This is a genomic window from Thermus altitudinis, assembly GCF_022760835.1.
Classification (GTDB): domain Bacteria; phylum Deinococcota; class Deinococci; order Deinococcales; family Thermaceae; genus Thermus; species Thermus altitudinis.
The window spans coordinates 1-55,243 of record NZ_JAKTNQ010000005.1; the positions used below are offsets into that span (position 1 = coordinate 1).

Below are 55,243 nucleotides of genomic sequence, written 5' to 3' on the forward strand. Positions count from 1 at the left end.
AAGCCCTGGAAGGCTTTGTCCACACGGTCTATAACGTTCTGTAGGACCTGGGAGTGAATGCCCTTGTACTCCGGCAGCTCGGTCCGTATCTCGGGCAGATACCTCTTCTGCTCGTAGAACCCGATGGTCTTTTGGGCCTTCCTATAGGCCTCTCTACGTTCCTGAAGGGCTGCGTTGTAAAGTTGCCTACACAAGCGGAGAGTACGCTCCAGGTCTTTTCTCTGGGGCTTGGTCGGGTACAGGCGGTATTTGAAGGCTTTTGTGATCACTGTACCTCCCTCCTATGGTAGTACATCTATCGCTTTGGGGTCCTTGTCCCAAATGAACCGCCGGAGGACGTGGGGGTCCACCTATCCCCGGTTTGCAAACCGGGGGACTGTAGCCCCCCACGCCCCCTTTTCTCTAACCCTACCCTTAAACCTCTTGACCCTGGGGCTTTTCACCTTGGTGGTCAACGGGATGGTGCTCTACCTGGTGGCCCAGGCCACCGCCCTCGAGGTGCACGGATTCCCCGGGGCCCTGATTGGAGCCCTGATCCTATCCCTGGTGAGCCTTTTCCTTACCTGGTTGTTGCGCGATTAGTGGTTTTCCATCACGTAACGAGAAAGCTCCTCAATCAGGACCTCCTGCTCGGTGATGATGGCCTTGACCGCATCCCCAATGGAGACCACGCCCACCACCTTGCCTTCCTCCAGAACCGGAAGGTGCCGCATGCGGTGTTCGGTCATCAGGCGCATGGCCTCCTCCAGGGAGGTCTCGGGGGTCACGGTGACCACCTCAGGGGTCATGACCTCCTCCACCCGGGTGTCCTTGGAAAACCGGCCCAGGAGGACCAGTTTCCGGGCATAGTCCCGCTCGGAGAAGACGCCAAGAAGCCTCTCCCCCTCCATGACCAAAAGGGCCCCGATGTCGTGCTCGGCCAGCTTCCTGAGGGCCTCCAACACCGTGGCCTGGGGGTGGACGCTATAGACCCCTACCCCCTTGCGCAACAGGACCTGACGAACGGTCATAGAACCCCCTTTCCTTTAGGGGTTCATTATACCAGAGCGCAACGCAACTTAGCGCACGGTGAGTACCGGCCCCACCGCGTGTCGCACCACGTGTTCGGCGGTGCTCCCCAGGACCAGGCGGCGCACCGGCGCTCCCAAGGCCAAGAGATCCGTGGGCCCCTGCAAGGACAAAAGATGCTCGGCGGGATCCCCGGAGAAGGCCAAGGATTCCACCCGTATCCCCTGGTCTTCTAGGTAGGACTGGGCCTCGAGGGCCCAAGCCCCCGCCTGCACAGGATCGTCGTGGACGCTCACCACCCGCACGGGAAGTCCCAGGGGCTTGGCCAGACTGGCCAAGGTGTGCAAAGCCCGCACCGCACTCTCCGAGGCGTTATAACCCAAGATGGCGCCCGCAATCTCCACGTAGTCGCTGGGAGCCACTAAAACCGGGGTGGGCGAGGTTCTCAGAACCCTATCCACGGTACTTCCTAACCCCACGAAGCTACCCCCATGGGCCTCCCCACTCCGGCCCATCACCAGAAGATCCGCCGTCCGGGCGTGACGGAGGATCACCTCGTGAGGCAACCCGGTTTCCAGGAAGACCTCCACCTGAAGCCCTGCCTCCTCGGCGCTTTTGCGAATGCGCTCCAACACCGCCTCACCGTGAGCGGATAGGGCCTTCTCCAACTCCTCCCGGTGGGCAGGAACGGGCACGGTAAGAGCCCCGAAGTCCAAAAGCTCCAGCACCCGCATCAGGCGGATATCCCGCACGTAAAGGGCCACCAGCTTGGCAGGGAGTTTGTAGCACAGCCACTCCGCCAACACCTCCGCCCCCCGGGCCTGGGGCGAGCCGTCCGTGGCCAGAAGAATCCTCATGGGACCATCTTAACGCCCCCCGCCCTGAGCCAAGCCCGGCTCCCTTACCCCTTGGGCCAAGGCCCAGGCGGGCAGGATCAAGACCCCTAGGGCCAGGAGGACCGGCATCACGCCAAACACCTCTATCAGGTGCCCTATGGGGGCGTAGAAAAGCCCGGCAAAACCCCAGGTAAAGCCCATGAGAAGACCTGAAACCGTGGCCGTCTGGCCGGGTTCCAGCTCCTGGGCCAAGGCCACGGCCACCGGAATGCCTGCGTTCATCAAGGCCCCGGTCAGGGCCAAAAGCACCAGGTAGGACGCACCTCCGGGGGGCAGGAAAAGAAGGCCCAGATACAGGGGAAGCCCGAAGGTCAAGGTCCCCACCAACACCGCCTTCCGTCCCAGGCGGTCAGAAAGGGTGCCCCCCAGGAAGGCGCCCAAGGTGGCGGAGAAACTGTAGGTGGATAGGCTTAGGGCGATGTAGGCATCGGAAAGGCTCCTCTGGGTAAACCAGTAGGGCAAGGTGGTGGAAAAGCTCATGAACACCAGGCTCCGCAAGGTGGCCATCCCCCATAGCCGGGCCACGTCCCCGCGAAACACCCTTAGGAAGTCCTCGAGGCTTGCAGGCCTCCCTTGCCGCCGCACGGGGGGGAGGCGCAAAAGCAACAGGGCTGGAAGCAGGGCCAAAGGGGTAAGCCAAAAAAGCCCCTTAAGCCCCCAGACCCCCACGGCAGAAAGGGCCACCACCGGCCCCAGGGAGAGGCCCAGGTACCCCGCCGAACCAAAAAAGGAAAGCCAAAACCCCCTCCGCTCCTTGGGGGCGAACTCCCCCACCAGGCTTGCCCCCGAGGCGTGAAAAAGGGCCGAACCCAAGCCGGAGAGTCCCAGGACCAAAAGGAGCGCCTCAAACCGGGGCCAGAGGCCCAAAGAACCCATACCCAGGGCCACCAGCACCGGTCCCAGGGCCGCCAGAAGCCTCCGGTCCAACCGGTCGGCGATGAGGCCAGCCAAAGGCTGGAAAAGGCTACCCGTTAGGGAATACACCGACACCAAAAGCCCCACCGTGCCCAAGCCCACGCCGAAGTGGGCCATCAGCTTGGGCAAAAGGGGGGTGAGGAAGTTAGAGAAGAGGTCGTTGACGGTGTGGAGCCAGGCCAGGAGAAGAGGCAGCACCCTCCCATGCTAAACCCCTTTCTCATGGGGAGTGTGTTACAATCCCTTCGTGCTTGTGGGCTTTCCGGTTGGCGGGGGAAAAAAGAAAATGGCGCGCCCGAGAGGACTCGAACCTCTGACCTTCGGCTCCGGAGGCCGACGCTCTATCCAGCTGAGCTACGGGCGCACTCAGCGGGAAGTATCCTAGCACGCTAAGGAGGAGGCGGTCAAGTGTTCGGTATCAGCAAGAAAGCCATCACCATCCTTTTTGGGCTTCTGGCCTTGGCCTTCGCCGTGGGGGCCATCCTCCTTTTCACCCCCCAAGCGGGGCAGCAGGCGCGGGGCAAACCCGTGCTGTGGGTGAACGGGAAGGCGGTTTACGAGCTGGACCTGCTAAGGCTCCAGGGGAATGACCCCCTCTACGCCGCGAACCCCCAGGGGCTTCTTAAGACCCTGGTGGACACCCACTTCCTGGAGCAGGTCATCCTCACCGAGGCCCTCAAGCAGGACGCCGCCCGGATCCGGGTGGGCAGCGCCGAGGTGCGCAAAGAGGTGGACCGCATCCGGGAACAGTTTGGCCTGAAGGACAAGAAGGTCTACGAGCAGTTCCTGAACCAGGTGGGGTACACCGATGCCCAGCTTCGGGGAGAGATCAAGACCCAGCTCCAGATCCAAAAGCGGCTGGAGCAGGTTCGTTCGGCGGCCAAGGCCACACCGGAAGAGGTGCGGTTTTACTTTGAGGTGCACCAAGAGGACTATAAGGGCGAGCCCCGGGTCAAGGCCCGGCAGATCGTGGTGGACGATGCCAAGCTGGCAGCGGAGCTCCTGGCCAAGGCTAAGGCTGGGGAGGACTTCGCCGCCTTGGCCAAGCAGCACTCCAAGGTGGGCGCCGAGCAAGGCGGGGCCCTGGGAGCAGCACCGGGGGAAAGGGAGCCCAAACCCGTCACCAAGGTGGTCTTCCCCGAAAAGGTGGCGGAGGCGGTTTTCGGCCTGAAGGGGCCCGGGCTGGTGGGGCCCATAGAGGCCGGGGGTCGCTACTACCTGGTGCAGGTGGAGGAGTACCTCCCGGCAAAGGCCCCCACCCTCGAGGAGGTCAAGGACCGGGTAGAGAAGGATGCCCAGGAGGCCAAGGGGAACGGGGCCCTCGAGGCCTACCTGGAAGAGCTGCGCAAAAAAGCCCAGGTCCGTTTTGCCGAGGATAGCCCCTATAGCTACCAGAACCCCCCCGTAGCCAAGGTCAATGAGCAGGAAATCCTCCTGGCCCAGGTCCTCCAGCCCATCTTCTCCAATCAACAGACGGCGGCCCTCATCCAGCAAGGCCTGGGGGAGCTGGCGGTCCAGTTCTTCCTGCCCCAGACCCTGGAAAGCCTCATTGAACGAGAGCTTCTGGTGGAGGCGGCCAAGAAAAGCGGCAAGCCCTTCATCGGAAACAAGGACGGGATCGCCCAGGCCTATCTCCTCTACGAGACCCGGGGCCTTACCGCCACCGAGGAGGAGGCCCGTAGGTTCTACGCGGAAAACCCCGCCCTCTTCACCATCCCAGCCAGCGCGGAGGTCATAGGGGTGGTCTTCAAGGCGGAGGCCAAGGCCAAGGCCTTCCGGGAGGCGGCCTTGAAGGGTGGCGACCTCCAGGCCCTGGCCAAGGCCCAGGAGGGCAGCCTCACCGAGTACGGCACCGTGAACCCCAACCAGCTCCCCGCCGTCTTGGACCGCCTGGTCTTCAAGGTGAAGGAGACCTTCCCCAAGGGACCCTTAGGCGAAGTAAGCGAGGTGGTGAAGTTGGAAGATGGCACCTTCGCGGTGCTTCTCATCAAGAACCGCAAGCCCGAGGTGCTCAAGCCCTTCAACGAAGTGGTGGAGGAAGCCAAGCAAAGGGTCATCCTCAGCAAGCGCCAGCAAAAGGCTCAGGCCCTGGTTCAGGAGCTGCGAAAAGCGGCCAAGATAGAAAACCGCCTAAGCCAGGTGCTGGCGGAACTGACCCCCAAGACCCAAGAGCCTGAGACCCCCCCTGCCAAAGAAACCCCGGAGGAGGCTCCGGCCAAGCCCTAAGCAGGTGGGCCCTCGAGGAGGTCCCCATTATGCGGACCTCCTCGTTTTTTTAAGATGGGACCATGGATATACCCAAACTCCTCACCCTTTATTACGAGGAACGCCCCGACCCCACAGACCCGCTGCAACGGGTGGCCTTCGGCACCAGCGGCCACCGGGGCACCAGCCTCAAGGGCACCTTCACCGAGGCCCACGTGCTGGCCATGGCCCAGGCCATCGCCGACCTCCGGGCCTCCTTTGGGGCCACGGGGCCCCTCTTCCTGGCCAAGGACACCCACGCCCTTTCCGAGCCCGCCTGGGCCACGGTCCTCTCCGTACTGGTAGCCAACGGAGTGGAAGTGCGCCTCGAGGAGGGCTACACCCCCACCCCCCTGGTCTCCTTGGCCATCCTGGAGCACAACGCCCAGCACCCCGCCAAGGCGGACGGCATCCTCCTCACCCCCAGCCACAACCCCCCGGAGGACGGCGGCCTCAAGTACAACCCTCCCACGGGTGGCCCCGCCGACACCCGCATCACCAAGGCCATAGAGGAGAGGGCCAACGCCCTTCTCGCGGAAGGGCTAAAGGGGGTCAAGCGCCTTCCCTTCCGGGAAGCTTTGCGGCAAGCCAAGCCTTACGACTACACTGGTCTTTACGTGGAGAAGGTGCGGGAGGCCGTGGACCTAGGGGTCATCCAGGCGGCAGGCTTGCGCCTGGGGGTGGACCCTTTAGGGGGCGCAAGCCTTAGGGTGTGGGAACGGCTTGCCGAGGCCTACCATCTCAACCTGGAGGTGGTGAACCCCACCCTGGACCCCACCTTCCGCTTCATGCCCCCCGACCACGACGGCAAGATCCGCATGGACTGCTCCAGCCCCTACGCCATGGCCGGCCTCCTGGCCCTTAAAGACCGCTTTGACCTGGCCATCGGCAACGACCCCGACGCCGACCGCCACGGGATCGTCACCAAGATGGGCCTTATGAACCCCAACCACTACCTGGCGGCCGCTGTCCATCACCTCTACACCACCCGCACCTGGCCAGGGGCCAAGGTGGGCAAGACCGCGGTGACCAGCGCCCTTTTGGACCGGGTGGCCAAGGCCTTAGGACGGGAGGTCTACGAAACCCCCGTGGGCTTCAAATACTTTGTGGAAGGCCTCCTGCAAGGCTGGCTAGGCTTCGGCGGGGAGGAAAGCGCCGGAGCCAGCTTTTTGCGCTTTGACGGCAGGCCCTTTTCCACGGATAAGGACGGGATTCTCCTGGGGCTCTTGGCGGCGGAGATCCTGGCCAAGCGGGGGAAGACCCCCGATGAGCTCTACGAGGAGCTGGCCGAAGGCCTGGGCCGGCCCTACTACACCCGCAAGGACCTTCCCATCTCCCCCTTGGCCAAGGCCAAGCTGGCTCGCCTCTCCCCCGAGGACGTGAAGGAGAGGGAGCTTGCCGGGGAGCCCATCCTGGCCATCCTCACCCGGGCCGCCGGGAACGGGGAGCCCCTAGGCGGCCTCAAGGTGGTGACGGAGAACGCCTGGTTCGCCGCCCGCCCCAGCGGCACCGAGGATGTGGCCAAGGTGTATGCGGAAAGCTTTAAGGGGGAGGAACACCTGAACGTGGTGCTGGAAGCCGCCATGGCCCTGGTGCACAAGACCCTGGGGTAAGCCCTCAGCCCTTGACGGCGCCCGCGGTTAATCCGGCCACGATACGTTGCTGGAAGATCAGCACCAGCACCACCAGGGGCACGGTCACCACCACGCTGGCCGCCATGATGGAACCCCAGGGGATCTCAAAGGGCGTGGCCCCCCCAAAGCTGGCGATGGCTGGGGGGACCGTTTTCACCTTATCCCCTACGGTGAAGGTTAGGGCGAAAAGGTATTCGTTCCAGGCAGCGATGAAGGCCAGAAGTCCCGTGGTCACCAAACCCGGACCCGTAAGGGGCAGCATGATGCGCACCAAGGTCTGCAAAGGGGTGGCCCCGTCCACGTAGGCCGCCTCCTCCAGCTCCCGGGGTAAACCTTTGAAGTAACCTACCAGGACCCAGACGGTAAAAGGGAGGGTGAAAAGAAGGTAGCTGAGGATAAGGCCCATATGGGTGTTGAACAAGCCCGCTTGGCGGAGCAGCATGAAAAGCCCTCCCAAGACCGAGATCTGGGGGAACATGGTCATAGCCAGAACCAGGTAGAGCACAGCATTCCTGGGAGGGAAAGGCAACCTACCCAAAGCGTAAGCAGCCAGCACCCCAAGGACCAGAGAAAGGAGGGTGGCCCCGCCGGCGACCACCACGGAGTTCAGCAGGTTGCGGCCAAAGTTGGCCTGGAGAAACACGTTCTTGTAATGGTCCAGGGTGAAGGGCAGCGGCAAAAAGTTGGGATCGCTGGCAAAAAGGGCGTCGGAGGGCTTGAAGCTGGAGATCACCGCCCAGTAAAAGGGAAAGACGCTATACACCACCACGAATACCACCAGTAGGTAAAAGAGCAGGCGATTTCCAAGGCGAAGCCAGGTCCTCATCGCAGAGCCTCCCTACCTAGGGTCCGCATATAGGCCACCACAAAAAGGAAAATCAGGACCAAAATCGCCACGCTTATGGCCGAGCCATACCCCAAGTCCTGGAAATCTATCAAGGTCTGGCGGTTGTAGACGGCCAGGGTACGGGTGGCCGGGTTCACGCCGCTCATAACGAAGATCACGTCAAACACCCGTAAGGCATCCAGGGTACGGAAGATGAGGGCTACCACCAAGGCGGGAGTAAGAAGGGGGAGGGTAATGGTCCAGAACTGCTGCCAACGGGTGGCCCCGTCGATGCTAGCTGCCTCGTAAAGCTCCTCGGGAATTAGCTGAAGGCCGGCCAGGAGGAGAAGGGCCATGAAGGGCGTGGTCTTCCACACATCCACGGCGATGATGGCGGGCAGAACCAGCTCGGGCCGGGCCAGAAAGGCCACCTTTTGCGACAGAATGCCCAGCTTCACCCCCAGGATGTTGATCACCCCGTAGACATCGTGTAGCATCCACTGCCACATCTTGGCGGAAACCACCGTGGGGATAGCCCAGGGAATAAGGATGGCGGTACGCACCAAGCCCCGACCCTTGAAGTTGGAATGGATGACCAAAGCAATAGCTAATCCCAAAAGAGTTTCCAGGCTAACAGAAAACACAGTGAACTTCACCGTGTTCCATAGGGCTTGGCGGAAATCAGGGTCCTGGAGAAGGTAAAGGTAGTTCTTGAACCCCAAAAACTCCGGGGGCTCTACAAAGGCGATATCGGCCCGGAACAAGGACCAGTAAAAGACCTGGGCCAAAGGGTACCCCGCCACCAACACCACCACCAAAAGGGTGGGGAGAACCAATAACCAGGCCAAGCGTACCTGCCGTTGCGTCAGCATGATTTGAGGATAAGCCCCGGGGGGAGCACCCCCCGGGGATGGGAGGAAGGCTAGCGCAGAATGCGGCGCAAGCGGCCCTCGAGGTCCCGCACCGCCGCCTCCCCGGTCTTCTTCCCGGTAAGGACGCCGTGCACCTCGGTCCAGATAGCCTCGGACACTTGATTGTACTTGGCCCCCGCCACATCAGAAGGCCGGGAAACCGCATTCTGGAAGACGGGAAGGAGGTCGCGGAACCAAGGGTTCTTGGCCAGGACGTCCCGGTCGGTGTAAAGGGCCATCCGAGTGGGCAGGCGGGAAAGCCGCACGGCGTTATCCTTCTGCACCTCGTAGGAGGCCAAGTACCTCACCAGATCGGCCGACTCCTTGGGATAGCGGCTGTAGGCGGAAACCATGAGCTGCCAGCCACCCAGGGTGGCGGCGTTGGGCGCATCGGCTCCGCCCTTGGGAAGCACCGTGACCCCAAACTTGCCGCGGATGGGGCTTCCCTCCGCCTGGCCCAGGGCGTAGGCGTAGGGCCAGTTGCGCATGAAGAGGCTATTGCCCTGCTGCCAGACGTTCCTCGCCTCCTCCTCGGCATAGCTGGTGACCCCTGAGGGGGCGATGGTCCCCACAAAGCGGCGCACGGTGTTCAGGGCTAGGGCTGCACGGCCGTTGTTGACGCTGATGGTACCATCGGGTTCCACAATGCGCCCACCCTTGTGGGAGTAAATCCATTCTAAGGCGTCGCAGGTGAGGCCCTCATAAGCCTTGCCCTGGAAAACAAAGCCCCAAAAGTCCCGGCGACCCGCACGGCGCTCCCCCTCCATCACCTTTTGAGACATTTGCTCCAGCTCCACCCAGGTGCGGGGCGGGTTCTTGAAGCCGTACTTTTCCAGAAGGTCTTTGCGGTAGTAAAGGATGCCCGCATCAGTAAAGAAGGGAATGGAGGTGAGTTTGCCGCGGATGGTGTTGTTCTGGACGATGCGGGGAAAGAACTCCTTGAGCTCGTTATCCGAGAAGTACTGCTTCAGGTCGGCCGCATGGGGAGCAACGATGCCCGGCCAGATGACGTCGATCATGTAAACGTCCACATCCGGGCTCTTGGCCGCCCAGTACTGCTGGTAGAGGGCCAAGCGGTCGTTGGTGTCCGCAGGGGAGTCAATATACTCTACGCGGGTACCCGTTTTTTTACCCCAGGCCTCCACCATCTCCTTCATCCAGCGGCCACCCTCGCCTACCGCGGTGGAGTCCCCAGCCACCCGGATGACCGGACCTGTCTGGGCCCGCACCAAAACCGACCCCCAAAGAGCGCTAGCAGCCAGCCCAACCCCAGCCTTTTTGAGAAACTCCCTACGCCTCATACAAACCTCCATGGAAGCTTTTCCAGGCGGATTTTAAACCTGGTTTACCCCACCTGTCAAGCCCAAGCAAGGAGCAATCCCGCAAAGGAAAACCCCGGGGGCTTCCCCCCGGGGCGGTAATCCAGGGAAAGGAAATCAGAGGGCCGGGAAGGCAAAGCTGGCATAGCCCAGCTCCGCCACCCCAAACCAGCGGTACTGCTCCTCGCGGAACTTCTTCCAAGCGGTGTAGACCTTGCGGTAGGTGGCGTCCTTGGCCGCCTCCTCCTCGTACCAGTCAAAAGCCGCTTTCTGGGCTGCCTTCATCACATCGGCAGGCCACTTGCGCAGGCGCACCCCCGCCTTAATGAGGCGTTGCAGGGCCGGGGGGTTCACCTGGTCGTACTTGGCCAGCATGGCGAGGTTGGCCTCGGCCGCGGCCACCTCGAGGGCCTGCTGGTACTCCTTGGGCAGCTTCTGCCACTCCTTCAGGTTCACGTAGAAGGAAAGCATGGGCCCCGGCTCATGCCAACCGGGGTAGTAGTAGTACTTGGCCACCTTGTAAAAGCCCAGCTTCTCGTCGTCGTAAGGGCCCACCCACTCGGCGGCATCCACCACGCCCCGCTCCAGGGCCGGGTAGATGTCCCCACCCGCCAACACCTGGGGCACCACCCCAAGCCGGCTCATCACCTGGCCGCCGGGACCGGGGATACGCATCTTAAGGCCCTTAAGGTCCGCTACGCTCTTGATCTCCTTGCGGAACCAGCCCCCCATCTGGGCCCCGGTGTTGCCACCGGGGAACTGGATGATGCCGAAGTCGGCGAAGATGGGGCGGAAAAGCTCAATACCGCCCCCGTAGTACATCCAGGCATTCTGCTGCCTTGCGGTGAGGCCGAAGGGTACCGCGGTGTCAAAAGCAAAGACCGCCGCCTTCCCCACGTAGTAGTAGCTGGCGGTATGGCCCATTTCCACCGTACCCTGTTGCACGGCATCCATCACCTGTAGCCCGGGCACGATCTCGCCGGCTTGGTAAGTGCGGATCTGGAAGCGCCCACCGGTAAGGGCGTTTACCCTCTCTGCTAGCACATCCGCCGCTCCGAAGATGGTGTCCAGGCTCTTGGGGAAGCTGCTGGCTAGCCGCCACCTAATGGTGGGCTGGGCCTGGGCAAAAACTGGGCCAAAGGCCGCGCTGGCCGCTACGCCGATACCTGCTTTCTTCAAGAAGTCACGCCGCTTCATCCTTGACCTCCTTAGTGGTCCGGGGGGATTATACCCCACCTGGGGGTAGGAGGCGCAAGCCCCTTCCGCAACTTCTTGCAGTCCAGCGGCTAGCGGATGTAAAAGTAGGTCTCCGCCACCTGGTAACGGCGGGCCCCGGAGGTCTCCAAGTAGACCCTAAGCCGGGCATCCCAGTCGCTGTATACCCCTTCCAGGCGCAGGCTCCCGGGATGGGTATCCGTGTAGATGGCCCGCACCCGCTGGAACCCTCGAGGCGGCGTGACCGTGTAGCGGTAGGCCCCCGGGGGCAGGACATGGGTGCCCCGGCCCAGGTAGAAGCGGTCAAACTCGTAGGTGCGCCCGTCGGGATCTATGGCCACCAGGCTTATCCAGCCGGCTTCAGCCAGGGTGAGGAGGAAGCGCACCTCCTCCCCCACGTAATAGGTGGCCCCTGCCCCCCGGTCCGGCTCAAAGCGCAGGATGGCCGGGGTGAAGTCCAAGCGGTAGCTTACCGTTATGCCCTCCAGAGTCACGGTGCAGGCAGAAAGTAGCCCCACCAAAAGAAGGCCCAAAAGCCGCATACCCACCTCCTCCTCCAGCTTAGCCCTAAGGGCACCTACTCCCCTTCAGAAAACCTTAAGGGAGCCTGGGCCACAGGGGAAAAGCGCCTGCGGTGCACAGGGGAGGGCCCCAAGGTCCTAAGGGCTTCCCGGTGCTCTGGGGTGCCGTATCCCTTGTGCTGGGCAAAGCCATAACCGGGGTAAAGGCGGTCTAGCTCCTCCATGAGCCGGTCCCGGTGCACCTTGGCCAGGATGCTGGCCGCAGCCACGCTGGGGCTATGCTGGTCCGCCTTGGGAGGAGCCAGGAGGGGCAAGGAGGTGGCCACTTGGAGGTAATCGGTGACCAGGGCCTCCGGAGGAGGGTGCAGGAGGGCCAAGGCCCTTTGGGCCGCAAGGAGGGTGGCCCTTAGGACCCCCAGTCGGTCCACCTCCGCCACCTCCGCTACCCCCAAGGCGTAGGCCAGGGCCACCCCCTTCACCTCCTCCGCCAGGCGCTGGCGTTCCTTGGGCCTTAGGAGCTTGGAATCCCGGAAGGGGTAGCGGCCAGGCGGCAGGATCACCGCCCCTACCACGATGGGCCCCGCCCAGGCTCCCCGGCCCGCCTCGTCTATCCCGGCCACCCTTAGGCCCAGGGACCAGAAGGACGCCTCGAGGCCCTCCATCCCTTGGCATTATGCCTCGCCCCCAGGGTTGACACCCTCGGGTATATTCTGGATACGATTTATATATGCCCCCCCTTGCCCTCCTTATGGCATCCGCGCTGGCGCTGGGCCTCGCCCTAGCCCAGGAGGTGGTGGTCCAGACCCCCTTGGGCCCCGCCCAAGGCCAGGTGGAAAAGGGAGCCATCGCTTTCTATGGACTTCCCTATGCAGAGGCGAGCCGCTTCCAAGCCCCTAGGCCCGTGGCCTCCTGGCCCAAAGGGGTGGGGAGGGAGAAGGTGGCCTGTCCCCAGACCCCAGGAACCACCGCCCGGCTGGGGGGGTACATCCCCCCACAGCGGGAAGACTGCCTGGTTCTCAACCTATTCCTGCCCTTTGGACCCCCGCCCCCAGGGGGGTTCCCGGTGATGGCCTATCTGCACGGGGGCGGCTTCACCTCAGGAAGCGCCGCTGAGCCCCTTTATGGGGGGCACCTCTTAGCCCAGGAAGGGGTGGTGGTGGTCTCGGTGAACTATCGCCTGGGGCCCTTGGGGTTTTTGGCCCTCCCCGCCTTGGCCCAGGAAGACCCCAAGGCCGTGGGCAACTACGGGCTTTTAGACGCGATAGAGGCCCTCCGCTTTGTCCAGCGCTACATCCCCTACTTTGGCGGGGATCCGCAAAACGTCACCCTCTTTGGGGAATCGGCGGGGGCCATGCTGGCCTGCGCCCTGCTGGCCACCCCGGAGGCCCAAGGGCTATTCCACAAGGCCATCCTCCAATCGGGAGGGTGCCAAGAGGTGCGCCCCTTGGAGGGGGACCTCGCCTTTGGGCAAAGGTGGGCCAAGCGCCTGGGCTGCCCACCAGACGACCTGGTCTGCCTGAGGAGCCCTCCCCTGACGCACCTTTTCCCCAGGGAAGCCCCCCCGGGGCCCCCCGACATCACCGCTTCGGCCCTGGGCTTTCCCCTTTCCCCCTTTAAGCCCCACCTGGGTCCCCTGCTTCCGGAAAGCCCCGCGGAGGCCCTAAGAAAGGGTCGGGCTCGAGGCATCCCCTTCCTTGTGGGGGCCAACGGGGAGGAGCTTGGCTTCCCCGGCCTGGCCAGGCTTTTGGGGCCCAGGTCCTGGGAGGAGTTCGGCCAAAGGCTCGCTGCCCAAGGCCTTTCCCAAAAGGCCCAGGAAGCCCTAGTCGCCGCCTACCGGAAACGCTTTGCCGATCCTCAAAGGGCCTGGGGGGAGGCCCAGACGGACCTCCTCCTCCTTTGCCCCTCCCTAAGGGCTGCCCGGCTCCAGCTCCCCTTTGCCCCCACCTACGCCTACCTCTTCACCTTCCGCGTACCCGGCTTTGAGGGCCTGGGGGCCTTCCACGGCCTGGAACTGGCCTCCCTCTTTGGAAACCTGGAGGAGATGCCCTTTCTGCCCCTTTTCCTCAGCGCCGAGGCCCGGGACAAGGCGGAGGTTCTGGGGAAGCGCATGCGCCGCTACTGGGCCAGCTTCGCCCGGGAAGGGGAGCCTCGAGGCTGGCCCCGCTGGCCCCAGTATGGGGAAGGGTACCTCCTACGGCTGGACGAGCCCACAGGCCTCCTCCCCGATCCTTACGGGGAGCGGTGTGGCCTCCTCGAGGCCTTAGGGCTACTATAGGCCCATGAAGTCCCGCGCCACCTGCCCCCTGGACTGCCCGGATGCTTGTAGCCTTCTCCTCACTCTGGAAGGGGGCCGCCTCACCCGGGTGGAGGGCGACCCCCGCCACCCCATCACCCAGGGCTTTGCCTGCGCCAAAACCTACCGCTACCCCGAAAGGGTACGGGAGCGCCTCCTCTACCCCTTGCGCCGGGTGGGCAGGAAGGGGGAAGGCCGCTTTGAACGGGTCTCCTGGGAAGAGGCTCTGGAGGAGATTGCCGAAAGGCTGAGGCTCATCCTGGACGCCTACGGGGGCGAGGCCGTTCTTCCCTACCACTACGCGGGCACCATGGGGCTCATAGAAAACCAGCACCCCTTGGCCTTTTTCCGGGCCATCGGGGCCAGCGAGCTAGAGGAAACCATCTGCTCGGCCGCGGGAAGCGCCGCCTGGGAGATGACCTACGGCCCCAGGCTGGGCCCAGACCCTGAGGAGGTGCCCAACGCCCGCTACATCCTCCTATGGGGCATCAACAGCCTCACCACCCACAGCCACCTCACTCCCTTCCTCAAGGAGGCGCGAAGGCAAGGGGCCAAGGTGGTGCACCTAGACCCCTACGCAAACCACACCAGCCGCTTCGCCCATGAGCACCTCAAGCTCCGCCCCGGCACCGACGCCGCCTTGGCCTACGCCCTAGCCCACGTGCTCTTCCGGGAAGGGTTGGTGGACTGGGAGTACCTAAGGGAGGCCGCCACCGGGGTGGAGGACTTCCAAAGGGAGGCCGAGGCTTGGCCTCCAGAAAGGGCCGAGGCCCTTACCGGGGTGCCCAAGGAGACCATAGAACGTCTGGCCCGGGAGATGGGGGAGGCCAAACGGGTTTTCCTAAGGGTGGGCTACGGCATGACCCGGCACCCCGGAGGGGGGAATGCCCTAAGGGCCGTCATCCTCCTCCCCGCCCTCCTGGGGGCCTGGCGCTACCCGGGGTGCGGGGCGTTGCTTTCCACCAGCGGGGCCTTTGCCCTCAACAAACGCTTCCTCGGGGGCAGGCACCTTCTAGAAGGAGATCGCCCCCACAAGGGCTACTTCCGGCCCAACCCCAGGGTGCGCCGGATCAACATGAACCAGCTGGCGAGCGCCTTAACCCGGCTTATGCCTCCCATCCGGGCCCTTTTTGTCTTTAACTCCAATCCCCTGGTGGTGGCCCCCAACACGGCAGGGGTTAAGGAGGGCCTCCTGCGGGAGGACCTTTTCACGGTGGTGCTGGAGCAGGTCCAGACGGAAACCGCCCTTTACGCGGACTACCTCCTGCCCGCCACCTTCTTCTACGAGCACCCCGACCTCTACACCAGCTACGGCCACTACTACCTCTCCTGGAATGAGCCCTTGGCCGAGCCTCAGGGGGAGGCCCGGCCCAACACCTGGGTCTTCCGGGAACTTGCCCAGCGGCTTGGCCTCGAGGAACCCACCCTCTACTGGACGGCGGAGGAAGTGGCCAGAAGCCTCCTGGCCACGGACCACCCTTACCTGGAGGGCCTCACCCTGGAAAGGCTAAGGGCGGAAGGCTTCGTGAAGCTTAAGGTTCCCAGGCCTTTCCTCCCCTTCCAGAAGGGCCCCGTGCGCTTTAGCCCACCCCCTGAGGTCATCCCCACGGAGGCCCTTCCTGGCTACCCCCTTATCCTCCTCACCCCCCCGGCCCACCGCTTCCTCAACACCACCTATGGGAATCTCCGGGCCCTGGTGGAGGCGGAAGGCGGCGAGCCCAGGCTCCTCATCCACCCGCAGGACGCCAGGGAACGGGGGATCACCGACGGTATGCTGGTCTACATCCACTCCCCCCAAGGGAGGGTGGTGCGCAAGGCCCAGGTGACGGAGGCCCCCATGCCGGGCACGGTGGTCCTCGAGGGCACCTGGTGGGAAAAGTGGGCCCCGGATGGCAAGGGCATCAACCACCTCACCGCGGAAACCCTCACCGACTTAGGGGGCGGCAGCACCTTCCACTCCACCCCGGTGGAGGTGGAGCCCCTCCGCCTGGCCTGATTGCCGCTTGGGCTACGGTTTTGCTACCCTGGTTGGGTGCAGGTACCTAAGCCCCTTAAGCACGCCGTGGCCCTGGCCGCCTGGTCCCATAAGGGCCTCCTCCTGGTGAAGCGCCCCGAGGAGGACCCCGAGCTCGGCGGGGCCTGGGGCCTGCCAGCGGTGAGCCTAAAGGAGGGGGAAAGCGTGGAAGAAGGGGCCTTGAGGGTGGGCTGGGAAAAGCTGGGCTCCCCCGTGGAGGCTCTCCAGCCCGTGGCCTTCGGGGTGGAGGAGCGGAGGGCCTACACCCTAAGGCTTTGGGTGGTGGAGGCCAGGCTCCTAACCGAGCCCCTCCTGCCCGAGCCCCAGCCCGGGAAGACCTACTACCGGGCCTACCGTTTCGGCACCCCTCAAGACCTTAAGGAGGCCGCCCAAGAAGGCTCCTTGTGTAGCCGCCTCTACCTGGCGGTGAAAGGCCTTTGCCCATAAGCCATGGAAACCCTGCTTCTGGTCAACCTTTTCCACGAGCTGGCCCTAAAAGGGGGCAACCGCCCCCATTTCCTCAAGAAGGCCAAGGCCCATGTGAAGGAGGCCCTAAAGGGCCTGGGGGCCAGGCTGGAGGCAGCGTGGCCCATGGCCCTTCTCTTTCACCTGCCCGAGGAAGCCTGGCCCGAGACTAAGGAACGCCTACAGGACACCCTGGGGGTGGAAGGCTTCGCCCGGGTCCTGCGCACGCCTCCGGACCTGAAGGCCCTCGAGGCCGCCTTGGAAAGGGTTTTGGAAGGAGAGCGCTTTTTAAGCTTCCGCATCACCTCCAAGCGCTCCGACAAAACCTTCCCCCTCACCTCCCCGGAGATGGAGCGCCTCCTGGGCGCCTTCGTGAAGGAGAAGACGGGGGCCAAGGTGCAGCTAAAGGGGGCGGAACGGGAGTTGGTGGTGCGCGTCCTGCCCCATGCCGCCCTTCTGGAGGTGGAGCGCCACCCAGGGCCCGGGGGGCTTCCCCCTGGAGTCTCGGGAAAGGTGGTGGCCTTGCTCTCTGGGGGGATTGACTCCCCGGTGGCCGCCTACCGCCTCATGCGCCGGGGGGCCGAGGTGGTCCTGGTGCACTTCCACCCTTTTCCTCTCCTCTCCGGGCAAAGCCGGGAAAAGGCCAAGGCCATCGCCAAGCGCCTGGCCCGCTTCCAGCACCGCATCCGCTTGCACCTGGTTCCCTTTAGCGAGGTGCAAAGGGAGATCATCGTCAAGGCCCCCAAGGCCTACCGGGTGGTCCTCTACCGCCGCTACATGCTCCGCATCGCCGAGGCCATCGCCCAAGAGGAAGGAGCCTTGGCCCTTTGCACGGGGGACAGCCTAGGCCAGGTGGCCTCACAAACCCTGGAGAATCTCTATGTTGTAAACCAGGCCGCCACCCTTCCCGTATTCCGCCCCCTGATCGGTTTTGACAAGGTGGAGATCAAGGCCGAGGCGGAGCGCATCGGCACCTACCCCATCTCCATCCTCCCCGACGAGGAGTGCTGCACCCTTTTCGCCCCCAAGCACCCCGTGACCCGGGCCCAGCTTTCCGTGGTCCTCGAGGCGGAACGCCACCTAGATACCGAGGCCCTCATGGCCTTGGCCCTGGAGGGCCGGGAGGTGGTGCGCTACACCTGGCCAGGGCAAAAACCCCTACCGAAGGCCCAAGAGGAGGCCCCTATAATGGGGCATGGACCTCTTGACGGCTAAAGCCCTTCTGGAAAGGGGCGAAACCACCCCTCTGGCCCTTTTGGAAGAGGCCCTGGAAAGGGCCCGGGCCTTCCAGGACCGCAACGCCCTAGCCTACCTGGACGCGGAAGGGGCCAAGGAGGAAGCCCAGCGGCTTACCGAGGAGCTGAGGGGGGGAAAAGTCCGGGGACCCTTGCACGGCATCCCCCTCACGGTGAAGGACCTCTTCCCGGTAAAGGGCATGCCCACCCATGCCGGAACCCGGGCCCCCCTGCCCCCCCTGCCCGAGGAGGCCCAGGCGGTGAGGCGCCTGCGGGAGGCCGGGGCTCTCCTCTTCGCCAAGACCAACATGCACGAAATCGCCCTGGGTATCACCGGGGAAAACCCCTGGACTGGCCCCGTGCGCAACGCCGTAGACCCCAGCCGCCAAGCCGGGGGAAGCAGCAGCGGGAGCGCCGTGGCCGTGGCCCTGGGGATCGGCCTGGCCTCCTTGGGCTCGGACACCGGGGGGTCCATCCGCATCCCCGCTGCCTTCAACGGGGTGGTGGGCTTCAAGCCCTCCTACGGCCGGGTGAGCCTGGAAGGGGCCCTGCCCCTATCCCGCTCCACCGACCATGCGGGGCCCATCGCCAAAACGGTACGGGATGCCCACTTCCTCACGGAGATCCTGGCAGGGGAGAGCATTCCTTTAGAGGGCCCGCAAAACCCCACCTTCGGCGTGCCCCTGGACTTCCTGGAGGGCCGTCTGGGGGTGGGCGTGCGCCGGGCGTTCCAAAGCCTTTTGCAGGATCTGCCCTCCCTAAGGGCCGAGGTGAGGGAGGTGTCCCTACCCCTTCCCGGGGTCTATGAGGTCTACACCCGCCTGGTGCGCTACGAGGCCGCCCGCATCCACGAAAAGGCCTTAAAGGAACATCCGGAAGGTTTTTCGCCTCAGGTGCGGGAGGCCCTTTTGGCGGGGCTTTCCCTCACGGAGAAGGACTACCGGGATGCGGTGGCGGAAAGGGAGGCCTTGCGCCTGCAGTTGGTAAAGGCCCTGAGGGGGGTGGATGCCCTCCTCCTTCCCACCCAGCCCCTACCCGCCCCTCCCTTGGGCACGGAGGAGGTGGAGCTGGAGTCGGGGAGGAAGAGCCACCGGGAGGCCTTCATCACCCTCACCCTGCCCTTTAGCCTCCTGGGGGTGCCCACCCTCACCCTGCCCTTCGCCCGGGTGGAGGGGATGCCGGTGGGGCTTCAGGTGGTGGGCCCCTACGCCGAGGATGGCCGGGTGCTGGCCATCGGGGGCTGGCTCGAGGCCCGGCTAAAGTAGGGCATAGAGCAGGCCCAAGGTCAAAAGGGTTAGGGGCAGGCCCAAGCGGAGGTGCTCCCAAAGGCCAATCCTCACCCCCTCCCTCCCCGCGCCCTCGGCCACGATGAGGTTGGCCACGCTGGCCAAGAGGGTCAGGTTCCCCGCCAGGGTGCTCCCCCCCGCCAGAAGAAGCCAATCCCCGGGGTCTTGCACCAAGGGGGCCAGGAGCAACACCGCCGGCACATTGGAGACCAAAAGGGAAAGAAGGGCAGCGCCCAGAAGAAGCCCCAAAGGGGTAGCGGCCCAGGGCAGAAGGTGCTCCACCAAGCCCAGCCTCCGCACCCCCTCGGTGACCACAAAAAGGCCCGCAAACATCACCAAAAGCTCCCAGTCCACCCTTTGGAAGTACCGCTCCGAACGAAGGCGGCGGGTGAAGAGGAGCAGCCCCGCCGCCGCCAGGGCTCCTTGGGCCATGGGGTAGCCCAGGAGAAAGGCCAGAAAAAGCCCCAAGGCCACCCAAAGCCCCTTGGTCAAAAGGGGGCGGTGCAACCGGTAGCGCAAGGGGGGCATGGGGGGAAGGGGTGCCAACGAGCGTACCTCCGGGTAGAGGAGGGCCAGCAGGGCCACCTGAAGAAAGAGGCCCAAGAGGGTCACGGGCCAAAGGGCGGAGACAAACCCCAGGTAGGGAATGCCAAAAAGGCTCGCCACCACGATGTTCTGGGGGTTTCCCGTGGGGGTCAAGAGGCTTCCCGTGTTCACCGCCGCCATGAGGGCGAGGAGGTAGGGAACGGGATGGAGCCCCAGGCCCCGGGTGAGGGAGAGGACCAAGGGGGTGAGGAGGAGGGCCATGGTGTCGTTGAGGAAAAGGGCGGAAAGGAGGCCGCTTCCGAAGGTGAGGAGAAGGAGGAGGGAAAAGGGCGTCCTAGCCCATCGCAAAAGCCCCTCCGCCGCCAAGCCGAAGAAGCCGGCATACCCCAGGTGGGCATTAAGCACCATGATGCCGAAGAGGAAGGTGAGGGTCTTGGCGTCCAGGGCCTCCCAGGCCTCCTCGAGGTCCAAGGTCCCCAGGAGCACCAAAAAGCTGGCCCCCACCAGGGCCACCCCCGCCCGGTTCATGCGGTATCCGGGAAGCCCCCCTAGGGCCAGGCCCAGGTAGGTGAGGAGAAGAACCAGGAGGCTAAGCCCTTCCCGTATCTCCTGGGAAAACGCCATAGAGCTTCTCCTCCAACCTAGCCCTTACCCGGGGCCACTCCTCCCGCAGGAGGCTATAGATGACGTCATCGCGGAAGCGGCCATCCGCCAAAAGGCGGTTTCGCCTTAAAATCCCCTCCCGCACCGCCCCCAAGGACTCTAAGGCCCCTTGGCTTCGCAGGTTCAAGGGGTCTACCTTGAACTCCACCCTTTCTGCAGAAAGCCCCTCAAAGGCATGGACCAGGAGAAGATACTTGGCCTCCTTGTTGGCTGGGCTACCCCAGAAGGGCTTAAAGATGAGGGTTCCAAGTTCAAGCTTGCGGTTTTTGGGATCGGGAGCGATAACCGAAATCCGCCCGGCCAGCTCCCCTCCCAAGAAGATCGCCCAGTTCACCCGGCCCGGCTCGGAAAGAAGGGCCTCGAGGTGGGCCTCTAGGTCCTTCGGCCCCTCCACCCGATGGCTCATGTAGCGGTAGACCTCGGGGTCAAACTGGGCCTGAAAGCTAGGGAGGTGGGCAAGGGACAAGGTCTCCAAACGCACGTACCGGCCCCTAAAAACTTCGGGGAAAACCCACATGCTACCCATTATGGGACCCGCCGGGCCCCATGCGCGGCAACCCACCTGGAACCGGGTTGGCCTTGGCAATCCGCGAGCTTGCTAAGGTTTACCTGGGAAAACGCATCCGGATCATTTGCCAAGGCCCGTAGTAGAATGGCAGCGAAAGGAGGCTAACCATGAAAAGAGCCCTGGTTTTGCTTTTCCTGCTGTTCTCTATAGCCTTAGCCCAAAACATCACCATCACCTATTGGCAGTACGAGTTCCGCAGCAAGGTGGAGGCCATCAACGAGCTCATCCGCCGGTTTGAGGCCCAAAATCCGGGCATCAAAGTGGTGCACCAAACCTTTCCCTACGACGCCTTCCAGCAAAAGGTGGCCGCTGCTATACCTGCGGGCCAAGGGCCGGACGTGGTGAACCTGTACTATGGCTGGGCCCCTACCTGGGTCAAGGCCGGGTATCTGGTGCCCCTGCCCGATGACTGGATCCAGCGCCTGGACCGAGACTTCGTGGCCATGGCCCAGGCCGCCAAAGTGGGCGGAAAACTTTATGGAGTACCCACCGCGGTACGGAGCCTGGCCCTTTTTTATAACAAGGACCTTTTCCGCCAGGCGGGGATTGCCACCCCCCCCAAAACTTGGGAGGAGTTTATCGGTATAGGTCAAAAACTCACCGTAAAACAAGGTGGGCGCTTCGCTCAAATCGGCTACGGGATCGCCCCCGATGGGCAGGACCATCACCTGGTCCGGGAGGTCTTGGTGCGACAGTTCGGAGGCAAGCCCTACTCCGATGACGGAAAACGGGTCCTTTACCAAAACGAGGCTGGGCTTAAAGCCCTCAGCTTCTATACCGACTGGGTGCGCAAACACGAGATCGGGGTCCCCGGTTTCTTCCCCGGAAACAACGGCTACCGGGACGGGTTCATCGCAGGTAGGATCGCCATGATCGTGGACGGTTCTTTCGCCATCGGTACCATCCAACAAGGAGCCCGCTTCAACTTTGGGGTGGCGGAGTTGCCCTTGGAACGGGCAGGAGGGCGAAAGGCCAACTTCGGCTCCTTCTGGATGCACGGCCTCACCCCTTTGGCCACCGGGCCCAAGCGGGAAGCCGCCCTTAAGTTCCTGGCCTTCATCACCTCCGAGGAAACCCAGCGCTACTGGCTGGAGAAAGTGGGGGAACTCCCGGCCAGCAAAAACCTAATCCGGGACCCCAAGCTCTCCCTCCATCCCATCTATGGCCCCTTCGTGTTGAGCCTGGCCTACGCCAAGGCTACCCCCTTTGTGGACGAAGCTGCCCAGCGCAAGGTGATGGTGGACGCCATCAATCGGGTTCTGCTCCAAGGCATGGACCCCGCCCAGTCGCTTAGGATAGCCGCCGAGGAGGAGCAAAGGATACTGGACCAGTTCTGGAGGTAGGGTGCGGCTCACCCTGGCCCAGCGGGAAGCTCTTTGGGCCTTTGTCTTTCTGGCCGTTCCCCTAGCTTTTTTCCTCTACTTCCGTATCCTTCCTGCCTTCCAGGCCCTTTGGCTTTCCCTTTATGAGTGGCACGCCGACCCCGCACAAAGGCGCTTTGTGGGCCTCGAGCACTACGTCCGGCTCCTGGAAGACCCCCTTCTCCGCCGGGCCCTTTGGAATACCCTCCTCTACACCCTTCTGGGAGTTCCGGGCCAGATCGTCTTGGGCCTTATAATCGCCCTCCTCCTGCAAAGAACTCCTCTTGGTCGAGACCTGTTCCGGGCCATCTACTTTGCCCCGTATGTGACCCCAGCGGTGGCCGTAGCCTGGGTTTGGAGCTGGATGCTTTCCCCCCATTTTGGACTCGTCAACGAGCTTTTGGCCCTGTTGGGAATCCCCCCGCAGCCCTTTTTGCAAAGCCCGAGCCAAGCCCTGCCCACTGTGACCTGGGTGGTGGTCTGGCAGAACCTAGGCTTCCAGGTGGTCCTCTTTCTGGCAGGCCTGGAAAGCATTCCCCGGCAGTATTACGAGGCTGCCCGCATAGACGGAGCTGAAGGGTGGAAGCTGTTCCGCCACATCACCTGGCCCCTTCTGAACCCCGTCCTAGTGTTCTCCGTGGTCATTGGCACCATCGGTTACCTGCAGCTTTTCACCCAGGTGGTCAACCTGAACTTCACCGATCAAGGAGGCCCCCTTAACAGCACCCTGACCCTGGCCCTCTACATCTACCAGCTGGCCTTCCTGCGCTTCCAACTGGGATATGCCGCAGCGGTTACCGTCCTCCTTTTTGCCCTCATCCTCCTCATCACCCTGGTACAGCTCAGGCTCCTCACCCGGAGGGTGGAAGTATGAAGAGCCAAGCCAGGCTTACTAGCTTTCTGGTTCTTTTTCTCCTCCTCTTGGGCAGCGGGGTCATGGTCCTACCCTTTCTCTGGATGCTCCTTACTTCTTTCAAACCCTTCCCCGAGCTCTTCGCCCTTCGGTTCTTTCCCCAAGAACCCACCTTGGAAAACTACCGAGTAGTGCTCCGGGAAACGGGTTTTTTGCGTTGGTTTGGGAACAGCATCCTGGTAGCCTCCCTAACTACCCTTTCCGTGCTTTTCTTCGATAGTCTCGCCGGCTATACCCTGGCCCGACTGCGATTTACTGGAAAAAATCTGATCTTTATCCTTATCCTCTCCACCCTCATGGTTCCCACAGAGATGCTGGTCATCCCTTGGTATGTGATGAGCGCGGAGAAGGGTTGGATCAACACCTACTGGGGGCTTCTCTTTCCCGGGCTCATCACCGCCTTTGGGGTCTTCCTTATGCGGCAGTTCTTCGCAACCCTACCCCAGGACCTCTTTGACGCCGGGCGAATGGATGGGCTCTCCGAGTTCGGGGTCTTCTGGCGTATTGGCCTACCCCTGGTACGCCCGGCCCTGGCAGCGTTAGGGATCTTCACCTTTTTGGGCAACTGGAACGCTTTCCTTTGGCCGCTCATCGTGGTCCAAACCCCAGAGATGCGCACCCTTCCCGTAGGTATTGCCCTTTTTTCTGGGGAGGCAGGCACCGCTTGGAACCTGATCATGGCCGCTTCGAGCCTAGCGGTGCTACCGGTACTCTTGGTCTTTTTCTTCTTCCAACGGCAGATCATTGAAGGCGTGGTTCTCACGGGGGTAAAGGGCTGAGGGAGCTTCAAAAAACACAACCATACGCTAATACGCTACCCCCCACCGGGAAGGGCCACGGCCCTCGAGGACACCCTGCGCTACACCCGCACCCTTTTGCAAAGGGTCTTCCAAAGGGTAAGCTCTTGACAAATGTTCCGCGTGGGCATCCTAACCGTTTCCGATAAGGGCTATAGGGGCGAGCGGGAGGACACCACCCACCTGGCCATCCGCGAGGCCTTGGAAGGAGGGCCCTTTGAGGTGGCCGCCTACGAGATCGTCCCCGACGAGCCCCCCCTCATCAAGAAGGTCATCCGGCTTTGGGCCGACCGGGAGGGCTTGGACCTCATCCTTACCAACGGGGGCACGGGCCTAGCCCCCAGGGACAAGACCCCCGAGGCCACCCGGGAACTCCTGGACAAGGAGGTGCCGGGCCTTGCCGAGCTCATGCGCCTTAAGGGCCTGGCGAAAACCCCCATGGCCGCCCTCTCCCGGGGCCTTGCGGGGGTAAGGGGGAAAAGCCTCATCCTGAACCTGCCGGGAAGCCCCAAGGGGGCCCGGGAATCCCTGGAGGCAGTGCTTCCCGTCCTGCCCCACGCCTTAAGCCTCATCACCGGCAAGGCCTGGCGGGAGGGGCACCATGAGTAGGGTCCCCGAGGCCTCGGTCTTCCTGGTGGTGGACGAGGCCAAGAGGAAGGCCCGGGAGAAGGGCCTAAGGCTTATAGACCTCTCCATCGGCTCCAGCGACCTCCCGCCCCCCCTCGAGCCCCTTCAGGCCCTAAGGGAGGCCCTTTCCGACCCCAGCACTTACGGCTACTGCCTGAAAAGTTGCACCCTTCCCTTTTTGCAGGAGGCCACCCGCTGGTACCAGGACCGCTATGGGGTACGCCTGGACCCCGGCCGGGAAGCCCTGGCCTTGATCGGAAGCCAGGAGGGCCTGGCCCATCTCCTTCTGGCCCTCACCGAACCCCAAGACCTCCTCCTCCTTCCCGAGGTGGCCTACCCCAGCTATTTCGGCGCCGCCCAGGTGGCCTCCTTGAGGACCTTCCTCATCCCCTTGCGGGAGGACGGCCTGGCGGATCTCTCCCGGGTGCCGGAAGAGGTCTGGAAGGAGGCCAAGGTCCTTCTCCTCAACTACCCCAACAACCCCACGGGAGCCTTGGCGGACTGGGGTTACTTTGAGGAGGCCTTGGCCTTGGCGGAAAAACATCGCCTCTGGCTGGTCCACGACAACCCCTATGTGGACCAGGTGTACGAGGGCCAGGCCCCCTCCCCCTTGGCCCTTCCCGGGGGCCGGGAGCGGGTGGTGGAGCTCTTTAGCCTCTCCAAAAGCTACCACCTGGCGGGCTTCCGCCTGGGCTTCGCCTTGGGGAACGAGGAGGCCATCGCCCGGCTGGAAAGGGTCAAGGGGGTTATAGACTTCAACCAGTATGCCGGCATCCTGCGCATGGGGATCGCCGCCCTCAAGACCCCCAGGGAGGTGACCCAGGGCTTCGCCCAGGTATATCGGCAAAGGGCCTTAACCATGGCGGAAGCCCTGAAGGGAGCCTTGGACCTCCTCCCCCCCAAGGCCACCATGTACCTTTGGGGGAAGCTTCCCCCAGGCGTGGACGACCTGGAGTTCGCCCTAAGCCTGGTGGAGCGGGGCGTGGCCGTGGCCCCGGGGAGGGGGTTCGGCCCCGGCGGGAAAGGGCACGTGCGCCTGGCCCTGGTGCAGCCCGTGGAGAAGCTTCTGGAAGCCGCCCGCATCCTAAAAGAAGCCTTGGATTGAGCCTTCTCCCTGCCCGCCAACCAAGCCGCCGCCTCCGCCGGGGCGCCCAGGACGGCGCCGCCCTACTGCCACCTTTCCTCCGGGGGAAGCCCCAAAAGGGCCCGCTTCACCTCCCCCACCAGGTACAGGCTTCCCGCCACCACCACCCGGTCCTCCAGGGCCAAGGCCTTCTCCAGGGCCTTTAGGGGTTCTTCCTCCACCAGGGCCCCGGGGAAAAGGGGGAGAAGGGCCTTGGGGTCTTGGCTCCTAGGGGAAGCGTAGCGGGTGAGGACCACCGGCCCCAATCCCCCAAGGGCCTCGGCCATGGCCCGGTGGTCCTTCTCCCGGCTGAAGCCCAGGACGAAGGCGGCGGGCAGAAGCCTGTGAAAGCGAAGGGCTTCCCGCAAGGCCCAAGCCCCTTCCGGGTTGTGGGCCCCGTCCAGAAGAAGCTCTTTGCCCTTAGGCCAAGGAAGCCGCTCTAGCCTTCCCGGGTTTTCCACCCGGGAAAGGCCCCTCTCCACCGCCTCCCACCCCGCTCCCAAAAGCCTCCCCGCCACCGCCGCCAGGGCCAGGTTTTCCGCCTGGTGCGGGCCAAGAAGCCGTGTGCGGAAGGTTCTCTCCTCCCCCTTAAGCCCCAGGCGGAAGGCCAGGCCCTCCCCCAGGGCCTGCACCCCGGAAAGGGAAAAGGCCTCGCCCAGGATCCAAAGGGGGGTACCCAGGGCCCGGGCCCTCTCCCGAAGCTCCTGAAGCCCCTCCCCCCTGGCGGCGGTGAGGGCCGGCACCCCTTTCCGGAAAATCCCCGCCTTCTCCCGGGCCACGTCCCTCAGGGTGGGGCCCAAAACCTCCAGGTGGTCGGAGCCCACGTTGGTCACCACGCAAAGATGGGGCTCGGTGGCGTTGGTAGCATCAAGGCGTCCTCCCAGGCCCACCTCCAGCACGGCGAACTCCACCCCCTCCTGGGCAAAGTGCTTAAGGGCAAGGGCCGTGGCCACCTCAAAGAAGCTGGCCTCCAAAGCCTCCGCGTGGGGACGGACCTCTTCCAAAAGGGCCAACAGCCTCGCCTCCGAAAGAAGCTGGCCCTGGACGGCCACGCGTTCCCGGAAGTCCACCAGGTGGGGGCTGGTGTAAAGCCCTACCCTTAAACCCGTTTCCTCCAGGATCGCCGCCAGGGCCCGGGCGGTGGTGCCCTTGCCGTTGGTTCCCCCGATGAGGGCCACGGGGTAGGCCTCCTGGGGGTGGCCCAGGCGGGCCAGGAGGGCTCGGATACGCTCCAAGCCAGGCTTCACCTGGCCCTGCCGGGCGTAAAGCCAGGCCAAGGGACCCATCTATCCTTTAAGGGCCGCCTTGCAGGCGGGGCAAAGGCCCCTATAGGTCACCTCCACCCCCCTTACCTCCAACTGGGGATAGGCCTCCTGGGCGGGGGCGAGAAGGTCGGGAAGGGGCACCTCCAGGTCCACGATCTCCCCACACCTCTCGCAGACCAGGTGCAGGTGGGGGTGCAGGTTGGCGTCGTAGCGGGTGGCCTCCCCGGCCTTGGTGATGGGGATAAGGTAGCCCTCCTCCACCAGGGCCTCGAGGGTGCGGTAGATGGTCCCCAGGCTCACCTTGGGCACCACCTTGCGCACCTCCTGGTAGATCCAGGCGGCATCGGGGTGGTTGTGGGCCTTCCTCACCACCTCCAAGACAGCCTTGCGTTGGCGGGTCAAGCGCTTAAGCGCCATCTACCCCACTATACCCCAGGCCAGGGGGAAACTCCAGCAATCCTATCGGGTTTGGGCCAAAATCTCCCGTCCGCCCTGCTCCAGCACGTCCTGGGCCAGCTCCAGGCCCAGCTCCTCGGCCTCGGAAGCGTCGCCTTCAATCTCCGCCCGGATAAAGCTCTTGCCGTCGGGGGTGAGGACCATCCCCTCCAGAAGGAGGGTGCCGTCCTCCGCCACCTGGGCCAGGGCCCCCACCGGGGCCAGGCACCCGGCCCCCAGGCCCTTCAAAAAGGCCCTCTCCGCCCGTACCCGGTCGTGGGAGGGGTGGTGGTGGAGGGCATAGCAAAGCTCCTCCGCCAGGTCGTCCCCCACCCGCACCTCCAGGGCCAAGGCCCCTTGGCCAGGGGCGGGAAGCATCACCTCGGGCTCCAGGAACTGGTCAATGCGGTTGCGCAAGTCCAACCGGATGAGCCCCGCCGCCGCCAGGATGATCCCGTCGTACTCCCCATTGCCCAAGGCGGCCAGGCGGGTGTCCACATTGCCCCTGAGGTCCTTCACCACCAGGTCCGGCCGGTGGGCCAAAAGCTGGGCCTTACGCCTTACGGAACTGGTGCCCACCACGGCGCCTTGGGGAAGGTCCTCGAGGCGCTTATACACCTTGCCCAAAAAGGCATCCCGGGGGTCCTGCCGGCGGGGTATGGCGGCGATCTTAAGCCCCGGGGGTTCCTCCGTGGGGAGGTCCTTCAGGGAGTGCACGGCGATGTCAATCTCCCGGGAAAGGAGGGCCTCCTGCAACTCCTTGACAAAGATGGCCTGCTCCAGGGGGCTTGCCCCCTGGTCCCCCCGGGTCTTGATGGTTTTCACCTTGAACTCCGCCTCGGGCCAGCTTTCCTTAAGACGCTCCACCACAAAGCGGGTCTGGGCCAGGGCCAAGGCGCTGCCCCGGGTTCCCACCACGATGACGCGCATACTTTCCCATACTACACGAGAACCCGGGGCCGGGCACCCCCTACTCCAGGGCCAAGCCCAAAGGATCCTGCAAAAGCGCGGCCAGATGCCGGCAGAAGCGGGCCGCCTCAGCCCCGTCTATGAGGCGGTGGTCATAGGTGAGGGCGTAGGGCATGATGAGGCGGGGCTGGAAAGCCTCCTTCTCCGGATCCCACACCGGCTTCATCTGGGAGCGGGAAACCCCCAGAATGGCCACCTCGGGCCAGTTGACGATGGGGGTGAAGCCCACCCCGCCAATCCCCCCCAGGTTGGAGAGGCTGAAGGTTCCCCCTTGCATCTCCTCGGGGGAAAGCTTCCTTTCCCGGGCCTTTTCGGAAATCTCCTGAAGCTCCTGGGCCAGGCGCAGGACCCCCTTTTGCTCCACATTCCGGATCACCGGCACCAGGAGGCCAAAGGGGGTGTCCACCGCCACCCCGATGTGCACGTAGTCCTTGTAGATGACCTCCCCCTTTTCCGGGTCCAAGGAGGCGTTGAACTTGGGGAAGGCCTTCAGGGTCAGGGCCAAGGCCTTAAGGAGGAAGGCGGTGAGGGTGAGCCTAAAGCCCCGTTCCTCCGCCCTTTTGGCGTAGCGCTTCCTTAGGGCTTCCAGCTCGGTGATGTCCGCCTCGTCAAAGTGGGTGACCATGGGCACCTGGGCCCAGGCCCGGGCCATGGCCCGCAGGGTGGCCTTGCGCACCCCGCTCATGGGCTCGGTGCGCACCGGACCCCACTGGCTAAAGTCAGGGAGCTTGGGGCTTGGGGGCGGTGGGGCCTCGAGGGCCACGGGGGGCTGGGCCAACCCCGCCGCCCGCCTCACATCCTCAGCGGTGATCCGCCCCGCAAGGCCCGTGCCCTGCACCTGGCGGAGGTCCACCCCAAGCTCCCGGGCCAAGCGCCGCACCGAGGGAGCGGCGGGGATGAGCCGGCCTTCCTCCTGCCCTACCGGGGCTGGGACAGGGCTCGGGACCCCTGGGGAAGGCGCGGGCTGGACCTCCTCCTTAGCTGGGGTGGGAGCCTCCTGGGACAAGGGGGCCGCCACCTCCCCCGCCTCCAGCTCCAAGAAGGGCTGCCCCGGGCGCACCTCGTCCCCCACCTTCACCAAAACCCGCTTCACCACCCCGCCCGCCTCCGCGGGCACCTCCATCACCGCCTTGTCGGTTTCCAGCTCCAAAAGGGGCTGGCCGGGGGCCACCCGGTCCCCCTCCTGCACCAGCACCCCCACCACGGTGGCCGCGCTCACGTTGTCGCCCAGTTCGGGAAGCCTTAGCTCCATCCTGCCCTCCAGAATACCCCCTACCTCCGGTGGGGCGGGGTCTCCCTTAGCTCAAGCCCCAGCTCCTTCCGCGCCTTGGCCAAGACCTTGGCCGGCACCTGGCCTTCCTCAGCCAGGAGAACAAGGGCGGCGTAAGCGATGTGCCGGGCATCCACCTCAAAGAAGTCCCTTAGGGCCTCCCGGGTATCCGAGCGGCCAAAGCCGTCGGTGCCCAGGGCGCAGAAGGGCCGGTCCAGATACCCCCTTATAAGGTTGGGCAGGGCCTTCAGGTAGTCGCTGGCAGCCACCACCGGCCCCTCGTGCCCCTCCAGAACCTCCGCCACGTAAGGCTTGCGGGCCTTGCCCAAAAGCCTCCGCTCCCTTTCCGCCTCGAGGGCATCGTAGTAGAGGGCCTTGTAGCTGGTGGCGCTCCAGACATCCGCCACCACCCCGTAGCCCTTCAGCAACTCCTGGGCCTTCGCCGCCTGGGGCAGGATGGGCCCGGAACCCAGAAGTTGGACCCGGGGGCCTTCCCCCTCCCCGGGGCGGAAAAGGTAGAGGCCCCTCAGGATCCCCTCCTTCACCTTCTCCCGGGGCCCGGGCATGGGAGGGTGGGGGTAGTTCTCGTTCTCTATGGTGATGTAGTAGAAGACATCCTCCCCCTTCTGGTACATGCGCCGTAGACCGTCTTCCAGGATGACGGCGAACTCGTAGGCGAAGGCGGGGTCGTAGGCCAAGAGGTTGGGGACCGCTAGGGCGTAGACCTGGCTTTGCCCATCCTGGTGCTGCAGGCCTTCCCCCTCCAGGGTGGTCCGCCCGGCGGTGGCCCCCAGAAGGAAACCCCGGGTGCGCTGGTCGGCGGCCGCCCAGACCAGGTCCCCGATGCGCTGTAGGCCAAACATGGAGTAGGTGATGAGGAAGGGGATGGTGGGGATGCCCCAGTGGGCGTAGGCGGTGCCGGCGGCGATGAAGTCCGCCATGGCCCCCGCTTCGGTGATCCCCTCCTCCAGGATCTGCCCCTCCTGGCTCTCCTTGTAGGCGGTGAGGGTGCCGGCATCCACCGGGATGTAAAGCTGCCCCTGGGGGGAGTAGATGCCCACCTGGGCGATCAGGGCCTCCATGCCGAAGGTGCGAGCCTCGTCGGGCACAATGGGCACGATGAGTTTCCCGATCTTGGGGTGGCGCAGGAGCTTGGCTAGGATGCGCACGAAGGCCATGGTGGTGGAGATCTCCCGCCCCCCCGTACCCTCGTAGAACTCCTGGAAGAACTCCTCCCCCGGCACCTCCAGATAGCCTTCCGGCTGACCCAGGCCCCCGGTAAACCGTACCCGGCGCTCGGGGACAAAGCCCCCCAGGGCCTTCCTGCGTTCTAGGAGGTATTTCACCTCGGGGGAGTCCGGCCCCGGGTGGTAGTAGGGAAGCTCCGATAGCCTTTCCTCAGGGATGGGGATGCCCAAAAAGGAGCGCGCCTCCTTTAGGTCCTCCTCGGTGAGCTTCTTAACCTGGTGGGCCACGTTCTTGGCCATGGCGGTGGGCCCCATGCCGTAGCCCTTGATGGTGCGGGCCAGGATAACCACCGGGCTTCCCTTGTGCTCCACCGCCGCCTTGTAGGCGGCATGGATCTTCAGCAAGTCGTGTCCACCCCGGCTACGGGTGAGTTCATCCAGCTCCTCGTCCGTCATCCCCGCGATGAGCCGCTTGAGCTCGGGGGTGTTGAAGAAGCGCTCCCTGAGCTCCTTGGCCCCAAAGGCGGCATAGCGCTGCGACTCCCCGTCCACCAGGGCCTCAAAGCGCCTCAGGAGGTGGCCCTCCTGGTCCTTGGCCAGGAGCCGGTCCCAGGCGGAACCCCAGACGATCTTGATCACCCGCCAGCCCGCACCCCTATACAGCCTCTCCAGCTCCTGGATGATCTTGGAGTTGCCCCGCACGGGCCCATCCAGGCGCTGCAGGTTGGCGTTCACCACGAAGATCAGGTTGTCCAGCCTCTCCCGGGCCGCCAGGTGCAAGGCCCCCACCGTTTCCGGCTCGTCGTGCTCCCCGTCCCCCAAGAAGGCCCAGACCTTGGCGGTGCTCCTGGGCTTCAGGCCCCGGTCCTCCAGGTAGCGCATGAACCGGGCCTGGTAGATGGCCTGGATGGGGCCAAGGCCCATGCTCACCGTGGGAAACTCCCAGAAGTCCGGCATCAGCCAAGGATGGGGATAGCTGGAAAGCCCCCGGCCACCCGGCACCGGAGGGTGCACCTCCCGGCGGAAGTTCTCCAGGTCCGTTTCGCTTAACCTCCCTTCCAGGAAGGCCCGGGCGTAGATGCCAGGGGAGGAGTGCCCCTGGAAGAAGACCAAATCCCGGTCCAACCCCGCCTCAGGCCCGCGGAAGAAGTGGTTGAAGCCCACCTCATACAGCTCAGCGATGGAGGCGTAGGTGGAGATATGCCCCCCGATCCCATCCGCCTTCTTGTTGGCCCGGGTGACCATCATGGCCGCGTTCCAGCGCAGGATGTTGGCGATGCGCCTTTCCAGATCCAGGTCCCCTGGGTAAGGAGGCTCCTTTTCCTTGGGGATGGTGTTGAGGTAAGGAGTGGAGAGGCGGTTTGCAGGGGTGTAGCCCTTCAGGTAGAGAAACTCGTCCAATAGGCGCAAAAGCTCCTCCACCCGGGCCAACCCCTCCACCCGGAGCACATACTCCAAAGACTCCCGCCACTCCCGGTTCTCCTCCTCCTTGAGCCGGGCCAGTTCATCTGGGGAAAGGGCCTCTAGGGCTTCCTTGAGCACATCCTCCGTCATCTTCCCCCCTTTTGCGCAAAACTACACTACACCGACTCCTCTTCCCAGTCTGGGGCAGAGGCGACCCTTTGTCCAATAGAAAAGCCTGGGGCGTGATGATAAGCTAGCCTTATCATGGACCTGCGCCGCCTGCGGCTTTTCCTCCTTCTGGCCGAGGAAGGGAACTTCCACCGGGCCGCGGAGAAGGCCTACCTTTCCCAGCCCGCCCTTTCCCAGCACATCCAGGCCTTGGAGAAGGCTCTAGGCGTCAAGCTCCTTGAGCGCAGGCCCTTCCGCCTTACCCCGGCGGGGGAGGTGCTGCAGCGGGAAGGCAAGCGGCTGTTGGCGGAGGTGGAGGCCCTAAAAGAGCGGGTGCGCCAAGCAGGGCGGGGCCAGCCCGGGAAGGACTACCTTGGGGAGCTCCGCTTCGGGGTGCCGGAAAACCTCCTTCCCGATCTCATGCCCCTTTTGGACCACCTGCGCCGGGGCTTGGGCCAGCCGGTGGAAATCCTGGAGATGCACACCCCTGAGCAGGTAAAGGCCCTCAAGGAGGGCCAGCTGGACTACGGCCTGGCAGGGCTTAGGGTGGAGGACCCCGCCATAGGCCAGGAACCCCTCTTGCCGGTGCCCATCGTAGTAGCCCTGCCCGAGGGGCACCCCTTGGCCTCCCGAAAACGGGTGCCCCTCAAGGCTTTGCGGGAGGAACCTTTCCTCCTCCTCCCCAAGGAGGTGCTACCGCCCCTTCACGAGGCCTTCATGGCGGTCTTCCAGCAGGCGGGCTTCACCCCTAAGGTGGTCCGGGAGGTGGCCCGGTTCTCCCAGGCGGTAAGCCTGGTGGCGGCGGGGGTGGGGGTCTACCTCACCCTGGCTCCCTACCGGGTCTTTCCTCATCCCGGGGTGGTGCTTAAGCCCCTGGAGGAAGAGGCGGCCTTGCAGGTTTCCCTCATCTACCGCACCCATCCCCCTCCCCCCAGGCTTTCGGAGGTGCGAGCACTCCTAAAGGCTTTGGTCCTTTAGGCCTGAAGGCCCGGGGCCTCCGCCTCCCCCCAGGCCAGTTCCACCAGGCCGATGAGCTCCTCCACCGGCAGGCCGTAGTCGCGGGAAAGGCGCGTGATCTCGTGCCCCAGCCTTCTCAGGTGGGCCAGCTGGGAAGGGCTGGCCTCCCGTGCCAGGTCCAAAAGCCAGGAGAGAAGGGCTTCCGCCTCCTCATCGGTGAGGCCGTCGGTCAAGGCTTCGTCCTCCAGAAAGAGTGTCGCCGGGTCTTCCCTCATCGCCTCTTTAGTATCTCCTCTTGCCGCACAAAACCCAACCTGCGCACCAGGGCCTCGAGGTGGGCGGGGTCCCTGGCCGCCTTCACCTCGGCCTCGAGGCGGGCCACCCGGGCCTCCGCCTGCCGCAAGGCTTCCTCCAGCCTGGCCCTTTCCCGGGCCAGCTGGTAAGCCCTAACCCCTTCCTGCCCCAAGAGGAAAAGGGCATGGGCCAAACCCAGGGCAAAGACCAGATGCAGGATACGGTAGATGGGCCGCTCCAAGGTGGGCCCATTATACCTTCTCCTTAGGGTTGGTGTAGCCTTTAGGAACCCACGCGGTAGGGGAAGCCATTGGAACCCGGAGAAAATCCTTCCCCAAGAGGGAAATGGGGTGGATACTACCTTTTGGTGGATTTGGGTGTTGCATTTGCACACAGGGGATGTATACTGGAATCGGAAAGAAGGAGGAGCCATGCCAAGGATGAGGGAAAAGGAGAACTACCGGGCGCGGCTAAAGGCTGTGGGGCTGAGGCACACCCTGCCGCGGGAGCGGATCCTGAGCTATCTGGACCGCAAAAACGTCCACCCCACCCCTGAGGAGCTTTATAACGGCCTTAAGAAGCGGGGCTACGACATCGGCCTTTCCACCGTTTACCTCAACCTCCACGTCCTGCGGGAGCACGGCCTCATCTACGAGTTCCGCGACCCCAAGGGCCTGACCCGCTACGATGGCTACACGGAGCCCCACGTGCACCTGGTCTGCACCTCCTGCGGCAAGGTGGAAGACCTCCTCTTGAAAAACCTGCCGGAGCTGGACCTTTCCCAGGCGCAAAAGGCGGCTGCCGAAAAGTCCGGCTGGGCCTTGGAGAGCTTCCGGCTGGAGTTCCGGGGGCTTTGCCCCAACTGCCAGGAGTAGGCCTGAAGGGATTCCCACCCTGCCTCCGGGCAGGGTGGGATTCTTTTAAAGGATTTAAGCGACCTCGGTCAGCCCCCGGGCTACCTCGGTCAGCCCTCGGGCTACCTCGAGGACCGTCCGCACCCCAAAACCCGTGCCCCCTTCCGGGCCCAGGGCATGGGCCTTCTTGGCGAAGGCGGGCCCGGCGATGTCCAGGTGCACCAAGGGCACCGTCACGAACTCCGCCAGGAAAAGGGCGGCGGTGATGGCCCCACCGTACCGGTCCCCCACGTTCCTCATGTCGGCCACGGGGCTTTTCAGCTTTTCCCGGTAGGCCTTCTCCAAAGGAAGGGGCCAAACCTTCTCCCCCGCCTTCCTGGCCGCCTCCTCCACCCGTTTTTGCCAGGTTTCCTCCGTGGCGAAGAGGGCCGCGATTTCCTCTCCCAGGGCCACCACCGCGGAGCCGGTAAGGGTGGAAAGCTCCAGGATGCGTTTAGCCCCTTGCCGTTCCGCATAGGCCAGGGCATCCGCCAGGGTGAGCCTCCCTTCCGCATCCGTGTTCATCACCTCCACCGTTTTGCCGGCGAAGGTCTTAAGCACATCCCCAAGCCGGTAGGCCCGGCCCGAAACCATGTTTTCGCAGGCGGCGATGTAGCCCCGGATCTCCAGCGGCAAACCCAAAAGGGCGGCGCCCTTTAGGGCCCCCAGGACCGCCGCCCCTCCGGCCATGTCGCCCTTCATGGTGGCCATGCTCTCCGTGGGCTTTAAGGAGTAGCCGCCGGAGTCAAAGGTAAGCCCCTTACCCACCAGGTCCAGCCTTTCCCGGGCGCCCTCCGGGGCATAGCGCAGGTGGATGAAGCGGGGTGGGTTCTCCGCACCCTGGGCCACCGCCAGGAATGCCCCCATGCCCAAGGCCCGGATGGCCTCCTCGTCCAAAACCTCCACCGTTAGCCCCAAAGCCCTCAGGGAAAGGGCCGCCTCCGCCAGGGCCTCCGGGGTCAAGACGTTAGGGGGCTCGTTCACCAGGTCCCGGGCCCAAAAAACCCCTTCCGCCACCTTCCTCGCCCTCTCCAGCTCCTCTGGCTTGGCGCGGGAAAGGTGGAGGGCCAGAGCCTTATCCTCCCCCTTTTCCTTGTAGCGGTCAAAGCGATACGCCCCCAGGAGGAGGCCCTCCGCCAAGGGATAGGCCTCCAGGGCTTCCACCAGGGCCTCGGGGAAGGCCAGCTTGGAAAGCATCTGGGCAAGCCTTCCCCCTGTAGCCCGGATGTCCTCGTCCAGCCCGAAAAGGAGAAAGTTCCCTTCGGAAGAGGCCAAAAGGAGGCTTTCCCCCGCTTCCCCCTTGAAGCCGGCCTCGGCCATGGCCCGGCGGAGAAACCCATCCAGGTGGGCGTCCAGGACCTGGCCTTGCGGGGTAAGCTCCCCCTTCCTGACCCACACCACCTTCAAAGGAACCTTCCCCTCCGCCAGCGTGGCCTCTGTGGCATGCAAGGTGATCACGCCTGGAAGATACCATGCCCCCGTGGCAAAATGGGAGGGATGCGGCTTCTCCTGCTTTTGGCCAAACAGGTGACCCTGGGGGGCTCGGCGGCCCTCGAGGGGGTAATGATGAAGTCCCCCTGGGCCTGGGCCCTGGCGGTGCGCCTGCCCGATGGCAGGGTGCACGTGGAGCGCCATGCGGAGCCTGCCCTGAGCCAGCGCTACCCTTGGGCCCGGCTGCCCCTCATCCGGGGGGTGGTGGCCCTATGGGACGCCCTTTCCGTGAGCTACCGGGCCTTGGCCCGGAGCGCGGAACTCGTAGGGGGCGAGGAGGAGGTGCCCAAAGGGGCCCTGTGGGGCACGGTGGCGGTAAGCCTGCTTCTCGGCATCGCCCTGTTCATCGTCCTGCCAGGGTTTTTGGCCGGCCTCCTCCTGGACCCGGCCCGTCTCCCCGTCCTCTACAACCTCCTGGCAGGCCTCATCAAGGTGGGCATCCTGGTGGGCTACCTCCTCTTCATCGGGCGCATGCCCGAGATCCGGCGGTTTTTCATGTACCACGGAGCAGAGCACAAGGCCATCCACGCCTTTGAAAAGGGGCTTCCCCTCACGGTGGAAAACGTCCTGGCCCAGCCCCGCTTCCACCCCCGGTGCGGCACCACCTTCCTGGCCTTCGTCATCGTGGTCTCCATCCTGGTCTACAGCCTGATCCCCGCTCCCGAGGTGCTCTGGTGGCGGCTACTGGCCCGGGTGCTCTTCCTGCCGGTGGTGGCGGCCTTGGCCTTTGAGCTTCTCTACTTCTCCGCCCGGCACGAGGATCCCCTTTCCCGGCTTTTGCGGGAGCTGGGCTTCCGCTTCCAAGCCCTCACCGTGGCCGAGCCCACCCCGGAGATGGCGGAGGTGGCCATAAGGAGCACGGAGGCCGCCTTGGGCGAACGGGTGGTGGCATGAGGAAGACGGTCCTGGTGGCCATGTCCGGGGGGGTGGACTCCTCGGTCACCGCTTACCTGTTGAGGGAAGCGGGGTACGAGGTGGTGGGGGCCATGATGCGCTTCTGGCCCGAGGAGCCGCCCAAGCCTTCCCTGGAACTCCAGGCAGGGCGGGCCTGGGAAAGCTGCTGCACCCCCGAGGCCGCCTACGAGGCCCGCAGGGTGGCGGAACTTCTGGGCATCCCCTTCTACCTCCTGGACTACCGGGAGGCCTTCGCAGAGGAAATCCTCCAACCCTTCCTGAAGGACTACGCCAGAGGCCGCACCCCCAACCCCTGCGCCCGGTGCAACACCTTCGTGAAGTTTGGCGCCCTCCTCAAGCAGGCCAGGCGCCTGGGCTTGGACTACGTGGCCACCGGCCACTATGTGCGCCGGGAAGGGGAGGCCCTCCTGAGGGGCGTGGACCCCCGGAAGGACCAAAGCTACTTCCTCTGGGGCACCCCCAAGGAGGCCCTTCCCCACCTCCTCTTTCCCGTGGGGGGGATGACCAAGGCCGAGGTGCGGGCCCTGGCGGAAAAGGCCGGGCTCCCCACCGCCAGGAGGCCGGAAAGCCAAAACCTCTGCTTCGTAGCCGGGGACCTAAGGTCCTTCCTTAAGGAAAGGCTTAAGCCCCGCCCTGGACCCCTGGTGGACGCCCTCACCGGGGAGGTGGTGGGGGAGCACCAAGGAGCAAGCCTCTACACCATCGGCCAGCGCAAGGGCCTGGGGCTTCACAAGCCCCACCTGGAGCGGTACGTGGTGGGCATAGACCCCGTGGCCAACGTGGTCTACGTGGGGCCCAAGGAAGCCTGCCTTTGGCAGGGCCTGGAAGGGGAGGAGGCCAACCTCCTCGCCCAGCTCCCCGAGGAGGTGGAGGTGCAGGTGCGCTACCGCACCCCTCCGGTGAGGGCCCGGGTGGAGTCCCTAAGCCCCTTGCGCCTCCGCTTCCTGAGCCCCGTGTTCGCCGTGACCCCGGGGCAAAGCGCCGCCTTGTACCAGGGGGAAAGGCTCCTGGGGGGTGCGGTAATCCGCCAGGGGCTTTACAACCTGGCGGGCTTTGCCCCCGGCCCTAGGGTTCTGACAACCTCCTGACAATGGGGGGGCAGAGTAGTGCACGGAGGGGGGGATACCCTCCATCAGGAGGTAAGGCATGAGGAAATGGTTTGTGGTTCTATCCGCGTTGGTTTTGGCTGGTCTAGCTTCGGCTCAGATCCGGTCCGACGGCTCCTCCACCGTCTACCCCATCACCCAGGCGGTGGCGGAGGAGTTCACCGTCCGTAACCCCCAGATCAAGGTCACCGTGGCCTTCTCTGGCACGGGCGGCGGGTTCAAGAAGTTCTGCCGCGGGGAGACCGACATCCAAAACGCCAGCCGGCCCATCCTGCCCGAGGAGCTAAAGGTCTGCAAGGAGAACAAGGTGGAGTTCATTGAGCTCCCCGTGGCCTACGATGCCCTCACGGTCATCGTTCACCCGAGGAACACCTGGGCCAGCTGCCTTAAGGTCTCTGAGCTCAAGGCCATCTGGGAGCCCGGCTCCAAGATCACCCGCTGGAACCAGATCCGCCCCACCTTCCCCAACCAGCCCCTGCGCCTCTTTGGGGCCGGGGCCGACTCCGGTACCTTTGACTACTTCACCGAGGCCATCGTGGGCAAGCTGAAGGCCATCCGCACCGACTACCAGCCCACCGAGGACGATAACGTGACCATCAAGGGCGTGGCCGGGGACCTTTACGCCATGGGCTTCCTGGGGGTGGCCTACTACGAGGAGAACAAGGACAAGGTGAAGGCCTTGGCCGTTGACAACGGCAAGGGCTGCGTCCTCCCCACCCGGGAAAACGTGCTGAACGGCACCTACCAGCCCCTTGCCCGCCCCCTCTTCATCTACGTGAACGTGAAGAGCCTGGAGCGCAAGGAGGTGCAGGACTTCGTGAACTTCTACCTCTCCAAGGATGCCCGTAGGGCCATCCGCTCCACGGGGTACATTGAGCTGCCCGATGAGGCCTACAACATTGGTCAGCAGCTGGTGGCCAAGAGGAAGACCGGCACCTTCTTCATGGACCTGCCCGTGGGCACGCCCCTCTCCAAGTTCATGGAGGAGCTGAAGAAGGAGCTGAAGTAAGAGGGAAGGGCTAGAAGGGGTGGGTATTCCCCACCCCTTTGCCTTAGGATAGGAAAGGCATGGAGATCCTTAGGGAAAAACCCTCCCGAAACCCCAAGGAAGTCCTCACCTTTGCCGCCTTGGTACTCCTCGCCTCCGTGACCCTGCTCACCACGGCGGGCATCGTCCTTAGCCTCTTTGGGGAGGTGCTCCAGTTTTTCCGCCGGGTACCCCTAGCGGAGTTCCTCCTTGCCCGGGACTGGACCCCCCTCTTCGCCGAGCCCCGGTACGGGATCAGCCCCCTGATTGCGGGCACCTTCTTGGTCACGGCCATCGGCCTGGTGGTGGCCATCCCCTTGGGGTTAGCCTTGGCCGTTTACATCGCAGAGTACGCCCGGGGGGAGGCCAAGGCCCGCATCAAGGGCACCCTGGAACTCTTTGAGGGCATCCCCACGGTGGTCTTCGGCTTCTTCGCCCTGCTTACCGTTACCCCTCTCCTGCAGAAGGTGATCCCCGGCCTCAACATCTTCAACGCCCTTTCCGCCGGGCTGGTCCTGGGGTTTGTCATCCTCCCCTACGTGGCCAATGTGGCCGCAGACGCCATGGAGTCCGTGCCCCGCTCCATCCGGGAAGCGGCCTACGCCCTGGGGGCCAGGCCCTACGAGGTGGCCCTAAGGGTGGTCTTCCCCGCGGCCCTCTCGGGCATTGTGGCCGCCATCATCCTGGCCGCCAGCCGGGCCATAGGGGAGACCATGCTGGTCTCCATCGCCGCCGGCCAAAGGCCCATCCTCACCCTGGACCCTCGGGAGACCATCGCCACCATGACCAGCTACATCGTCCAGGCGGCCACCGGGGACCAGCCCGTGGGCAGCACCGCCTATTACGCCCTCTTCGCCGTGGGCTTTACCCTTTTCCTCCTCACCCTTCTCTTCAACATCCTGGCCCAATGGGTGGTGGAGCGCTATCGGGAGCGGTATGAGTAGCTGGCAACAGACCTTTGGTGTGGACCCTTGGAAGGACCGGGTGGACCGGGCCTTTGCCCGGGCCTTGGTCCTCCCCCTGCTTCTAGCCTTGGCCCTCCTGGCTTGGCTTCTGGGCGATACCCTTTACCGGAGCGTTTCCGTGCAGGTCCTAAAGGCCGACGAGGGGCCGGGAAAGACCTATGCCTTTGGCCTTTCCGCAAACGAGATCCTTCGGCAAGAACTGCTGGCCCGGGGGTACACGGAGGAGGAGGTCCAGTCCGCCCTGGGAGATCCCAGGGAGCGCCGGGTGCTCCTCATGCAAAACCGGGTGGAGCTCATGTGGAACACCCACGAAGGCCCCTTCCGCTACGTGGTGACCGGCCTCAGGGATGAGCGCATCGCCGACTTCTCCCTCCTGGAAGGCCTGAGGCGCTGGCAGGAGCTAAAGGCCAACCTGAAGGAGGGGGAAAGGCTGGTCCTCAACCCTTGGCTGGACCAGTCCTTCCTCACCCGGGTTCCCTCCCGCTCCCCCCTCACCGCGGGCATCGGCACCGCCATCTGGGGTACGGTATGGGTCCTGGGGCTCGCGCTTCTCATCGCCATTCCCGTGGGGATAGGCACGGCCATCCTCCTGGAGGAGTACGTGAGGGAGGGGAGGTTAAACCGGATCCTCGAGGTCAACCTCCGCAACCTGGCCGGGGTACCCTCCATCGTGTACGGCCTCTTGGGCCTGGCCCTCTTCGTGCGGGGAATGGGGCTTGGCCCCACCATCCTCCCTGCGGCCATGACCCTGGCCCTTTTGGGCATCCCCGTGATCGTGGTCACCGCCCGGGAGGCCCTGAGGGCGGTGCCCGAATCCCTGCGCCTGGCAGCCTTCGCCCTGGGGGCCACCCGTAGGCAGGTGGCCTTCCGGGTGGTCTTCCCCGCCGCCCTCCCCGGCATGGTGACCGGGGTCATCCTCTCCGCCGCCCGGCTCATCGGCGAGGCTGCACCCCTCCTTTTGGTGGGGGCTGCCGCCTACGTCCCCTTTCTGCCCAATAGCCCCCTTTCGGAATACACGGTCATCCCGGTGCAGATCTACCTTTGGGTGGGGATGAACCTTCCCGAGTTCGCCCGGGTGGCCGCAGCCGGTATCCTGGTGATGCTCTTGGTGCTCTCCGTCCTCTACTTCCTGGCCCTTTATCTCCGGAACCGCTTTAGGAGGGAGTGGTGAACGCCCTGGATTTCCTCAAGGATCACGAGACCATACGCACCGACCCCGTGCCCGAGGCCGAAGCCTTGGTGGATGTACGCCACCTGAACCTCTGGTACGGCAAGGCCCAGGCCCTCTTTGGGATCAGCGTGCGCTTTCCCCGCAACCAGGTCACGGCCATCATCGGCCCCTCGGGGTGTGGCAAAAGCACCCTCCTGCGCTCCCTGAACCGCATGAACGACCTCATACCCGGGGTACGGGTGGAGGGGGAGGTGCTTTACGAGGGCATCAACATCTACGATCCCCAGGTGGACCCGGTGGCCGTGCGCCGGCACATCGGCATGGTCTTCCAAAAGCCCAACCCCTTTCCCAAAACCATTTTTGAGAACGTGGCCTTTGGGCTACGCCTGATGGGCGTGAAGGGGAGTGAGCTCGAGGACCGGGTGGTGGAGGCCCTAAAACGGGCCGCCCTGTGGAACGAGGTCAAGGACCGCTTTAAAAAGGAGAGCGGCCTGAGGCTTTCGGGTGGCCAGCAACAGCGGCTTTGCATCGCCCGGGCCATCGCCGTGGAACCCCCGCTGCTCCTCATGGACGAGCCCACCAGCGCCCTAGACCCCATCGCCACCCAGGCCATAGAGGATCTAATCCTAGAGCTGAAGGAGCACTACACGGTGGTCATCGTTACCCACAACATGCAACAGGCCAGCCGCATCTCCGACCGCACCCTCTTCATGCACCTGGGGGTCTTGGTGGAAGAAGGCCCCACCGAGCTTATGTTTACCAAGCCCAAGCACCCCTACACCGAGGCCTACATCACCGGCCGTTTCGGCTAAACTTGGGGGGATGTCTCCCCTTGGCCTCCTCTTCCTAACCCTTTTCAACAGCATCCTCGGGCTTTCCATCCTCTTTCCCATCCTGGGACCCCTAGGCCGGGAGTTGGGCCTTAGTGAGGTCCAGGTGGGCCTTTTCTCCACCGGCTATGCCCTCATGCAGTTTCTCCTTTCCCCCTTATGGGGAAGGCTTAGCGAGCGTGGGCGCAAGCCCATCCTCCTTTTGGGCATCCTGGGCTTTGGCATCAGCTTCCTGCTCTTTGGCCTGGTTGCCCTTCTGGGGCAAAAGGGGTTCTTCTCCCCCGGCCTCCTCTTCCTCCTCCTTCTCCTAACCCGGCTTCTGGGAGGGGCCTTCAGCTCCGCCACCCTCCCCACCGCCCAGGCCTATGTGGCGGACGTCACCGGCAGGGAAAACCGCACCGCGGGCATGGCCCTCCTGGGGGCGGCCTTTGGCCTGGCGGTGATCCTGGGGCCCGCCTTGGGAGCGGGGCTTGCGGCCTTTTTCGGCCTCCTGGCCCCGGTGTTTTTCTCCGCCGGGATTGCCCTCCTCAACGCCCTCTTTGTGGCCCTGGTGCTCCCCGAGTCCCGGCCCCAAGGCAGCATCCCTCCCGACCGGCTTTCCCCTTGGGAAGGCCACATCTTCCCTCTCCTTCTCCTGGGCTTTACCCTGAACCTCTCCAGCGTGGCCCTGGAGCAGACCATCGCCTTCTACTTCCAAGACCGCCTGGGGCTTTCCGGGGTGGAAACCGCCAGGAGCGTGGGCCTGGCCCTGGTCCTCTATGGGCTGGTGGCGGTGTTTATCCAGGGTTTTTTGGTGCGGCGCTTCTCCTGGCCACCCCGAACCCTTCTCCTCACCGGGGTGCCCCTGGGCGTGTTGGGCTTTCTCCTTTTGGTGGCGGCCCACACCTTCCCCCTTTTGGCCTTGGGCCTGGCCCTGCAGGGCGCGGGAGCGGCCTTGGCAGGACCAGGGGTGACGGCCGCCCTCTCCCTAGCCGTGGGGGAAGGGGAGCAGGGCCTGGTGGCGGGGCTCAACAGTTCCGCCCAGGCCCTGGGGCGGATGCTGGGCCCTATACTGGGTACAGGGCTTTACCGGCTCGCCCCCGAAGCCCCCTACCTCCTAGGGGCTGGGCTCTTGCTGATGGTCCTCCTCCTGCTTCCCCTCCTTTTTCGCCGGGTTAGGCTTTAGATGCGCCTCCTATCCTTTCGGCAAAGGCACTTCCGCAACCTGGCCCTAGCCGCCTTCCACCCTCCCCAGGGGCTTTTCGCCCTGGTGGGGGGAAACGCCCAGGGCAAGACCAGCCTGCTTTTGGGCCTCCACCTGGCCCTAGGGGGAGAGGTGCGCAGCCCTTTGGCCGACCTCATCCGCTTTGGGGAAAAGGAAGCTTGGCTTTTCGCCGAGGTGGAAACGGAGCTGGGCCTCTACCGCATAGAGCAAAGGCTTGGCCCAGAGGGAAGGGAGGTCTTCTTAAACGAAAAGGCCGTAAGCCTCCGGGCACTCCAGGAGCTTCCGGGCTCGGTCTTGGTCCTGCCTGAGGACGTGCAGGTGGTCCTGGGAAGCCGGGAGGAGAGGCGCACCTTCTTGGACCGCCTTATCGGGCGCTTTTCCCGGCGGTACACCGCCCTCCTTTCCGCCTACGAGAAGGCGCTTCGCCAGCGGAATGCCCTCCTAAAGGCGGGGGGCAATGGGCTTGCGGTGTGGGACCAGGAGCTCGCCCGTTACGGCACCGAGATCATGGCCCTTAGGGGGCGTTTTCTAAAACGCTTCCTGCCCATCTTCCGGTCCGTCCACCAAACCCTGGCCCCAGGGGAGGCAGGGCTCCTTTTAGAGGAGACCGCCCCAGGGGACTTCCTCGAGGCCCTCCAGGCCCGGAGGGAAGAGGAGCTCCTAAAAGGCCAGACCCTGGTGGGCCCCCACCGGGACGACCTGGTCTTCCTGCTCTCGGGCCGCCCGGTACACCGCTTTGCTAGCCGGGGGGAGGCCAAGGCCATCGCCCTGGCCCTGCGCCTGGCCGAGCACCAGCTTCTTACCGAACACCACGGGGAAGCCCCCCTCCTCCTGGTGGACGAGTGGAGCGAGGAGCTGGACGAGGGCAAGCGGGAGGCGGTTTTGGCCTACGCCCGTAGCCTTCCCCAGGCTGCCCTGGCCGGGCTTTGGGCCCCCCAAGGGGTGCCGGTATGCTGGGTGGAAGGGGGGGTGGTCCTGGGCTAACCCAAACCCCACCCTGGCGCCAGGGTGGGGGCCCCGGAAAAACCCCTCTTTGGGTCCCTCCTGGGAAGTATAATCCCCAAGGAGGCTTCCCATGCCCTGGCACCTTAAGGAGGTGATCCCCGAGGCCCTTAAGAAGGCCGGGGGGAAGGAAAAGCTGAAGCGGGGCCTGGTGCTGGCCGCCTGGCGGGAGGTGGTGGGCAAGGAGCTTGCCCGCCTGAGCGAGCCCCTGGCCCTCGAGGGGGGTGTCCTCACCGTACGCGTGGCCGACCCCGTCACCGCCCATCAGCTCACCTATAGCCGCCTGGCCCTCGTGCGGCGCTATGAGGAGCGCTTCCCCGGAGCGGTGAGGGAGATCCGCTTCGTGGTGGGCGCCTTGGAACAGGAGGCGCCTAGCCCTCAAGAGGCTCCGGAAGATCCCGAGAGGCTCCTTTGGGCAAACCGCCGGGCCCTGGAGTTGGCGGCCAAGGCGCCGCCGGAGCTGCAGCAGAAGGTGGCCCGCGCCGCCCTGGCCCTGTTAAAACAAGACCGAGGGCAACCCTGCCCCATCTGCCACAGCCCCAGTACCCAACACCCTTGCCCCACCTGCCGCCGCCTTCTGGAAAGCCCTTGGGTGCGCAAGGAAGCCGAGCGCCTGAAGCGGGGCCGGCCCACCTCCCTTGAAGGCGAAGCCCTTCTGGTGGCCCGCCATCTGGCCCGGAAATCCCTTCTTGAGGAAATGGAGGCCCTCTTTCCCCAGGCCCTGCGGGATGAGGGGCTACGTCCCCTCCTAAAGGACCTGGCTAAGCGCTTCCAAACCCTCTTCCCCCAGGAACCCTTGCCCGAAGCGGTGAAAAGCCTCTTGGCCAAGGAACCTTAGGGCTTGGCCTGTAGGGACCCATCCCGGAAGCGCATCCCCGGAACCCTTTAGCCCGCAAAGCGGCTTCCCCCCTCGGCAGCGAGGGGGGAAGTCTGGCGTGGCCATCGTGGTGGGCGGCAGAGGATTTGAACCTCTGACCTCTCGCTTGTAAGGCGAGCGCTCTGACCAGCTGAGCTAGCCGCCCGTGGTGACCCCAGGGGGAATCGAACCCCCGTTTCGGCCTTGAGAGGGCCGCGTCCTGACCGCTAGACGATGGGGCCCCGCTTTGGTGGGCCGTGCAGGATTCGAACCTGCGACCTACCGATTAAAAGTCGGTTGCTCTGCCAGCTGAGCTAACGGCCCAACAGCCTTAGTGATTATAGGCGAAGGGCAAGGGCTTGTCCAGGGCACGGACTAGGAAAGCCCCCTTAGCCGCTCTAGGAACCAAAGCCCAAAGGCCTCCTCCTCTGCCCTCTGCCGCAGGGCCTCGAGGTTGAAGGGTCTAGGTTCCAGGACCTCCAAAGCCCGTTTCGGAAGGGGAGCCTCCTCCAACAAGGCAAAAAAGGCCTCATCGGCCCAAGGGGGCACCCAGGCCCCGCTGCGGCACAGGAAGGCCCGATGAAACATCCCCTCCACCGGGCCACCAGGGTCTTTGGCCCGCACCAGGGGAACCCTGGGCTCAGGCTCCAAAGAGGGATCGCGCCAAGGAGGGTAGAACACCCGGAGCCTGGCCCCCTCCTTGGCGTAGTAGACCATCCAGTCATCGCAGGCGGGCTCCTCCCCCAAGGGGCGATACCCAGCGTCGTGATGGGCGTCAAAGAGGACCACTTCCCGTATCCCCTCGCGCACCTCGGGATGAAAGGCCAAGGCGTTGGAGTCGGCATAGTAAAGCTGGGCATCGGGAGCGAAGGTAAAGCGTTCCCAAAACCCTTCCCAGCCCTGGGCTTGGGGCAAAGGCAGCCCCCTTAGGAGAAAGGCCAAGGCCCGTTCCTCCCAGGCCTCCCCCAGGTAGTAGGGGGTTTCAAAGTGGGCCCAGGAGTAAAGGGACGCCAGGGATAGAGCTGGGTCTTGGGGCACGGGAAAAAAGTAGTCAAAGTCCACCACCAGAAGCCGCATCCTCTTCCATACATAGCAAAGCCCCCGCCCAAGGGGCGGGGGCTAGAGGGCCGAACCCTACCAGACGTAGAAGAGGACCACGATGAACAGCCAGACCGCATCCACCAGGTGCCAGTACATGCTGGCCGCCTCGAGGGTGCCGTGGTGGTGCTGGCTGATCTTGCCCCTTAGGGCCTGGAGGTAGGCCAGGATGAGGCCAAAGCCCCCGATCACCACGTGCAGGCCGTGGAGGCCCACGATGGTGAAGAAGGTGGCGGTCCAGAGCTTCTCCTGCCAGCTGGAGTGGTGGTAGAACTCATAGAACTCGTAGGACTGCACCAGGAAGAAGAGGACCCCCAGGATAATGGTGACCAAAAGGCCAAAGCGGAAGGGGCTGAACCGGCCCCGCCTTAGGTCGTGGTGGGCAAAGTGCACGGTGAAGGAGGAGCTCACCAGGAAGAAGGTGTTAAGGAGGGCAAGCCCCAAGGCCGGCCGCTCCTCCGGAGGCACGGCCGCGCCAGTAAGGCGGAGGTACAAGTAGCCGGCGATGAGGATGGCGAAGAGCCCCACTTCCGAAACGATGAACCAGGCCATCCCCATCCAGGCGTTGGACTTGCCGGAAAGGGTGTGGTGCTCCACCGGGTGGCTGTACTCGTCCTCCAGGGCCCAGCGGATGAGGCCATAGGCGAAGAGGGCCAGGAAGACCCACATCCAGACGTTGGGCACGGGCAAGGCGGCCACGCTGACAAAGAAGGCGAAGAGGGTGGCGGCAGAGTAGAAGGGCCAGAAGGAGCTGTTGGGCAGGTGGATGTGGCTGGGATCCTCCGGCTTCAGCTCCACCCCCTTCTTGGCCCAGTCGTAAAGGGGCCTTTCCGAGGGGAAGTCCTTGGGCAGGGCCACGTCAAAGTTGTGGGCCTTGGGCGGGGAGCTGGTGAGCCACTCCAGGGTGTACCCGCCCCAAGGATTGTCGGGGGCCTTCTCCCCGGAGCGCAGGCTCTTCCACATGGCGTAGATCCATACCAGGCCACCCAAGCCCAGGATGAAGGCCCCGATGGTGGAGATGAGGTTCAGTTCCGCCCAGCCGGCGATGTCGGCGTTGTAGGTGTAGTACCGCCGAGGCATGCCCAGGAAGCCCAGGGCGTACTGGGGCAAGAAGACCAACAGGTAGCCCACCAGGAAAAGCCAGAAATGGAGCCGCCCCAGACGCTCGTCGTACATGCGGCCCGTCATCTTGGGCCACCAGTAGTAAAGCCCGGCGAAGGCCCCAAAACCGGACCCCGCCATGAGCACGTTGTGGAAGTGGGCCACCACAAAGTAGGAGTCCTGGAAGTGGTAGTCCAAAGGGGTCATGGAGAGCATGACCCCGGTGATCCCCCCCAGGAGGAAGTTGAAGATGAAGCCCAAGACCCAAAGCAGGGGCGTCTTCATCTGCAAATGCCCGCCCCAAAGGGTGCCAATGAGGTTAAAGAGCTTCACCCCCGTGGGCACGGCAATGAGAGCCGTAAAGAAGGCGAAGGCGATCTGGAAAACGGTGGACTCCCCCACGGTGAACATGTGGTGGGCCCAGACCATGGTGCCCAAGACCACGATGCCCATCTGGGCCCAGACCATCTGCTTGTAACCGAAAAGGGGTTTACGGGCAAAGGTGGAGGCCACCTCCGCCAGGATGCCCAGGTAGGGGAGAAGCATCACGTACACCGTGGGGTGGGAGTAGAACCAGAAGAACTGCTGGAAAAGCACGGGGTCGCCGCCGATCTCGGGATTAAACCAGGAAAGCCCGATCTTCCGGTCCAGCAACACCAGTAGGGTGGCCGAGGTAAGCCCCGCCAAGCTGAAGAGGTTGAGGACGCTGGCGGCAAAGACGCTCCACACGTACATGGGCATCTTCCACATGCTCATCCCCTGGGCCCTAAGGTTGTAGATGGTGGCGATGAAGTTGGCGTTGCCCAAGAGGCTGGAAAAGCCCAGGAGAAGGATGGCGGCCATGTAGAAGTTCACCCCGCTACCCGACTGCACGGAGAAGGGGTAGTAGAAGGTCCAGCCCACGCTGGGAGCTCCCCCGGGGAAGAGGTAACTCATGAGGGCCAGGATGATGGCACCCAGGAAAGCCCAGTAGCTGAAGGCGTTCACCCGGGGAAGGGCCACGTCCCGAGCCCCCAGCATGAGGGGCACCACGAAGTTGCCAAAGCCCGTGAGGCCGGCCTGGATGATGAAAAAAAAGAGCATGGTGGCCCCGTGCAAGGTGAGGACCTGGTTGTACTGCTCTCCGGTCAGCAAGTGATTGTTGGGCACCGCCAGCTGGGCCCGGATGAGCAAGGAGAATACCCCCGCTAGGGCAAAGGCAAAGAAGGCGGTGGCGGTGTAAAGAAGCCCGATCTTCTTGTGGTCCACCGTGGTGAGAAGGTCCCACAGGACCGCCCAGAAACCCGCTTTCGGCTTGGTTGCGATGGCCATCTTCCTAAACCTCCTTAGAACCTAGGCAAGGCCTTGAAGTCCAAACCCTCCACCTTGAGCCCGTCCAGGTAGCGCACCAAAGCGTCCAGGTCCTCTTCGGAAAGCTGCGGAAAGCCGGGCATCTTGGCCCCCGGTTTCATAGCGGCAGGGTCCTTGATCCAGGCCTTCAGGTGCTCTGGCGTATAGTCCACAATCCCCGCCGCCAGGCTTACCCGGTTGCCGGTAAAGCCCAGCTCCGGACCGATAACTGCCGGCGGCATCTTGCCCTGGACCCCGTGGCAGGCCATGCAGTTTTGCTGGAAGACCTCCTGGCCCCGGGCATCGGCCACGGGGGGCGTGTAGCCCTTAGCTGCCTCCACAAACCGGTCAAACTCCTCCTTGGGCAGGACGATGGCCCGGAAGAGCATGCGGGAGTGGCTGGGACCGCAAAGCTCCGCGCAGAAGCCGTAGTAGTTTCCGGGCTTCTCCGGTGTAAAAGATAATAGGGTCTTTTGTCCCGGAATGGCGTCCCGCTTGCCCGCAAGCCCTGGCACCCAGAAGGAATGGATCACGTCCTTGGAAGTGATTTCCAGTACCACCGGAACCCCTGCGGGCAGGATGAGCTCGTTGGAGTTGCGGAAACCCAGCTCGGGGTAGTTGAAATCCCACCAGAACTGGTAGCCCACAACCTCCACCTTCAAGGCCCCGGCGGGGAGCTGGTTGACTTGGATAAGGCTCCGAGCGGTGAGCCCGAAAAGGACAAAGACGATAAGGAGGGGAATCACCGTCCAGATGACCTCGAGGCGGTCGTTGCCATGGACCTGGGGTGGCTCCCCCTGTTGCCCTGGCTTAGCCCGGAACTTCCACGTCACGTAGGCCAAGGCCCCCGCCACCACCCCAAAAATGAGGATGGCAAAGACCAAAACCCAGACCAGGAGAAAGTTGGTCTCTCGGTTGAAAGGGGATACGGGGTGGGTAATGGCCACCCGATGGGCCTCCTGGGCCAGGGCTAAACCTAAGAAACTGAGCGCCGCTACAACTCCTTTCATCTTCCCTCCCTAAAGCACCCGGTCCACCGCCATGGCCACGAACAAGAGGGCCAGGTAGAGCATGGAGTATTTATACAGCGAAACCGCCGTCCTCCGCTCGGGCTGGCGGTAGAGGGCAAGGCTCTTAAGGATAAGTAAAGCATTAAGGGTAAGGCTAAAGAAGAAGTAGACGAGACCAAGCTCCCCTAGAAGAAGGGGCATGAGGGAGATCAAGGCGGTAAGGACCGCATAAAGGGCGATCTGCATCACCGTAACCCGCTCCCCCAACACCACGGGCAGCATGGGCACGCCCACAGCCCGGTAATCGTCCTGGATCATGAGGGCCAAGGCCCAGAAGTGCACCGGGGTCCAGAAGAAGATGAGGGCGAAAAGGTACCAGGCAAAGAGGCTTAAATCACCGGTTACCGCCGCCCAGCCCACCAAGGGAGGAAAGGCCCCTGCCGCCCCGCCGATGACGATGTTGTGCCAAGTGCGCCGCTTGAGATAAAGGGTGTAGACCAGCACGTACCAGATAAGGCCCATAAGGGCCAGGGTGGCCGTGAGGAGGTTCGCCCCCCACCAGAGGAGCAGGAAGGAAGAGAGGGCCAGGGCAAAGGCAAAAAGGAGGGCATCCCTACTGGAGATCCGCTGGGTGACCGTGGGCCTTTTGGCCGTGCGGCGCATGCGGGCGTCTATATCCCGGTCCACCACCATGTTGATGGCGTTGGCCGCCCCTGCCATCATGTACCCCCCTAGGGCCACCACCAGGAATAGGCCCGTCCCTGGCCAGCCCTTGGCGGCGATGAGCATGGCCAGGAGGGTGGTGAAGAGGAGCAGGCTTATGACCCGGGGCTTGGTGAGGGCCAGGTAGTCCTTCCAGGTGGCCCCGCCGGTGCCGCGGTGCACCGAAGCCCCTGCGCCCTCCCCTAACTCCACCCGCCTGGCCCCTCGAGCCAGGGCTGCAGCCATAAGGAGAACAAAGATGAGCCAAACTGCGTACGCCAGGAGGAGGTGGAGGATCTGCATCCAAACGGGGGCTTTAAGCCAAACGTTCACCAAACCGGCCAAAAGCTGCACCGCGTAGAGGTAAGCCAGGGCGTGAGCCAAGCGGCGGGTGTGGGAAGAAGGCCTGAGGTGGGCTACCAGGTAACCGGCGAAGACCACGTAAAGCCCCACGCTTACCGCGATAAGGGGGTGGAGGACCCTGAGGCGCACCAGGAAGTGCTCACCAGGGGTGAGGGAGCGCTCCAGGGCCTCGAGGGTGTTCCGCACGGGGAAGAGGAGGTCCCCTAAAGCGGTCACCGCCCCGCTCATCCCCAGGAAAAGGAGGGCGAGAAGGCCCAGAAGCAAGGCCACCCCCACGGCACCCTGCCCCCTAAGGCGCAAAGGCGCACCCCCCGAGGCCCACCAGGCGGCGAGGGCCAAGGAGGCCAGGAGAAAATAGGTGTTGGCCAGGTGCACCATCTGCACCACGGCCCGGGCCGGGCTCACGTTGTGGGCCGTCCAGCCGAAGAGGACCAGGGAGGCCCCCACCAGGCTCTCGGTGATCATAAAGAAAAAGGCCAGCCCTGCCCCCAGCCGCACCGGATGGCCCTTGGGAAAGAGGCGGAAGGCCAGAAGGGCCAAAAGAAGCACGGAAAGGAAGGCCAGACCCGAGGTGGCCCGGTGGGTGAACTCGATGAGGGTCTCCACCTGGGGGCTTCTGGGGATGATCTCCCCATTGCAGGTGGGCCAGTGGGCGCCGCAGCCCGCCCCCGACCCCGTGGCCCGCACGTAAGCCCCCCAGAGGGCCACCAGGATGTTCCACACCAAGACTCCCCAGGCGTAACGGCTAAACCAGGCTTGGCTCATAACATGCCCGTCCCCCAGACGGTAGTGCCTACCATTCTGCCAGAAGACCTTATCCGGGGGTGAAGTACATTTGTCCCTTCCATTACCTGCCACTTAGGAGCCTAAGACCCCCCGGCCCCGTTTGGCAAGGGGTTGGCCCCTAAGCCCAGCCTTGCAGGCTCGCTTCTATCCCACCCTCGGCCCCGCCTGGAGCACCGCCTCCTCTACCCCGTCGGCGTATTTACGGAAGTTTTCCTGGAAAAGTGTGGCCAGCTTCCTGGCCTGCCGGTCATAGGCTTCCTTGTCGGCCCAGGTTTCCCGCGGGTCCAGAAGCTCCTTCGGTACCCCGGGCACCTCCCTGGGTACCTCAAAGCCGAAGACGGGGTCCTGGCGGTAAGGAACCCCCTCGAGGGCCCCGCTTAGGGCCGCCTGCAAGAGGGTGCGGGTGAGGGGAAGGGGGAAACGCCGGCCCACCCCGTAAGGTCCCCCGGTCCAGCCGGTGTTCACCAGGTACACCCTGGGGCCGTGCCTCTGGATCTTCTCCCCCAGCATCCGGGCATAAACCCCGGGGTGAAGGGGCAAAAAGGGTGCCCCGAAGCAGGCGGAAAAGGTGGCCTTGGGCTCGGTGATCCCCCTTTCTGTCCCCGCCACCCGGGCGGTGTAGCCGGAAAGGAAGTAGTACATGGCCTGCTCTGGGGAAAGGCGAGCGATGGGGGGCAGAACCCCATAGGCGTCGGCGGAGAGGAAGAAGATGGCCTTGGGATGGCCCGCCATACCCGAGTCCACCACGTTTTCCAGGTGGGCAAGGGGGTAAGAGGCCCGGGTGTTCTCGGTCTTGGTGTCGTCATCCCACTCCACCCGGCGGCTTTCCGGGTTCACCACCACGTTCTCCAGAATGGCCTCAAACTGGTTGGAGGCTTTATAGATGAGGGGCTCGTGCTCCGGGGAAAGGCGAATGACCTTGGCGTAGCACCCTCCCTCAAAGTTGAATACCCCCTCCCCGCTCCATCCGTGCTCGTCGTCCCCGATCAAAGGCCTTTCCGGGTCGGTGGAAAGGGTGGTCTTCCCCGTCCCGGAAAGGCCGAAGAAGATGGCCACATCCCCTCCCTGCCCCACGTTGGCCGAGGCGTGCATGGGGAAGACCCCTTGCTTGGGCATGAGGTAGTTCATCACGGTGAAGATGCTCTTCTTGATCTCCCCGGCGTACTTGGTGCCCACGATGAGCACCAGCTTTCTCTGGAAGCTGATGCCCACGAAGACCTCGCTCCGGGTACCGTCCCGCCCGGGGTCAGCCAGGAAGTAGGGGGCATGGACCACGGTAAAGCCGGGAGCGAAGGGCTCCACCTCGTCGTCCTCGGGGAAGCGGCGCGGGAGGATGAACATGTTGCGGGCAAAGAGGGCGTGCCAGGGGCTTTCCGTCACCACCCTTACCGCCAAGCGGAAACGCTTGTCAGCCCCGGCGTAAAGGTCCTGGACATAAAGCTCCCGGTCGGAAAGGTGGGCAGCCACCCTCTCCAAGAGGGCCTGGAAGGCCTCTGGGGCGAAGGGCTGGTTCACCTCGCCCCACCAGATTTCCTCCTCCACCCCAGGCTCCCGCACCACGAACTTGTCCTTAGGACTTCTCCCCGTGTAGGGGGTGGTGTCCACCACCAAGGACCCCTTGTGGGCCAAAAACCCCTCCCCCCGGGCCAGGGTGTGCTCCACCAGGATGGGGGAAACCGTGTTCCAAAAAACCTGCTTCCTCGGTTTGATGCCCAAAGGCTCCAGTCGGTCCATAGCGACCCCCTTATGCCTAGGGCATCATACACTTATTTCCACGCTTCCAAGGCTAGGCGCCGTATCCGGGACGTCCCAGAAGGGCCAAGGTTAAGCGCTTACCCAGCTCCACCCCGGGCTGGTCAAAGGCGTTCACCCCCCAAAGCTCCCCCAGGAAAGCGGTCTGCCACATGAGGTGTTGCAAAAGCCAGCCCACGGCGTAGGGGGAAACCTCCGAGAGGTACAGGATGTAGGTCCTCTGCCCCGCCTCGGCCAAGGCCTGGTAGGTGGCCTCGGCCTCGGCCCTTAGAAGCTGGAACAGGCCTTTGCCAAAGAGGTAACCCGCCTCCTCCTCGAGGCCTTCCACCCGGGGCAGGGTGAGGTCCTCCGTGGCCCTTTCCGGCACCACCAAAACGATGAGCTTGTCCAGGGGACCTTCCCGGAAGAGCTGCACTTGGGCGTGCTGGTCCTGAGGGCCCAAGGCGGGCACCGCGGTGGTGCCCACCCGGTTGCCCTCCCCGTCCCGCTTGCCCAAGGACTCATCGTGGAGCTGGACAAACCAGGCAGGAAGGTATCGGAGTCGCTCGGAGTAGACCATGAAGACGGTGATGGGCAGCTGGCGGTGGAGGTGCTGCAGGAGGGCGGTCTGCAGGGGCAGGTTCTCCTCCAGGGGAGCCAGGGCCACCTCATTGGCCTTCCTGGCCCCCATGAGGAGGGCCTCCAGGTCCATCCCAGCGAAGGCCAAGGGGAGGAGGCCCACCGGGGAGAGCACGGAAAAGCGCCCCCCCACGTTTTCCGGAATGGCAAAGGCCAAGAGACCCTCCCTTTCCGCCAAAGCCCGTAGCGCCCCCCGCCGGGGGTCGGTGGTGAGGACCAGGTGCCGCCGCCAGTCCTCCCCCAGGTTTTCCCGAAGCCAGTTTAGGAAGATGAGAAGGGCGGCCAGGGTTTCCGCGGTAGCTCCCGACTTGGAAACCGCATTCACCAGGGTCTTCCGGGGGTCCAGGCCCCGAAGGAGCCGGAGCACGGGCTCCGGCTCCACGTGGTCCGCGTAGTGGAAGCGCACCCCGCTTTCGTTGAAGGCGGTCTCCAGGGCCTTAGGCCCCAGGGCGCTCCCCCCGATGCCCAGAAGGACAAAGTCCTCCACCCAAGGGTTGGCCTCGCGGTAGCGGCGGATACTCCTTAAGGTTTCCGTGTCCTCGGGAAGGTCTATCCAGCCCAGCATGCTTTGGGGATCCTTCCGCTTGAAAAGAAGGGCCTCCCGAGCCCTTAAGAGGACGGGGGCCTGCTCCTTAAGGGCCTCCGGGAAACGGGAAAGGAAGCGGGTATCCAGCCTGAGCATGGACCCATGCTACCGGGAATCCAGGGGAAAGGCCACCAGGTTGGGTGGGAAAAGGAATAACCCCCAGGCTATGGGGAGTAGGCTAAAGGCATGGGCTATGTGCCCCCACCCACGCCCCAGTATGGCCTCGAGGAGGGCCCCATCCTCCTTAAGGACGGGCGCACCGCCTTTCTAAGGCGGGCAAGCCCCAAGGACCTCCCCCTTTTCGTGGAGTTCCTGAGGCGGCTATCCCCGGAGTCCTTGCGCATGCGCTTCTTCTCCCCCATCTCTCCGGAAAAGGCGGCGGAGCTCCTCCTTTCCGCCAAACCGGAGGAGGAAAAGGTGACCCTCATCGTCCTGGCCCAGGACCCTCCTAGGATAGTGGCCACGGGGGAGTACGTGCGCCTTAAAGGGGAGGACACCGCCGAGGTGGCCTTTCTGGTGGATGATGCCTTCCAGGGCAAGGGCCTGGGCACCCTCCTTCTGGAGCGCCTGGCCCTGATCGCCGCCAAGCGGGGGGTAAGGCGGTTTCAGGCCTTCGTCCTGGCGGAGAACCAGAAGATGCTCAACGTCTTCATGGAAAGCGGCTTCCAGGTCCGGGCCCACAGGGATAGCGGCGAGATTGAGGTGGAGTTTGAGATCCTCCTGGAGGAAAGGGTGGCGGAGCGCTTTGAGTGGCGGGAGAAGGTCTCCACCTTGGCCAGCCTCCACCCCCTCTTCTTCCCCAAGGGGGTGGCGGTGGTGGGGGCGAGCCGCGACCCGGAAAGCATCGGCTACCGCGCCCTGGAAAACCTCATCTTTGCCCGCTTCCAAGGGCCCGTCTACCCGGTGAACGAGGCCATCGGCAAGGAGGGGGGCACGGTGGGGCCCCTTCTCGCCTACCCCCGGGTGGAAAGCATCCCCGGCCCCGTGGACCTGGCGGTGATCGCCGTGCCCAAGGAGCGGGTCTGGGAGGCCCTCGAGGCCTCCGGAAGGCGGGGGGTGCGGGCGGCCATCGTCCTCACCACCGGCTTTACGGAAAAAGAAGCCCGGGA

Annotated in this window: 50 protein-coding genes, 4 tRNA genes and 1 pseudogene (1 of these 55 cut by a window edge); 25 read left to right on the forward strand and 30 right to left on the reverse strand. The window is 64.2% G+C overall.

Annotated features, from left to right (window positions below; translation table 11 throughout):
* Positions 1–266: helix-turn-helix domain-containing protein (locus L0D16_RS02870; RefSeq protein WP_341474612.1), on the reverse strand; the 266-nt coding region annotated here is incomplete at its 3' end.
* 136 nt (positions 267–402) lie between these two features.
* Between L0D16_RS02870 and L0D16_RS02875 the strand changes: the two are divergent.
* A pseudogene (locus L0D16_RS02875) lies at positions 403–582 on the forward strand (phage holin family protein); the annotation flags it as partial.
* On the opposite strand, the gene L0D16_RS02880 reads toward L0D16_RS02875, so the two are convergent.
* The 4 genes from L0D16_RS02880 to L0D16_RS02895 all read right to left on the reverse strand — a co-directional run bounded on the left by L0D16_RS02880 (position 579) and on the right by L0D16_RS02895 (position 3,183).
* The gene (locus L0D16_RS02880) at positions 579–1,010 is read right to left on the reverse strand and encodes a CBS domain-containing protein (protein WP_243029919.1); all 432 of its coding nucleotides are present in this window, start codon (positions 1,008–1,010) and stop codon (positions 579–581) included. The pseudogene L0D16_RS02875 and the gene L0D16_RS02880 overlap by 4 nt on opposite strands.
* Before the next feature lie 48 nt (positions 1,011–1,058).
* Positions 1,059–1,865 carry a universal stress protein gene (locus L0D16_RS02885; protein WP_243029920.1) on the reverse strand — a complete coding sequence of 269 codons (807 nt, stop codon included), beginning with the start codon at positions 1,863–1,865 and terminating at the stop codon, positions 1,059–1,061.
* A 9-nt stretch (positions 1,866–1,874) separates the two neighbouring features.
* Positions 1,875–3,017: an MFS transporter gene (locus L0D16_RS02890; protein ID WP_243029922.1), complete on the reverse strand. Its 1,143-nt coding sequence runs from the start codon at positions 3,015–3,017 to the stop codon at positions 1,875–1,877.
* Between the two features lie 89 nt (positions 3,018–3,106).
* Positions 3,107–3,183 (reverse strand) — tRNA-Arg (locus tag L0D16_RS02895).
* A 44-nt stretch (positions 3,184–3,227) separates the two neighbouring features.
* On the opposite strand from L0D16_RS02895, the gene L0D16_RS02900 reads away from it, so the two are divergent.
* A complete protein-coding gene (locus L0D16_RS02900; protein WP_243029923.1) occupies positions 3,228–5,045 on the forward strand; it encodes a peptidylprolyl isomerase in 1,818 nt (605 codons plus the stop codon).
* Positions 5,046–5,107: 62 nt separating this feature from the next.
* Entirely contained in the window at positions 5,108–6,676 is a 1,569-nt protein-coding gene (locus L0D16_RS02905) for a phosphoglucomutase (RefSeq protein WP_243029924.1), read from the forward strand.
* A 4-nt stretch (positions 6,677–6,680) separates the two neighbouring features.
* Here the strand turns inward: L0D16_RS02905 and L0D16_RS02910 are convergent, their stop codons facing one another.
* The 6 genes from L0D16_RS02910 to L0D16_RS02935 form a co-directional block, all read right to left on the reverse strand.
* A complete protein-coding gene (locus L0D16_RS02910; protein WP_243029925.1) occupies positions 6,681–7,523 on the reverse strand; it encodes a carbohydrate ABC transporter permease in 843 nt (280 codons plus the stop codon).
* Positions 7,520–8,395, reverse strand: a complete 876-nt coding sequence (locus L0D16_RS02915; protein ID WP_243029926.1) for a carbohydrate ABC transporter permease — start codon at positions 8,393–8,395, stop codon at positions 7,520–7,522. Before L0D16_RS02915 ends, L0D16_RS02910 begins: the two co-directional genes overlap by 4 nt.
* A gap of 50 nt (positions 8,396–8,445) precedes the next feature.
* Positions 8,446–9,735, reverse strand: a complete 1,290-nt coding sequence (locus L0D16_RS02920) for an ABC transporter substrate-binding protein (protein ID WP_243029928.1) — start codon at positions 9,733–9,735, stop codon at positions 8,446–8,448.
* 135 nt (positions 9,736–9,870) lie between these two features.
* Positions 9,871–10,950, reverse strand: a complete 1,080-nt coding sequence (locus L0D16_RS02925; RefSeq protein WP_243029930.1) for a TRAP transporter substrate-binding protein — start codon at positions 10,948–10,950, stop codon at positions 9,871–9,873.
* A gap of 89 nt (positions 10,951–11,039) precedes the next feature.
* On the reverse strand, positions 11,040–11,510 hold the full coding sequence (locus L0D16_RS02930; protein WP_243029932.1) for a DUF4384 domain-containing protein: 471 nt from the start codon (positions 11,508–11,510) through the stop codon (positions 11,040–11,042).
* Between the two features lie 35 nt (positions 11,511–11,545).
* The gene (locus tag L0D16_RS02935; protein ID WP_243029934.1) at positions 11,546–12,151 is read right to left on the reverse strand and encodes a ribonuclease HII; all 606 of its coding nucleotides are present in this window, start codon (positions 12,149–12,151) and stop codon (positions 11,546–11,548) included.
* A 65-nt stretch (positions 12,152–12,216) separates the two neighbouring features.
* On the opposite strand from L0D16_RS02935, the gene L0D16_RS02940 reads away from it, so the two are divergent.
* From L0D16_RS02940 to L0D16_RS02960, 5 genes are read left to right on the forward strand one after another with little or no spacing between them, the layout of a single operon-like run.
* Positions 12,217–13,764, forward strand: coding sequence for a carboxylesterase/lipase family protein (locus L0D16_RS02940; protein WP_243029936.1), 1,548 nt, complete (start codon positions 12,217–12,219; stop codon positions 13,762–13,764).
* Positions 13,765–13,768: 4 nt separating this feature from the next.
* Entirely contained in the window at positions 13,769–15,778 is a 2,010-nt protein-coding gene (locus L0D16_RS02945; protein WP_243029938.1) for a molybdopterin oxidoreductase family protein, read from the forward strand.
* A 36-nt stretch (positions 15,779–15,814) separates the two neighbouring features.
* Positions 15,815–16,243 (forward strand): NUDIX hydrolase, encoded by a 429-nt coding sequence (locus L0D16_RS02950; RefSeq protein ID WP_243029940.1) that lies wholly within the window; start codon positions 15,815–15,817, stop codon positions 16,241–16,243.
* A gap of 3 nt (positions 16,244–16,246) precedes the next feature.
* Positions 16,247–17,476, forward strand: a complete 1,230-nt coding sequence (thiI, locus tag L0D16_RS02955; RefSeq protein ID WP_243029941.1) for a tRNA uracil 4-sulfurtransferase ThiI — start codon at positions 16,247–16,249, stop codon at positions 17,474–17,476.
* On the forward strand, positions 17,457–18,761 hold the full coding sequence (locus tag L0D16_RS02960; RefSeq protein WP_243029943.1) for an amidase: 1,305 nt from the start codon (positions 17,457–17,459) through the stop codon (positions 18,759–18,761). Before thiI ends, L0D16_RS02960 begins: the two co-directional genes overlap by 20 nt.
* Here L0D16_RS02960 and L0D16_RS02965 read toward each other — a convergent pair.
* Positions 18,753–19,952: an SLC13 family permease gene (locus L0D16_RS02965; RefSeq protein WP_243029945.1), complete on the reverse strand. Its 1,200-nt coding sequence runs from the start codon at positions 19,950–19,952 to the stop codon at positions 18,753–18,755. The two genes, L0D16_RS02960 and L0D16_RS02965, sit on opposite strands and share 9 nt — an antisense overlap.
* The gene (locus L0D16_RS02970; RefSeq protein WP_243029946.1) at positions 19,918–20,508 is read right to left on the reverse strand and encodes a GNAT family N-acetyltransferase; all 591 of its coding nucleotides are present in this window, start codon (positions 20,506–20,508) and stop codon (positions 19,918–19,920) included. The genes L0D16_RS02965 and L0D16_RS02970 overlap by 35 nt, the downstream gene beginning before the upstream one ends.
* Positions 20,509–20,666: 158 nt before the next feature.
* Between L0D16_RS02970 and L0D16_RS02975 the strand changes: the two genes are divergently transcribed.
* From L0D16_RS02975 to L0D16_RS02995, 5 genes are all read left to right on the forward strand, one after another.
* Entirely contained in the window at positions 20,667–21,902 is a 1,236-nt protein-coding gene (locus L0D16_RS02975) for an extracellular solute-binding protein (RefSeq protein ID WP_243029947.1), read from the forward strand.
* Between the two features lies 1 nt (position 21,903).
* On the forward strand, positions 21,904–22,794 hold the full coding sequence (locus tag L0D16_RS02980) for a carbohydrate ABC transporter permease (protein ID WP_243029949.1): 891 nt from the start codon (positions 21,904–21,906) through the stop codon (positions 22,792–22,794).
* Positions 22,791–23,612, forward strand: coding sequence for a carbohydrate ABC transporter permease (locus L0D16_RS02985; protein WP_243029951.1), 822 nt, complete (start codon positions 22,791–22,793; stop codon positions 23,610–23,612). The genes L0D16_RS02980 and L0D16_RS02985 overlap by 4 nt, the downstream gene beginning before the upstream one ends.
* Before the next feature lie 132 nt (positions 23,613–23,744).
* Positions 23,745–24,239: a MogA/MoaB family molybdenum cofactor biosynthesis protein gene (locus L0D16_RS02990; RefSeq protein ID WP_243029953.1), complete on the forward strand. Its 495-nt coding sequence runs from the start codon at positions 23,745–23,747 to the stop codon at positions 24,237–24,239.
* Positions 24,232–25,362, forward strand: a complete 1,131-nt coding sequence (locus tag L0D16_RS02995; RefSeq protein WP_243029955.1) for an aminotransferase class I/II-fold pyridoxal phosphate-dependent enzyme — start codon at positions 24,232–24,234, stop codon at positions 25,360–25,362. The genes L0D16_RS02990 and L0D16_RS02995 overlap by 8 nt, the downstream gene beginning before the upstream one ends.
* Positions 25,363–25,424: 62 nt before the next feature.
* Here the strand turns inward: L0D16_RS02995 and L0D16_RS03000 are convergent, their stop codons facing one another.
* Genes L0D16_RS03000 through aceE form a run of 5 tightly spaced genes read right to left on the reverse strand, consistent with a single transcriptional unit; the run spans position 25,425 to position 32,060 of the window.
* Positions 25,425–26,666, reverse strand: a complete 1,242-nt coding sequence (locus L0D16_RS03000) for a bifunctional folylpolyglutamate synthase/dihydrofolate synthase (RefSeq protein ID WP_243029957.1) — start codon at positions 26,664–26,666, stop codon at positions 25,425–25,427.
* Positions 26,667–27,062, reverse strand: a complete 396-nt coding sequence (perR, locus tag L0D16_RS03005) for a manganese-dependent transcriptional regulator PerR (RefSeq protein ID WP_243029959.1) — start codon at positions 27,060–27,062, stop codon at positions 26,667–26,669.
* A 42-nt stretch (positions 27,063–27,104) separates the two neighbouring features.
* A complete protein-coding gene (gene hemC / locus L0D16_RS03010) occupies positions 27,105–28,010 on the reverse strand; it encodes a hydroxymethylbilane synthase (protein WP_243028781.1) in 906 nt (301 codons plus the stop codon).
* A gap of 40 nt (positions 28,011–28,050) precedes the next feature.
* Positions 28,051–29,301: a 2-oxo acid dehydrogenase subunit E2 gene (locus L0D16_RS03015; protein ID WP_243029961.1), complete on the reverse strand. Its 1,251-nt coding sequence runs from the start codon at positions 29,299–29,301 to the stop codon at positions 28,051–28,053.
* A gap of 20 nt (positions 29,302–29,321) precedes the next feature.
* Positions 29,322–32,060 (reverse strand): pyruvate dehydrogenase (acetyl-transferring), homodimeric type, encoded by a 2,739-nt coding sequence (gene aceE, locus L0D16_RS03020; RefSeq protein WP_243029963.1) that lies wholly within the window; start codon positions 32,058–32,060, stop codon positions 29,322–29,324.
* 114 nt (positions 32,061–32,174) lie between these two features.
* On the opposite strand from aceE, the gene L0D16_RS03025 reads away from it, so the two are divergent.
* Entirely contained in the window at positions 32,175–33,056 is an 882-nt protein-coding gene (locus L0D16_RS03025; RefSeq protein WP_243029965.1) for a LysR family transcriptional regulator, read from the forward strand.
* Here L0D16_RS03025 and L0D16_RS03030 read toward each other — a convergent pair.
* Together L0D16_RS03030 and L0D16_RS03035 are read right to left on the reverse strand one after the other, a co-directional pair.
* On the reverse strand, positions 33,053–33,310 hold the full coding sequence (locus tag L0D16_RS03030) for a hypothetical protein (RefSeq protein ID WP_243029967.1): 258 nt from the start codon (positions 33,308–33,310) through the stop codon (positions 33,053–33,055). The genes L0D16_RS03025 and L0D16_RS03030 overlap by 4 nt on opposite strands.
* A complete protein-coding gene (locus L0D16_RS03035; RefSeq protein ID WP_243029968.1) occupies positions 33,307–33,570 on the reverse strand; it encodes a septum formation initiator family protein in 264 nt (87 codons plus the stop codon). The genes L0D16_RS03030 and L0D16_RS03035 overlap by 4 nt, the downstream gene beginning before the upstream one ends.
* 190 nt (positions 33,571–33,760) lie before the next feature.
* Here L0D16_RS03035 and L0D16_RS03040 point away from each other — a divergent pair, with 190 nt between their 5' ends.
* Positions 33,761–34,204, forward strand: a complete 444-nt coding sequence (locus L0D16_RS03040) for a Fur family transcriptional regulator (protein WP_243029970.1) — start codon at positions 33,761–33,763, stop codon at positions 34,202–34,204.
* Positions 34,205–34,258: 54 nt separating this feature from the next.
* Here L0D16_RS03040 and L0D16_RS03045 read toward each other — a convergent pair whose 3' ends face one another.
* The gene (locus L0D16_RS03045; RefSeq protein WP_243029971.1) at positions 34,259–35,680 is read right to left on the reverse strand and encodes a leucyl aminopeptidase; all 1,422 of its coding nucleotides are present in this window, start codon (positions 35,678–35,680) and stop codon (positions 34,259–34,261) included.
* 30 nt (positions 35,681–35,710) lie between these two features.
* Here L0D16_RS03045 and L0D16_RS03050 point away from each other — a divergent pair, with 30 nt between their 5' ends.
* From L0D16_RS03050 to L0D16_RS03090, 9 genes are all read left to right on the forward strand, one after another.
* Complete coding sequence (locus tag L0D16_RS03050) at positions 35,711–36,607, forward strand: DUF1385 domain-containing protein (RefSeq protein WP_423247854.1); 897 nt, start codon at positions 35,711–35,713, stop codon at positions 36,605–36,607.
* Positions 36,604–37,716 carry a tRNA 2-thiouridine(34) synthase MnmA gene (gene mnmA / locus L0D16_RS03055; RefSeq protein ID WP_243029975.1) on the forward strand — a complete coding sequence of 371 codons (1,113 nt, stop codon included), beginning with the start codon at positions 36,604–36,606 and terminating at the stop codon, positions 37,714–37,716. Before L0D16_RS03050 ends, mnmA begins: the two co-directional genes overlap by 4 nt.
* A gap of 58 nt (positions 37,717–37,774) precedes the next feature.
* The gene (locus tag L0D16_RS03060) at positions 37,775–38,743 is read left to right on the forward strand and encodes a PstS family phosphate ABC transporter substrate-binding protein (RefSeq protein ID WP_243029976.1); all 969 of its coding nucleotides are present in this window, start codon (positions 37,775–37,777) and stop codon (positions 38,741–38,743) included.
* 59 nt (positions 38,744–38,802) lie between these two features.
* Positions 38,803–39,705 (forward strand): phosphate ABC transporter permease subunit PstC, encoded by a 903-nt coding sequence (gene pstC / locus L0D16_RS03065; RefSeq protein ID WP_243029978.1) that lies wholly within the window; start codon positions 38,803–38,805, stop codon positions 39,703–39,705.
* A complete protein-coding gene (gene pstA, locus L0D16_RS03070; RefSeq protein ID WP_243029980.1) occupies positions 39,698–40,897 on the forward strand; it encodes a phosphate ABC transporter permease PstA in 1,200 nt (399 codons plus the stop codon). Before pstC ends, pstA begins: the two co-directional genes overlap by 8 nt.
* Positions 40,894–41,709, forward strand: coding sequence for a phosphate ABC transporter ATP-binding protein PstB (gene pstB, locus L0D16_RS03075; protein WP_243029982.1), 816 nt, complete (start codon positions 40,894–40,896; stop codon positions 41,707–41,709). The genes pstA and pstB overlap by 4 nt, the downstream gene beginning before the upstream one ends.
* Positions 41,710–41,719: 10 nt before the next feature.
* On the forward strand, positions 41,720–42,892 hold the full coding sequence (locus L0D16_RS03080; protein WP_243029984.1) for an MFS transporter: 1,173 nt from the start codon (positions 41,720–41,722) through the stop codon (positions 42,890–42,892).
* Complete coding sequence (recF, locus tag L0D16_RS03085) at positions 42,893–43,915, forward strand: DNA replication/repair protein RecF (protein ID WP_243029985.1); 1,023 nt, start codon at positions 42,893–42,895, stop codon at positions 43,913–43,915.
* 91 nt (positions 43,916–44,006) lie between these two features.
* Complete coding sequence (locus tag L0D16_RS03090) at positions 44,007–44,771, forward strand: DciA family protein (protein WP_243029987.1); 765 nt, start codon at positions 44,007–44,009, stop codon at positions 44,769–44,771.
* Between the two features lie 107 nt (positions 44,772–44,878).
* Here the strand turns inward: L0D16_RS03090 and L0D16_RS03095 are convergent.
* The 9 genes from L0D16_RS03095 to pgi all read right to left on the reverse strand — a co-directional run bounded on the left by L0D16_RS03095 (position 44,879) and on the right by pgi (position 54,230).
* A tRNA-Val gene (locus L0D16_RS03095) sits at positions 44,879–44,955 on the reverse strand.
* A 1-nt stretch (position 44,956) separates the two neighbouring features.
* Positions 44,957–45,031: transfer RNA gene (locus L0D16_RS03100), tRNA-Glu, on the reverse strand.
* A 6-nt stretch (positions 45,032–45,037) separates the two neighbouring features.
* A tRNA-Lys gene (locus L0D16_RS03105) sits at positions 45,038–45,113 on the reverse strand.
* A gap of 51 nt (positions 45,114–45,164) precedes the next feature.
* Positions 45,165–45,866, reverse strand: a complete 702-nt coding sequence (locus tag L0D16_RS03110) for a hypothetical protein (protein WP_243029988.1) — start codon at positions 45,864–45,866, stop codon at positions 45,165–45,167.
* Between the two features lie 57 nt (positions 45,867–45,923).
* Positions 45,924–48,299, reverse strand: coding sequence for a cytochrome c oxidase subunit I (ctaD, locus tag L0D16_RS03115; protein ID WP_243029989.1), 2,376 nt, complete (start codon positions 48,297–48,299; stop codon positions 45,924–45,926).
* 14 nt (positions 48,300–48,313) lie between these two features.
* Positions 48,314–49,327, reverse strand: coding sequence for a cytochrome c oxidase subunit II (gene coxB / locus L0D16_RS03120; protein WP_243029991.1), 1,014 nt, complete (start codon positions 49,325–49,327; stop codon positions 48,314–48,316).
* A gap of 9 nt (positions 49,328–49,336) precedes the next feature.
* Complete coding sequence (locus L0D16_RS03125; RefSeq protein ID WP_243029993.1) at positions 49,337–51,157, reverse strand: heme o synthase; 1,821 nt, start codon at positions 51,155–51,157, stop codon at positions 49,337–49,339.
* A 165-nt stretch (positions 51,158–51,322) separates the two neighbouring features.
* Positions 51,323–52,912 (reverse strand): phosphoenolpyruvate carboxykinase (ATP), encoded by a 1,590-nt coding sequence (gene pckA / locus L0D16_RS03130; RefSeq protein ID WP_243029995.1) that lies wholly within the window; start codon positions 52,910–52,912, stop codon positions 51,323–51,325.
* Positions 52,913–52,964: 52 nt separating this feature from the next.
* Positions 52,965–54,230 carry a glucose-6-phosphate isomerase gene (gene pgi / locus L0D16_RS03135; protein ID WP_243029997.1) on the reverse strand — a complete coding sequence of 422 codons (1,266 nt, stop codon included), beginning with the start codon at positions 54,228–54,230 and terminating at the stop codon, positions 52,965–52,967.
* Positions 54,231–54,320: 90 nt separating this feature from the next.
* Here pgi and L0D16_RS03140 point away from each other — a divergent pair, with 90 nt between their 5' ends.
* On the forward strand, positions 54,321–55,243 hold the 5' portion of the coding sequence (locus L0D16_RS03140) for a GNAT family N-acetyltransferase (RefSeq protein ID WP_243029999.1). The gene runs 1,336 nt beyond the window's last position; the window shows 923 of its 2,259 coding nt (coding positions 1–923); its start codon is at positions 54,321–54,323; its stop codon lies off the right edge, out of view.

What these genes read in the sequence shown, in the direction of transcription:
- L0D16_RS02880 (WP_243029919.1), bottom strand. Translation starts at nt 1,010, where the DNA reads ATGACCGTTCGTCAGGTCCTGTTGCGCAAGGGGGTAGGGGTCTATAGC.
- L0D16_RS02885 (WP_243029920.1), bottom strand. Translation starts at nt 1,865, where the DNA reads ATGAGGATTCTTCTGGCCACGGACGGCTCGCCCCAGGCCCGGGGGGCG.
- L0D16_RS02905 (WP_243029924.1), top strand. Translation starts at nt 5,108, where the DNA reads ATGGATATACCCAAACTCCTCACCCTTTATTACGAGGAACGCCCCGAC.
- L0D16_RS02910 (WP_243029925.1), bottom strand. Translation starts at nt 7,523, where the DNA reads ATGAGGACCTGGCTTCGCCTTGGAAATCGCCTGCTCTTTTACCTACTG.
- L0D16_RS02915 (WP_243029926.1), bottom strand. Translation starts at nt 8,395, where the DNA reads ATGCTGACGCAACGGCAGGTACGCTTGGCCTGGTTATTGGTTCTCCCC.
- L0D16_RS02920 (WP_243029928.1), bottom strand. Translation starts at nt 9,735, where the DNA reads ATGAGGCGTAGGGAGTTTCTCAAAAAGGCTGGGGTTGGGCTGGCTGCT.
- L0D16_RS02925 (WP_243029930.1), bottom strand. Translation starts at nt 10,950, where the DNA reads ATGAAGCGGCGTGACTTCTTGAAGAAAGCAGGTATCGGCGTAGCGGCC.
- L0D16_RS02930 (WP_243029932.1), bottom strand. Translation starts at nt 11,510, where the DNA reads ATGCGGCTTTTGGGCCTTCTTTTGGTGGGGCTACTTTCTGCCTGCACC.
- L0D16_RS02935 (WP_243029934.1), bottom strand. Translation starts at nt 12,151, where the DNA reads ATGGAGGGCCTCGAGGCGTCCTTCTGGTCCCTGGGCCTAAGGGTGGCC.
- L0D16_RS02940 (WP_243029936.1), top strand. Translation starts at nt 12,217, where the DNA reads ATGCCCCCCCTTGCCCTCCTTATGGCATCCGCGCTGGCGCTGGGCCTC.
- L0D16_RS02945 (WP_243029938.1), top strand. Translation starts at nt 13,769, where the DNA reads ATGAAGTCCCGCGCCACCTGCCCCCTGGACTGCCCGGATGCTTGTAGC.
- thiI (WP_243029941.1), top strand. Translation starts at nt 16,247, where the DNA reads ATGGAAACCCTGCTTCTGGTCAACCTTTTCCACGAGCTGGCCCTAAAA.
- L0D16_RS02960 (WP_243029943.1), top strand. Translation starts at nt 17,457, where the DNA reads ATGGACCTCTTGACGGCTAAAGCCCTTCTGGAAAGGGGCGAAACCACC.
- L0D16_RS02965 (WP_243029945.1), bottom strand. Translation starts at nt 19,952, where the DNA reads ATGGCGTTTTCCCAGGAGATACGGGAAGGGCTTAGCCTCCTGGTTCTT.
- L0D16_RS02970 (WP_243029946.1), bottom strand. Translation starts at nt 20,508, where the DNA reads ATGTGGGTTTTCCCCGAAGTTTTTAGGGGCCGGTACGTGCGTTTGGAG.
- L0D16_RS02975 (WP_243029947.1), top strand. Translation starts at nt 20,667, where the DNA reads ATGAAAAGAGCCCTGGTTTTGCTTTTCCTGCTGTTCTCTATAGCCTTA.
- L0D16_RS02985 (WP_243029951.1), top strand. Translation starts at nt 22,791, where the DNA reads ATGAAGAGCCAAGCCAGGCTTACTAGCTTTCTGGTTCTTTTTCTCCTC.
- L0D16_RS02990 (WP_243029953.1), top strand. Translation starts at nt 23,745, where the DNA reads ATGTTCCGCGTGGGCATCCTAACCGTTTCCGATAAGGGCTATAGGGGC.
- L0D16_RS02995 (WP_243029955.1), top strand. Translation starts at nt 24,232, where the DNA reads ATGAGTAGGGTCCCCGAGGCCTCGGTCTTCCTGGTGGTGGACGAGGCC.
- L0D16_RS03000 (WP_243029957.1), bottom strand. Translation starts at nt 26,666, where the DNA reads ATGGGTCCCTTGGCCTGGCTTTACGCCCGGCAGGGCCAGGTGAAGCCT.
- perR (WP_243029959.1), bottom strand. Translation starts at nt 27,062, where the DNA reads ATGGCGCTTAAGCGCTTGACCCGCCAACGCAAGGCTGTCTTGGAGGTG.
- hemC (WP_243028781.1), bottom strand. Translation starts at nt 28,010, where the DNA reads ATGCGCGTCATCGTGGTGGGAACCCGGGGCAGCGCCTTGGCCCTGGCC.
- L0D16_RS03015 (WP_243029961.1), bottom strand. Translation starts at nt 29,301, where the DNA reads ATGGAGCTAAGGCTTCCCGAACTGGGCGACAACGTGAGCGCGGCCACC.
- aceE (WP_243029963.1), bottom strand. Translation starts at nt 32,060, where the DNA reads ATGACGGAGGATGTGCTCAAGGAAGCCCTAGAGGCCCTTTCCCCAGAT.
- L0D16_RS03025 (WP_243029965.1), top strand. Translation starts at nt 32,175, where the DNA reads ATGGACCTGCGCCGCCTGCGGCTTTTCCTCCTTCTGGCCGAGGAAGGG.
- L0D16_RS03030 (WP_243029967.1), bottom strand. Translation starts at nt 33,310, where the DNA reads ATGAGGGAAGACCCGGCGACACTCTTTCTGGAGGACGAAGCCTTGACC.
- L0D16_RS03040 (WP_243029970.1), top strand. Translation starts at nt 33,761, where the DNA reads ATGCCAAGGATGAGGGAAAAGGAGAACTACCGGGCGCGGCTAAAGGCT.
- L0D16_RS03050 (WP_423247854.1), top strand. Translation starts at nt 35,711, where the DNA reads ATGGGAGGGATGCGGCTTCTCCTGCTTTTGGCCAAACAGGTGACCCTG.
- mnmA (WP_243029975.1), top strand. Translation starts at nt 36,604, where the DNA reads ATGAGGAAGACGGTCCTGGTGGCCATGTCCGGGGGGGTGGACTCCTCG.
- L0D16_RS03060 (WP_243029976.1), top strand. Translation starts at nt 37,775, where the DNA reads ATGAGGAAATGGTTTGTGGTTCTATCCGCGTTGGTTTTGGCTGGTCTA.
- pstC (WP_243029978.1), top strand. Translation starts at nt 38,803, where the DNA reads ATGGAGATCCTTAGGGAAAAACCCTCCCGAAACCCCAAGGAAGTCCTC.
- pstA (WP_243029980.1), top strand. Translation starts at nt 39,698, where the DNA reads ATGAGTAGCTGGCAACAGACCTTTGGTGTGGACCCTTGGAAGGACCGG.
- L0D16_RS03080 (WP_243029984.1), top strand. Translation starts at nt 41,720, where the DNA reads ATGTCTCCCCTTGGCCTCCTCTTCCTAACCCTTTTCAACAGCATCCTC.
- recF (WP_243029985.1), top strand. Translation starts at nt 42,893, where the DNA reads ATGCGCCTCCTATCCTTTCGGCAAAGGCACTTCCGCAACCTGGCCCTA.
- L0D16_RS03090 (WP_243029987.1), top strand. Translation starts at nt 44,007, where the DNA reads ATGCCCTGGCACCTTAAGGAGGTGATCCCCGAGGCCCTTAAGAAGGCC.
- L0D16_RS03110 (WP_243029988.1), bottom strand. Translation starts at nt 45,866, where the DNA reads ATGCGGCTTCTGGTGGTGGACTTTGACTACTTTTTTCCCGTGCCCCAA.
- ctaD (WP_243029989.1), bottom strand. Translation starts at nt 48,299, where the DNA reads ATGGCCATCGCAACCAAGCCGAAAGCGGGTTTCTGGGCGGTCCTGTGG.
- coxB (WP_243029991.1), bottom strand. Translation starts at nt 49,327, where the DNA reads ATGAAAGGAGTTGTAGCGGCGCTCAGTTTCTTAGGTTTAGCCCTGGCC.
- L0D16_RS03125 (WP_243029993.1), bottom strand. Translation starts at nt 51,157, where the DNA reads ATGAGCCAAGCCTGGTTTAGCCGTTACGCCTGGGGAGTCTTGGTGTGG.
- pckA (WP_243029995.1), bottom strand. Translation starts at nt 52,912, where the DNA reads ATGGACCGACTGGAGCCTTTGGGCATCAAACCGAGGAAGCAGGTTTTT.
- pgi (WP_243029997.1), bottom strand. Translation starts at nt 54,230, where the DNA reads ATGCTCAGGCTGGATACCCGCTTCCTTTCCCGTTTCCCGGAGGCCCTT.